56 protein-coding genes (1 of these 56 only partly in view) are annotated in these 55,908 nt (G+C 51.3%); 31 read left to right on the top strand and 25 right to left on the bottom strand.

Annotation, left to right across the window (positions count from 1 at the left end; genetic code table 11):
- Nucleotides 1-154 precede the first annotated feature (154 nt).
- Nucleotides 155-1,024 carry a 1-aminocyclopropane-1-carboxylate deaminase/D-cysteine desulfhydrase gene (locus tag C7T94_RS15515; protein ID WP_107216323.1) on the bottom strand — a complete coding sequence of 290 codons (870 nt, stop codon included), beginning with the start codon at nt 1,022-1,024 and terminating at the stop codon, nt 155-157.
- A 299-nt stretch (nt 1,025-1,323) separates the two neighbouring features.
- Here C7T94_RS15515 and C7T94_RS15510 point away from each other — a divergent pair, with 299 nt between their 5' ends.
- Nucleotides 1,324-2,355 carry an RluA family pseudouridine synthase gene (locus tag C7T94_RS15510; protein ID WP_107216322.1) on the top strand — a complete coding sequence of 344 codons (1,032 nt, stop codon included), beginning with the start codon at nt 1,324-1,326 and terminating at the stop codon, nt 2,353-2,355.
- Between the two features lie 4 nt (nt 2,356-2,359).
- Complete coding sequence (locus C7T94_RS15505) at nt 2,360-3,202, top strand: aminotransferase class IV (protein ID WP_107216321.1); 843 nt, start codon at nt 2,360-2,362, stop codon at nt 3,200-3,202.
- Here the strand turns inward: C7T94_RS15505 and fmt are convergent.
- Complete coding sequence (gene fmt, locus C7T94_RS15500; RefSeq protein ID WP_107216320.1) at nt 3,197-4,105, bottom strand: methionyl-tRNA formyltransferase; 909 nt, start codon at nt 4,103-4,105, stop codon at nt 3,197-3,199. The two genes, C7T94_RS15505 and fmt, sit on opposite strands and share 6 nt — an antisense overlap.
- A 49-nt stretch (nt 4,106-4,154) precedes the next feature.
- Here fmt and C7T94_RS15495 point away from each other — a divergent pair, with 49 nt between their 5' ends.
- Nucleotides 4,155-5,270: a DNA topoisomerase IB gene (locus tag C7T94_RS15495; protein WP_107216319.1), complete on the top strand. Its 1,116-nt coding sequence runs from the start codon at nt 4,155-4,157 to the stop codon at nt 5,268-5,270.
- On the opposite strand, the gene dinB is transcribed toward C7T94_RS15495, so the two are convergent.
- The 4 genes from dinB to C7T94_RS15475 form a co-directional block, all read right to left on the bottom strand.
- On the bottom strand, nt 5,206-6,303 hold the full coding sequence (gene dinB, locus C7T94_RS15490; RefSeq protein ID WP_107216318.1) for a DNA polymerase IV: 1,098 nt from the start codon (nt 6,301-6,303) through the stop codon (nt 5,206-5,208). The two genes, C7T94_RS15495 and dinB, sit on opposite strands and share 65 nt — an antisense overlap.
- A 38-nt stretch (nt 6,304-6,341) precedes the next feature.
- Nucleotides 6,342-7,151 carry an MBL fold metallo-hydrolase gene (locus C7T94_RS15485; protein WP_107216317.1) on the bottom strand — a complete coding sequence of 270 codons (810 nt, stop codon included), beginning with the start codon at nt 7,149-7,151 and terminating at the stop codon, nt 6,342-6,344.
- A 136-nt stretch (nt 7,152-7,287) separates the two neighbouring features.
- Nucleotides 7,288-7,476, bottom strand: coding sequence for a hypothetical protein (locus tag C7T94_RS15480; RefSeq protein WP_107216316.1), 189 nt, complete (start codon nt 7,474-7,476; stop codon nt 7,288-7,290).
- Nucleotides 7,477-7,655: 179 nt separating this feature from the next.
- Nucleotides 7,656-8,012, bottom strand: a complete 357-nt coding sequence (locus tag C7T94_RS15475) for a DUF1801 domain-containing protein (RefSeq protein WP_107216315.1) — start codon at nt 8,010-8,012, stop codon at nt 7,656-7,658.
- 362 nt (nt 8,013-8,374) lie between these two features.
- Here C7T94_RS15475 and C7T94_RS19435 point away from each other — a divergent pair, with 362 nt between their 5' ends.
- The gene (locus tag C7T94_RS19435) at nt 8,375-8,593 is read left to right on the top strand and encodes a hypothetical protein (protein ID WP_162618731.1); all 219 of its coding nucleotides are present in this window, start codon (nt 8,375-8,377) and stop codon (nt 8,591-8,593) included.
- A 201-nt stretch (nt 8,594-8,794) separates the two neighbouring features.
- Entirely contained in the window at nt 8,795-9,094 is a 300-nt protein-coding gene (locus tag C7T94_RS15465) for a hypothetical protein (RefSeq protein WP_107216313.1), read from the top strand.
- A 23-nt stretch (nt 9,095-9,117) separates the two neighbouring features.
- Here C7T94_RS15465 and C7T94_RS15460 read toward each other — a convergent pair whose 3' ends face one another.
- Complete coding sequence (locus C7T94_RS15460) at nt 9,118-10,875, bottom strand: sensor histidine kinase (RefSeq protein ID WP_107216312.1); 1,758 nt, start codon at nt 10,873-10,875, stop codon at nt 9,118-9,120.
- A gap of 124 nt (nt 10,876-10,999) precedes the next feature.
- Here C7T94_RS15460 and C7T94_RS15455 point away from each other — a divergent pair, with 124 nt between their 5' ends.
- Nucleotides 11,000-11,590 carry a porin family protein gene (locus C7T94_RS15455; RefSeq protein WP_107216311.1) on the top strand — a complete coding sequence of 197 codons (591 nt, stop codon included), beginning with the start codon at nt 11,000-11,002 and terminating at the stop codon, nt 11,588-11,590.
- Between the two features lie 44 nt (nt 11,591-11,634).
- On the opposite strand, the gene C7T94_RS15450 is transcribed toward C7T94_RS15455, so the two are convergent.
- The 3 genes from C7T94_RS15450 to C7T94_RS15440 form a co-directional block, all read right to left on the bottom strand.
- The gene (locus C7T94_RS15450) at nt 11,635-12,549 is read right to left on the bottom strand and encodes a YihY/virulence factor BrkB family protein (protein WP_107216310.1); all 915 of its coding nucleotides are present in this window, start codon (nt 12,547-12,549) and stop codon (nt 11,635-11,637) included.
- A gap of 220 nt (nt 12,550-12,769) precedes the next feature.
- Nucleotides 12,770-13,897: a 4-hydroxyphenylpyruvate dioxygenase gene (hppD, locus tag C7T94_RS15445; protein ID WP_107216309.1), complete on the bottom strand. Its 1,128-nt coding sequence runs from the start codon at nt 13,895-13,897 to the stop codon at nt 12,770-12,772.
- A gap of 26 nt (nt 13,898-13,923) precedes the next feature.
- Nucleotides 13,924-15,081, bottom strand: coding sequence for a homogentisate 1,2-dioxygenase (locus tag C7T94_RS15440; RefSeq protein ID WP_107216308.1), 1,158 nt, complete (start codon nt 15,079-15,081; stop codon nt 13,924-13,926).
- Nucleotides 15,082-15,404: 323 nt separating this feature from the next.
- On the opposite strand from C7T94_RS15440, the gene C7T94_RS15435 reads away from it, so the two are divergent.
- Together C7T94_RS15435 and C7T94_RS15430 are read left to right on the top strand one after the other, a co-directional pair.
- Complete coding sequence (locus C7T94_RS15435) at nt 15,405-16,403, top strand: fumarylacetoacetate hydrolase family protein (protein WP_107216307.1); 999 nt, start codon at nt 15,405-15,407, stop codon at nt 16,401-16,403.
- Nucleotides 16,404-16,405: 2 nt separating this feature from the next.
- Nucleotides 16,406-17,293 carry a flavin reductase family protein gene (locus tag C7T94_RS15430; protein WP_107216306.1) on the top strand — a complete coding sequence of 296 codons (888 nt, stop codon included), beginning with the start codon at nt 16,406-16,408 and terminating at the stop codon, nt 17,291-17,293.
- Between the two features lie 351 nt (nt 17,294-17,644).
- On the opposite strand, the gene C7T94_RS15425 is transcribed toward C7T94_RS15430, so the two are convergent.
- The 3 genes from C7T94_RS15425 to C7T94_RS15415 all read right to left on the bottom strand — a co-directional run bounded on the left by C7T94_RS15425 (nt 17,645) and on the right by C7T94_RS15415 (nt 20,783).
- Nucleotides 17,645-18,172 (bottom strand): C40 family peptidase, encoded by a 528-nt coding sequence (locus C7T94_RS15425; RefSeq protein WP_107216305.1) that lies wholly within the window; start codon nt 18,170-18,172, stop codon nt 17,645-17,647.
- An 87-nt stretch (nt 18,173-18,259) separates the two neighbouring features.
- Nucleotides 18,260-18,961, bottom strand: a complete 702-nt coding sequence (locus C7T94_RS15420; RefSeq protein WP_107216304.1) for an SDR family oxidoreductase — start codon at nt 18,959-18,961, stop codon at nt 18,260-18,262.
- 43 nt (nt 18,962-19,004) lie between these two features.
- Nucleotides 19,005-20,783: an aromatic amino acid hydroxylase gene (locus C7T94_RS15415; RefSeq protein ID WP_107216303.1), complete on the bottom strand. Its 1,779-nt coding sequence runs from the start codon at nt 20,781-20,783 to the stop codon at nt 19,005-19,007.
- A gap of 153 nt (nt 20,784-20,936) precedes the next feature.
- Between C7T94_RS15415 and C7T94_RS15410 the strand changes: the two genes are divergently transcribed.
- Together C7T94_RS15410 and C7T94_RS15405 are read left to right on the top strand one after the other, a co-directional pair.
- A complete protein-coding gene (locus C7T94_RS15410) occupies nt 20,937-21,509 on the top strand; it encodes a hypothetical protein (RefSeq protein WP_107216302.1) in 573 nt (190 codons plus the stop codon).
- 69 nt (nt 21,510-21,578) lie between these two features.
- Nucleotides 21,579-21,989 carry a hypothetical protein gene (locus tag C7T94_RS15405; RefSeq protein WP_162618730.1) on the top strand — a complete coding sequence of 137 codons (411 nt, stop codon included), beginning with the start codon at nt 21,579-21,581 and terminating at the stop codon, nt 21,987-21,989.
- Between the two features lie 74 nt (nt 21,990-22,063).
- On the opposite strand, the gene C7T94_RS19655 is transcribed toward C7T94_RS15405, so the two are convergent.
- Entirely contained in the window at nt 22,064-22,204 is a 141-nt protein-coding gene (locus C7T94_RS19655; protein ID WP_239495038.1) for a hypothetical protein, read from the bottom strand.
- A gap of 457 nt (nt 22,205-22,661) precedes the next feature.
- Here C7T94_RS19655 and infC point away from each other — a divergent pair, with 457 nt between their 5' ends.
- Complete coding sequence (gene infC / locus C7T94_RS15395; RefSeq protein WP_107216300.1) at nt 22,662-23,231, top strand: translation initiation factor IF-3; 570 nt, start codon at nt 22,662-22,664, stop codon at nt 23,229-23,231.
- Between the two features lie 80 nt (nt 23,232-23,311).
- Here infC and C7T94_RS15390 read toward each other — a convergent pair whose 3' ends face one another.
- Nucleotides 23,312-23,920 (bottom strand): LEA/WHy family protein, encoded by a 609-nt coding sequence (locus tag C7T94_RS15390; protein WP_107216299.1) that lies wholly within the window; start codon nt 23,918-23,920, stop codon nt 23,312-23,314.
- Between the two features lie 126 nt (nt 23,921-24,046).
- Between C7T94_RS15390 and C7T94_RS15385 the strand changes: the two genes are divergently transcribed.
- Nucleotides 24,047-25,978 carry a glycoside hydrolase family 172 protein gene (locus tag C7T94_RS15385; protein ID WP_107216298.1) on the top strand — a complete coding sequence of 644 codons (1,932 nt, stop codon included), beginning with the start codon at nt 24,047-24,049 and terminating at the stop codon, nt 25,976-25,978.
- Between the two features lie 50 nt (nt 25,979-26,028).
- On the opposite strand, the gene C7T94_RS15380 is transcribed toward C7T94_RS15385, so the two are convergent.
- On the bottom strand, nt 26,029-26,310 hold the full coding sequence (locus C7T94_RS15380) for a hypothetical protein (RefSeq protein WP_162618729.1): 282 nt from the start codon (nt 26,308-26,310) through the stop codon (nt 26,029-26,031).
- Nucleotides 26,311-26,462: 152 nt separating this feature from the next.
- Between C7T94_RS15380 and C7T94_RS15375 the strand changes: the two genes are divergently transcribed.
- Nucleotides 26,463-27,674 (top strand): MFS transporter, encoded by a 1,212-nt coding sequence (locus tag C7T94_RS15375; protein ID WP_107216296.1) that lies wholly within the window; start codon nt 26,463-26,465, stop codon nt 27,672-27,674.
- 12 nt (nt 27,675-27,686) lie between these two features.
- Here C7T94_RS15375 and C7T94_RS15370 read toward each other — a convergent pair whose 3' ends face one another.
- Nucleotides 27,687-28,406: a hypothetical protein gene (locus C7T94_RS15370; protein WP_107216295.1), complete on the bottom strand. Its 720-nt coding sequence runs from the start codon at nt 28,404-28,406 to the stop codon at nt 27,687-27,689.
- 126 nt (nt 28,407-28,532) lie between these two features.
- Here C7T94_RS15370 and C7T94_RS15365 point away from each other — a divergent pair, with 126 nt between their 5' ends.
- Together C7T94_RS15365 and C7T94_RS15360 are read left to right on the top strand one after the other, a co-directional pair.
- Entirely contained in the window at nt 28,533-28,832 is a 300-nt protein-coding gene (locus C7T94_RS15365) for a DUF427 domain-containing protein (RefSeq protein WP_107216294.1), read from the top strand.
- 4 nt (nt 28,833-28,836) lie between these two features.
- The gene (locus C7T94_RS15360; RefSeq protein WP_107216293.1) at nt 28,837-30,222 is read left to right on the top strand and encodes a mercuric reductase; all 1,386 of its coding nucleotides are present in this window, start codon (nt 28,837-28,839) and stop codon (nt 30,220-30,222) included.
- A 32-nt stretch (nt 30,223-30,254) separates the two neighbouring features.
- Here C7T94_RS15360 and C7T94_RS15355 read toward each other — a convergent pair whose 3' ends face one another.
- Genes C7T94_RS15355 through C7T94_RS15345 form a run of 3 tightly spaced genes read right to left on the bottom strand, consistent with a single transcriptional unit; the run spans nt 30,255 to nt 34,124 of the window.
- Nucleotides 30,255-30,986, bottom strand: coding sequence for an MIP/aquaporin family protein (locus C7T94_RS15355; protein WP_107216292.1), 732 nt, complete (start codon nt 30,984-30,986; stop codon nt 30,255-30,257).
- A 20-nt stretch (nt 30,987-31,006) separates the two neighbouring features.
- The gene (glpK, locus tag C7T94_RS15350) at nt 31,007-32,500 is read right to left on the bottom strand and encodes a glycerol kinase GlpK (RefSeq protein WP_107216291.1); all 1,494 of its coding nucleotides are present in this window, start codon (nt 32,498-32,500) and stop codon (nt 31,007-31,009) included.
- Nucleotides 32,501-32,528: 28 nt separating this feature from the next.
- Nucleotides 32,529-34,124 (bottom strand): glycerol-3-phosphate dehydrogenase/oxidase, encoded by a 1,596-nt coding sequence (locus C7T94_RS15345; RefSeq protein WP_107216770.1) that lies wholly within the window; start codon nt 34,122-34,124, stop codon nt 32,529-32,531.
- A 136-nt stretch (nt 34,125-34,260) separates the two neighbouring features.
- On the opposite strand from C7T94_RS15345, the gene C7T94_RS15340 reads away from it, so the two are divergent.
- Entirely contained in the window at nt 34,261-35,025 is a 765-nt protein-coding gene (locus C7T94_RS15340) for a DeoR/GlpR family DNA-binding transcription regulator (RefSeq protein WP_204353306.1), read from the top strand.
- Here the strand turns inward: C7T94_RS15340 and C7T94_RS15335 are convergent.
- Complete coding sequence (locus tag C7T94_RS15335; RefSeq protein ID WP_162618728.1) at nt 35,022-36,914, bottom strand: tetratricopeptide repeat-containing sensor histidine kinase; 1,893 nt, start codon at nt 36,912-36,914, stop codon at nt 35,022-35,024. The two genes, C7T94_RS15340 and C7T94_RS15335, sit on opposite strands and share 4 nt — an antisense overlap.
- A 214-nt stretch (nt 36,915-37,128) precedes the next feature.
- Here C7T94_RS15335 and C7T94_RS15330 point away from each other — a divergent pair, with 214 nt between their 5' ends.
- On the top strand, nt 37,129-39,603 hold the full coding sequence (locus C7T94_RS15330; RefSeq protein WP_107216289.1) for a PIG-L family deacetylase: 2,475 nt from the start codon (nt 37,129-37,131) through the stop codon (nt 39,601-39,603).
- Between the two features lie 91 nt (nt 39,604-39,694).
- Nucleotides 39,695-41,401, top strand: coding sequence for a sodium:solute symporter family protein (locus C7T94_RS15325; protein ID WP_107216288.1), 1,707 nt, complete (start codon nt 39,695-39,697; stop codon nt 41,399-41,401).
- A 270-nt stretch (nt 41,402-41,671) separates the two neighbouring features.
- Here C7T94_RS15325 and tssD (C7T94_RS15320) read toward each other — a convergent pair whose 3' ends face one another.
- Complete coding sequence (gene tssD / locus C7T94_RS15320; protein WP_107216766.1) at nt 41,672-42,067, bottom strand: type VI secretion system tube protein TssD; 396 nt, start codon at nt 42,065-42,067, stop codon at nt 41,672-41,674.
- A gap of 65 nt (nt 42,068-42,132) precedes the next feature.
- Nucleotides 42,133-42,528, bottom strand: coding sequence for a type VI secretion system tube protein TssD (gene tssD, locus C7T94_RS15315; RefSeq protein WP_107216287.1), 396 nt, complete (start codon nt 42,526-42,528; stop codon nt 42,133-42,135).
- Nucleotides 42,529-42,892: 364 nt separating this feature from the next.
- On the opposite strand from tssD (C7T94_RS15315), the gene cobA reads away from it, so the two are divergent.
- The 3 genes from cobA to C7T94_RS15300 all read left to right on the top strand — a co-directional run bounded on the left by cobA (nt 42,893) and on the right by C7T94_RS15300 (nt 46,556).
- Nucleotides 42,893-43,699: a uroporphyrinogen-III C-methyltransferase gene (cobA, locus tag C7T94_RS15310; protein ID WP_107216286.1), complete on the top strand. Its 807-nt coding sequence runs from the start codon at nt 42,893-42,895 to the stop codon at nt 43,697-43,699.
- Nucleotides 43,700-43,871: 172 nt separating this feature from the next.
- Nucleotides 43,872-45,281 carry a glycogen synthase gene (locus C7T94_RS15305; protein ID WP_107216285.1) on the top strand — a complete coding sequence of 470 codons (1,410 nt, stop codon included), beginning with the start codon at nt 43,872-43,874 and terminating at the stop codon, nt 45,279-45,281.
- Between the two features lie 6 nt (nt 45,282-45,287).
- Nucleotides 45,288-46,556 (top strand): glucose-1-phosphate adenylyltransferase, encoded by a 1,269-nt coding sequence (locus C7T94_RS15300; protein ID WP_107216284.1) that lies wholly within the window; start codon nt 45,288-45,290, stop codon nt 46,554-46,556.
- A 98-nt stretch (nt 46,557-46,654) separates the two neighbouring features.
- Here the strand turns inward: C7T94_RS15300 and C7T94_RS15295 are convergent, their stop codons facing one another.
- Nucleotides 46,655-47,524 (bottom strand): ChaN family lipoprotein, encoded by an 870-nt coding sequence (locus C7T94_RS15295; RefSeq protein ID WP_107216283.1) that lies wholly within the window; start codon nt 47,522-47,524, stop codon nt 46,655-46,657.
- A 126-nt stretch (nt 47,525-47,650) separates the two neighbouring features.
- Between C7T94_RS15295 and C7T94_RS15290 the strand changes: the two genes are divergently transcribed.
- The 8 genes from C7T94_RS15290 to tsaB all read left to right on the top strand — a co-directional run bounded on the left by C7T94_RS15290 (nt 47,651) and on the right by tsaB (nt 52,377).
- Nucleotides 47,651-48,433: a LiaF transmembrane domain-containing protein gene (locus C7T94_RS15290; protein WP_107216282.1), complete on the top strand. Its 783-nt coding sequence runs from the start codon at nt 47,651-47,653 to the stop codon at nt 48,431-48,433.
- Nucleotides 48,434-48,446: 13 nt separating this feature from the next.
- Nucleotides 48,447-48,797, top strand: a complete 351-nt coding sequence (locus C7T94_RS15285) for a DUF4288 domain-containing protein (RefSeq protein WP_162618727.1) — start codon at nt 48,447-48,449, stop codon at nt 48,795-48,797.
- 64 nt (nt 48,798-48,861) lie between these two features.
- The gene (locus tag C7T94_RS15280; protein WP_107216280.1) at nt 48,862-49,869 is read left to right on the top strand and encodes a sensor histidine kinase; all 1,008 of its coding nucleotides are present in this window, start codon (nt 48,862-48,864) and stop codon (nt 49,867-49,869) included.
- Nucleotides 49,847-50,581 carry a LytR/AlgR family response regulator transcription factor gene (locus C7T94_RS15275; protein WP_107216279.1) on the top strand — a complete coding sequence of 245 codons (735 nt, stop codon included), beginning with the start codon at nt 49,847-49,849 and terminating at the stop codon, nt 50,579-50,581. The genes C7T94_RS15280 and C7T94_RS15275 overlap by 23 nt, the downstream gene beginning before the upstream one ends.
- Nucleotides 50,582-50,841: 260 nt before the next feature.
- Complete coding sequence (gene rpmH / locus C7T94_RS15270) at nt 50,842-51,000, top strand: 50S ribosomal protein L34 (RefSeq protein ID WP_013632808.1); 159 nt, start codon at nt 50,842-50,844, stop codon at nt 50,998-51,000.
- A 59-nt stretch (nt 51,001-51,059) separates the two neighbouring features.
- The gene (locus C7T94_RS15265) at nt 51,060-51,455 is read left to right on the top strand and encodes a ribonuclease P protein component (RefSeq protein ID WP_204353305.1); all 396 of its coding nucleotides are present in this window, start codon (nt 51,060-51,062) and stop codon (nt 51,453-51,455) included.
- Nucleotides 51,439-51,669, top strand: coding sequence for a membrane protein insertion efficiency factor YidD (yidD, locus tag C7T94_RS15260; protein ID WP_107216278.1), 231 nt, complete (start codon nt 51,439-51,441; stop codon nt 51,667-51,669). The genes C7T94_RS15265 and yidD overlap by 17 nt, the downstream gene beginning before the upstream one ends.
- Before the next feature lie 18 nt (nt 51,670-51,687).
- Nucleotides 51,688-52,377, top strand: a complete 690-nt coding sequence (gene tsaB, locus C7T94_RS15255) for a tRNA (adenosine(37)-N6)-threonylcarbamoyltransferase complex dimerization subunit type 1 TsaB (RefSeq protein ID WP_107216277.1) — start codon at nt 51,688-51,690, stop codon at nt 52,375-52,377.
- Here the strand turns inward: tsaB and C7T94_RS15250 are convergent.
- Complete coding sequence (locus tag C7T94_RS15250; RefSeq protein ID WP_107216276.1) at nt 52,374-53,945, bottom strand: hypothetical protein; 1,572 nt, start codon at nt 53,943-53,945, stop codon at nt 52,374-52,376. The two genes, tsaB and C7T94_RS15250, sit on opposite strands and share 4 nt — an antisense overlap.
- Nucleotides 53,946-54,105: 160 nt before the next feature.
- Between C7T94_RS15250 and C7T94_RS15245 the strand changes: the two genes are divergently transcribed.
- Both C7T94_RS15245 and priA read left to right on the top strand, forming a co-directional pair.
- A complete protein-coding gene (locus C7T94_RS15245; RefSeq protein WP_107216275.1) occupies nt 54,106-54,492 on the top strand; it encodes a DUF423 domain-containing protein in 387 nt (128 codons plus the stop codon).
- Nucleotides 54,492-55,908: the 5' portion of a replication restart helicase PriA gene (gene priA, locus C7T94_RS15240; protein WP_107216274.1), read on the top strand. 1,061 nt of this gene lie beyond the right edge of the window; only the first 1,417 of its 2,478 coding nucleotides appear in the window; the start codon lies at nt 54,492-54,494; its stop codon lies off the right edge, out of view. The genes C7T94_RS15245 and priA overlap by 1 nt, the downstream gene beginning before the upstream one ends.

The following is a 55,908-nucleotide window of genomic DNA, read 5'->3' as shown; positions in this document are numbered from 1 at the left end:
CAGATTTTTGGGTCGTTGTTTTATGGTCAATTCCGGGTTTAAACGATTTAAAATATGTTTTCGACCCCGGAAAAATAATTGGAAATAATTTCTGGTTCAAGTGCGGCGCTCCAGCGCTGAGCCCGGACCCTGGCTGCAGAGCTGCTGATGGACACTAGCTGCTAAAGGCCTGGCGTTTGCCCAGCAGGCCGGTCAGGCCACCGGTGTGAATGGCCAGGATGCTCGAGGCCTGGTCGATTACACCGTCTACAATCAGGTCGTTCAGGGCAAAAAACATCTTTCCGGTATAAACCGGATCGGTCAGCATGCCGGTGTTGCGCGCCAGCCCAGCAATGAAACGAAGTAATTCAGGCGTGGTTTTGGCGTAACCGCCGAAATGGTAATCGGTATGCAAAGACAACTGCGACGTATCGCTGCACCAGGCGCCGATATCCGCAGCCAGGAATCCTCCCGGTTTCAAAACAGGTATCACATGCAGCCGGGTATGCAGGCCGGCACCGACAATGCCTGTTAGCAGGCCGGCAGCTGTTGTGCCTGTGCCTGCGGCCACAACAATGTGGTCATACCTGTCGTTAAGTTCAGCAATGATCTCAGTGCAGCCCTGAACAGCCGGCTCACCTGATCCGCCTTCATCAATGAAATAGGCCACTTCTTCGCTGCCATGAAAGTGTTCGAAAATCTGATGTTTGTCCCGGTAGGAGCTCCGTTCGGTTGGCACGAGCCGCATGCCGAAAAGAGAACAAAGAAAAAGCAATTCATTGCCTGCAAGTTCGCCCCGCACGTAACCGGTTGCCGAAAAACCGTATCTGGCGGCAGCGGCGGCAGTAGCCAGCAGGTGGTTGGACCAGGCACCCCCAAAGGTAACAAGGTGCGTTTTTCCCTGCGCACCGGCGATGTTGAGGTGGTATTTTAATTTACGCCACTTATTGCCCGAAACATATGGATCGATCAGGTCATCACGTTTAACCGATATCCCTGCACCCGAGGGCAATATAATCTGATGCACCGGACTTGGTAAAAGCATGCCGGAAAGTTAACAATTGCAATTGGAAAGTACACAACGGGGTACCGCTTCCCAGCCGAAACCGGAACAGGTGTTTCAAATGTAGCAGATGGTGATGTGTAGCTTTTTATCCATATGCGGAACGGCAGTTACGGGCGGAAGTAGATCTTTCTGATAAGATACGGAAAAAAGTTGAGGATGATTTTAACGTTATCAGTAAAAGTTTTCATGGTATCCAATTTAAAGCATATCCGGTTCTACAAAGAGCAAGCCAATTTCCTGCAGATTGAAATGTAAAATGGAAAGATTAATTTTGCCGAATGGAAAACGAGGTTTTTGCAGGCGATTTGGACGAACAGGATCTGTACGAACATTTCAAAGTTGTAGCAGATAAAGGGCAGTCGATGCTGCGGCTTGACAAATTTTTAGTACAGCGTATTGAGAACGCCTCTCGTAACCGCATTCAGAATGCGGTCGAGGCGGGCAGTGTGCTGGTGAACGGAAAACCTGCCAAGTCCAATTACAAGGTCAAACCGCTTGATGAGGTGTCGATCGTTTTGCCGCATCCGCCACGTGACACCGAGGTGTATCCTGAAAACATTCCGCTTGATATCGTTTACGAAGATGAATCGCTGCTGCTGGTCAACAAACCGGCAGGCATGGTGGTGCATCCAGGCTTCAATAATTACAGCGGCACCCTGGTCAATGCGCTCGTTTACCACTTTTCCCAATTGCCGCAATTGCCGGGCAATGATGGCCGCCCGGGCCTGGTACACCGCATAGACAAAGATACCTCCGGACTGTTGCTGATCAGCAAAAACGACAAGGCCATTACTTTCCTGGCCAAGCAGTTTTTTGACCATTCAATTACGCGCCGGTACCTGGCGCTGGTCTGGGGCGATATAGCCGCCGACGGCCTGGTGGAGGGATACATCGGGCGCAGCCTGAAAGACCGCAAAATTATGGACGTTTACCAGGATGCTGATAAAGGGAAGTGGTCGCGTACCCATTACAAGGTGCTGGAGCGGCTGGGTTACCTGACGCTGATCAGTTGCGAACTTGAGACCGGGCGCACACACCAGATCCGGGCGCACATGAAGCACATCGGCCATCCGCTATTTAACGATTCTACCTACGGTGGTGATAAGATATTGAAGGGTACAACGTTTACCAGGTACAAGCAATTTGTGCAGAATTGTTTTGAACTGATGCCCCGGCAGGCGCTGCACGCCCAAAGCCTAGGTTTTATTCATCCTGATACGCGAAAATACATGCATTTCGAAGTACCTTTGCCTGCAGATTTCACATCGGTGCTGGAGAAATGGACAAACTACAGCAACCAGCAGCAATAACTACATGGTCAGAGAGTACATTCTTTTTCAGGACGAATTCCACCCGGCAGGTGCAGCAGTCTTAAATGCCGAAAACCGAGCTTTCAGATACGGCGATGGCTTGTTCGAGACAATGCGCATGATGAAGGGAGTCCTTGCCTTTCCCGATGAGCATGCCGACAGGCTGCAGGCCGGCATGAAAGCGCTGAAAATGGAAGGAGGTACCCTGCTCGACGGCTATTTTCTGAAGCAGAAAGCAGCTGAACTGACAAAAAAAAACCGGCACACCAATGCCCGGCTCAGGCTTTCGGTGTTTCGCGACGGGGATGGCCTTTATACGCCGGCCACCAACCGCTGCGGTTACCTCCTGCAGAGCTGGGCTGTACCCCATGCCCAGTATGAATTTAACCGCAAGGGCCTTATTGTCGACGTGTATGATGAGTTGACCAAGCCGGCCGGCCCGCTCGCGAACTTTAAAACTGCCAACGCACTGCTGTACGTTATGGCCGGCATTTACCGGAAAACACACCAGCTCGACGATGCTTTTATCCTGAACCAGGATGGATTTTTATGCGAGAGCCTGAGTGCCAATGTCTTCGTGGTGTACAACAAACAATTGTATACGCCGGCGCTCAGCGAGGGGTGTATTGCCGGAGTCATGCGCCGGGAGGTTATGCGGCTGGCAAAGGTGCATGATATTCCGCTCGTCGAGGCACAGATCAACCCCGAAATATTAAATGAAGCAGAAGAGGTATTTGTTACCAATGCGGCATCAGGGATTTCCTGGGTAATGGGGTATGGTCGCAAGCGTTACTTCAACGAAATGTCAAGGTTCCTTTCGCAAAAATTGAACGAGCCGCTGTTATAGGCGCATGCCGCGCAGGAACTCGGCTACCGGCATTCTCTTTTTTCCTTCATATTGCAAGTCAGTGATGCTGATAAAACCATCCCGCGCCGCAAATTTGAGGTATTCTTTTCCATCTGTTAAAAATGCACCCGGCTGTACCGCAGGCTCCGTCTTCTGTACTGTTGCACCGAATATTTTAAGCGTTTTGCCGTTCAGTTCGGTAAAGGCTGCGGGGTAGGGGCTGAGACCCCTGATGTGATTGTACACCGTTTCTGCAGGCTGTGCCCAATTCACTTTGCAGAATTCCTTGAAAATTTTCGGTGCATGTTTAAGCTCAGCGGTTTGCGGCTGCGGCTGCCCGGCGGCTTCGCCTGTTGCAATGGCGCCGACAGTTCGCACCAGCAGTTCTGCCCCGGTTTCCATCAGTTTGTCATGGAGCTGGCCGGCGGTTTCATCCGGGCCGATCGGCACGCGCTCGGAAAACAAGATCGCGCCGGTATCAATTTCATGCTGCAGCAGGAACGTGCTAACGCCGGTTTCGGTTTCGCCATTTATAATGGCATGATTAATTGGTGCCGCGCCGCGGTATTGGGGTAAAAGCGATGCATGAAGGTTGATCGTCCCCTTTTCAGGCATGTTCCATACGACTTCGGGCAGCATACGGAACGCAACCACCACCTGCAGGTTGGCTTTAAAAGCAGCGAGATCGTTCAGGAACGCCTCGTCACGCAGTTTTTCAGGCTGCAGTACGGGCAAACCCTTCTGCACTGCAAAGCGTTTAACGGCACTCTCCTGCAGTTTTTGCCCGCGGCCAGCCGGCTTATCGGCAGCGGTAACAACGGCAACAACTTCAAATCCTGCCTCTAAAAGGGCATTCAATGAAGCCACTGCAAAATCGGGCGTGCCCATAAAAACTATTCTCATACACCTTGTGTTAATCTCCTGCAAAATAACTAAAAAATAAACGCATCTGATGATCGATACCCTGCAGGAAGTTAAAGAAAGCGGCCTCATTTATGTCACTGACAGTACGGCGGGCATTCGGCGCATGGGCGAACCGGGTGCTTTTTATTACCTAGATGCAAAAGGCGCCCGGGTTACCGATGAGAAACAGCTGGACCGCGTCAAAAAGCTTGTCCTGCCGCCCGCCTGGACCAATGTCTGGATTGCCGTTTCGCCCAATGCCTACCTGCAGGCAACGGGAATTGATGCGGCCGGACGCAAGCAGTACCGCTACCACCCGAAATGGACAAGCCGGCGTTCAGATGCAAAGTATTTCAGGCTGGCTGAGTTTGCACGTGTACTGCCCCGTGCCAGGAAACAGATTCTAACTGATTTGCGCCGCAAAAAACTGGACGAACGAAAGGTTCTGGCCATTTGTGTCGACGTTATGCAGAAAACACTGATCCGCATCGGCAATGAAAGTTACAAACGCAAGCATGGGTCTTTCGGACTGAGCACACTTCGCGACAAACATGCCGTTATTAACGGTTCCAAACTCGAGTTGAGTTTTGTGGGAAAAAAAGGTGTACAGCAGCAGGTGCGCTTAACCGACCGGAATCTGGCCAAACTGGTAAAAAAGTGCCGCGAAATACCCGGGCAGGAGCTGTTCCAGTATTACCTCCCGGATGGGAGCAGGCGAAGTGTCGACTCGGGACGCATCAATGCGTACATCCAGGAAATTACAGGAAGCGACTTTACCGCAAAAGACTTCAGAACCTGGGGCGGTACGCTTGAGGCCTTCAGGCAAATGGCCCAGTGTTTCCAGGCCGGAGATCAGCGCCCACGCAAAAAACTGATCGTTGATGTGCTCGACTGCGTCGCTTTCAAACTGGGCAACACCCGCGCGGTGTGTAAAAGCTCTTATGTGTACCCCATGCTGCTCGAGGCTTTTGAAAATGACCAACTCGGTCAGTTCCTGAAAAAAGTAAAACCTGCTCAGAAAACCCAACTCAGCGGGCTTGAAAGCGACGAGAAAGTGCTTCTGGCTTTTCTGAAAGCTGTAAGCGCTGAAGTGGCAGCGATTAAGGAAGCTCCTCAAAAAGGGAAAGCTGGACGCTCGGCCCCGCAGGCTGCGACTGAAAATTAGACAGACTGATGCCCAGCAGGCGAATTTTCTGTTTACCGTCTGCCGCCTTTTCCAGGAGGGCAAGCGCGGCGTCAGCTATTGCTTCGGCCGTATCAAAAACCTCTTCCTGGGTGCGGCTGCGGGTAATCTGTCTGAAGTCGGCAAATTTCACTTTGAGTGTCAGGGTCCTCCCTTTTAACTCGCTGCGGTTTACGCGGCCGGCAATGATGGCAGCCAGTCGTATAAGTTGGGTTCGGAGCGTTCCCTGGTCTGCTGTGTCTTCGCTGAATGTGTCTTCGGCGGCTACAGATTTTGTTTCCCGGTGCGCCTGTACGGGCCGGTTATCAATGCCCCTGACCACCTGGTAGTAAAATCCGCCGGTTTTTCCAAAGCGCATGCGCAACTCTGCTTCAGACAATTTAAGCAGGTCTGCCCCGGTGTGCAAGCCCATATTTTTCATTTTGGTAGCGGTAACCTTACCGACCCCGAAGAATTTTTCGACCGGCAGGCTTTCCATAAAGACCGCTGCGCGGGATGGGCCGATGAAAGTAAGGCCATCGGGTTTCTGCAGATCTGAAGCGATCTTAGCAAGAAACTTGTTGATGGAAACACCGGCAGAAGCCGTGAGGCTGAGCTCATTCCTGATTGCATCTTTGATGTGGCGGGCTATATCAAGTGCTGAACCGATGCCCATTTTATCAGTCGTTACATCGAGGTACGCCTCATCAAGCGACAGGGGCTCGATCAGATCGGTATAGCGCCGGAAAATTGCCCGGATTTCCTGGGAAACTTTCTTATAAGCGTCAAACCGGGGCGGTACGAAAAGTGCATGCGGACAAAGTTTAGCCGCTTGCGCGCAGGGCATCGCCGAGCGCACCCCAAACTGCCTGGCTTCATAACTGGCGGTTGTTACCACACCCCGGCTGTCTGGCGGTCCGCCAACTACGATCGCTTTGCCACGGTATTCCGGAAAATCACGCTGTTCGACCGATGCATAAAATGCGTCCATGTCTATGTGGATGATCTTACGAAAGGGTTTAACAGCCTGTTCCATGGCAAGGGGTAAATTCGGGATATTTCCGGGATTTTCAATCAGAAGAGTGTGGCCTGGACTGGGCTGGCTGGTACCAGGTGCGTAGTATGCACCCTGAAAACCGGCGTCTCTTCATACCGAGAAGCCACCACAACCCGGGTTTGCCCGGCGTGGGCGCCGAAAAGGTCGGCAACCAGCTGGGGGTCGTTGTTGTCGCGCGAGAGGTGAGCCAAAAGCAGCAGGTTAAGGTATTCTGAACGGTAGGAAAGGAAGACATCGAGTGCCTGCCTGTTCGACAGGTGCCCGTAACCACCTTTAATGCGGTTTTTCAGGAAATAGGGGTAACGGCCTCTTTCAAGCATGTCTTCGCAATAATTGCTTTCCAGGAAAGCAGCATGACAGCGCCCGAAATGTGCACTCAGTTCTTCGCAGCAGGCACCCAGATCGGTAAAAACGCCGACGCGGACACCAGCTCCTTCAACCACAAAACTGTGGGGGTCGATGGCGTCATGACGCTTCAAAAAACATTTCACGGTCAGGTCCCCGATCTGTATGCTATCGCCTGAACAAAAGCAATAAGTACGCTGCTCGTCCAGCAAAAGCCGAAGCTGCTGCCGTGTTTTCTCCGTTACGTAGACAGGCAACCTGTATTTGCGTGCCAGCACCGAAAGGCCGCGAATGTGATCTGAATGTTCGTGAGAAATGAATACGGCGGCAACCTTGTTCACGTCCAGGCCCAGGCGGGCCATTCGTTTTTCGATTTCCCGGCAGGAAATCCCCGCATCGACCAGGACCGCTTCGCGGTCATTGCCAACATAATAACAATTTCCATTGCTGCCGGAGTTGAGGGAAGTAACGAACAGAGACATGCTGTAAAGGTCGGAAAAATTATGTCAACAAAAAAAGCGGAGATGCCGCTTCGCAGCATCCCCGCCATCTAAATTAACGCTCTCCATATATAGACGCCCTGTGCGGACGAATATTGTGCAGGCAATATTTTTTTTCTTAAGTGTCCGGGTTTACAGCCTGGTCAAACTTGTCGCCTTTTTCGGCTATGTCGCTTTCTGGCTTCTCCTGGTCTGTGCTGATCTCGCTATCACCCTGGTTGCCGTCTTTGTCGGCTTTCTTTTGCTCTTCCGTCAGCTCGACCTCTGCATTCCTCGGATTTTTCTCGTTGTCTTCTTTAGCAGTCATGATGTTGTGATTTTGATGTGTACAGTCTGCTTTAAAGACACGCACCCGGCCGGAATGTTTAGAAATAAGTGAAAAACAAAAAAGCGGAGATGCCGCTTCGCAGCATCCCCGCCATCTAAATTAACGCTCTCAATATATAGACGCCCCGATCTGCCATATATTGTGCAGCGGAGCATTTTTTAATGTGCTGTCCTGCTGCTGCCACAGATGGTATCGAGAATGTGCCCGATTACATCAAAGTCCAGGTCTTCAGGCCTCGTAAACCAAATGCAGCCTTTGCCGATCGATAAGCCCCTGAGCTGCTGCCTGAATCTGTTCAGCAGGTCGTGCTTCATGACATATAGCTTCAGACAGTTGTCGCGGAAGTCGAAAGCCAGTTCGGGCACGCCATTGCGTTTATAAGCAGGCATGCCGTAACAGATGCCTTCGTCATAGCCTTTCAGTTTTTGCCGGCAAAGTTCGTTCAGCCTGTGAATGACAGCTTTGAACGCTGCAGGAGAGCCGTTATTTGCAGTATAAACGGTTGCAGTTTCCATAGGTTTGGTAGTTGATACATCAATTTACATCATTCTGCGCGAGGACGCAACAGCCACATACCGGCCCTGAACAAGATGATGCGGGAAACGGGTAATTTAGTGCCACTGAAGCAAGCAGCGCGCGGTTTTTCAGCGTGTTAAGTTTTTGTTAAGTTTTCGTCGTTCAATTGTTACCAATTATACCGAACCGGTATGCTGAAGCCGGACAACAGCAGAAAATGAACCGACCAATGGATCCCCGCGTGGTGCGGTCGGCACATTATTTTGAATCGGGCAGGGGTTTTGATACCTTAGCGGTTGCCGCTCTCCTACACACCAGGCCGGATACATTGCCATTCCAAGCCTGTTTAAAACCTATCCGAATGAAAAAAAGTATCGAACTGACAGAAGGACAAATCTGGAGCAACAACATTGAGCGGTTCCAGATCGTAAGCATAGTAAATGACCAGGTCACGCTGGAAAGTGATGCCGGCGTGCGTAAACTCGGAATCAATTTTTCAGGCTCTGTAAAAATGAATGTTGCAGACCTGGAACAATTTCTCCAAAACGAATTCGTGAGTTTTCAGGTTGTTGAATCCTGATCTGTATTCTGGACAATCCAGCTCATCAATTCGTCTGCAATGGCCGGAAGCCTGGTTTCCCTGTTTCAATCTGCCAGCGCTGACTTAGATGCAATGTCAGGGTGGCCCGGCCCGGGCGGGTGGGCAGTGCCGAAACGCCGTTGCAAACAATTTGCGGTGTTGATGGTTAATTGATTTTATAACCTAAGAAATCTTTTAACTATGGATACATTAAAGAAATTCGAACTGATGGAAAAAATTGTCCGCGAGCTGGAAGATTTTCAGAACAGCGGACAGGCCCTGATTCAAAAAATAGCCAAGATTGAAGTGGACAATATTGAACTTGGCGACAAGCGGCTGGAAACAGACCTTCCTGACATTCACCAGCGCGTTGCCGACAACACCGAGGCCATTCAGGGTATACTGGCTTATTTTGCAGAGAAGACTGAAAGCTTTGGCAGTAAGAACAACGTCGATGCTTTAAAAGAACAGCAGGCGATCAATAACGCCACCGGACATTAGCAAGGGCCCTTTGGGGCCTTTTTTTATGCCGCCGGCAGCGGAAGATTGATACAAAAAGTGGTTCCCTGTCCCGGAGCGCTTTTTACCGTAATGCTGCCGCCATTCCTGATCATAAAGTCTTTACATACCAGCAATCCGAGCCCGGTGCCCCGTTCGTTGTGAGTGCCGCGGGTAGAGCGGTTGCTGAAAGAAAACATAGATGGAATGCGCTCGGGAGCAATTCCGATGCCGGTATCAGCAATGCTCAGCTGCGCAATCCCGCCCGAAATCTTTGTAGCGAGGTGGATGTTTCCGCCCGGAAGGCAGAATTTGATCGCATTGTTAACAAGGTTGCGTACCACAATCTGGATCATGAGTTTATCTGCATGGATGATCAAATCTGCGCCGAGGTCTTTGGTAATCGATATTGATTTGGCCTTGGCAGCAGGCTCATAGTAACCCGCCTCGTGCTCCACGAGGGCATTCAGGCTAAAATGGTCTCTCTGCAGTTCGAAACCTTTCATCTGGCTGCGGGACCAATGCAGAATATTCTCGAGCAGGTCTGTCGTATAGAGGATATCGCGGTTCACGCCGGGTGCAATTTCCTTGAACTCCTCCAGCGTGATCTGGTCTTTCGAAAGCATTTTTATCACCTCAGACAAGTTGACCAGAGGCCCCCGAAGGTCGTGCGCAATAACTGAAAAGATGGTGTCCTTCAGCTGGTTGAGCTGTTGTAATTCGTGGGCCTGTTCCTTCAGCCGCAGCGCATCCTGCCGCAGCGTGGTCAGGTCCTGGATCTTGACCAGCGTAACCGGAACATTGAACTTGCTGTCGTCCATAAACCGCAGCTCGGCCTCAAGCTGAAGCTTGCCTGTAGTGGCCGCGGTTCGCACTTCGATCTTGCCCGGCTTTTTCTGCCTGATGGCAGCTGTTAATTCGCTTTCTTCTGAAATAAACGAGTAGATCGACCTTCCGATCAGCCGGTCGCCGAGCCCCAGGAAACGTTTTGCTGCCGAATTGATATCGATCATCCGGTCGCGTTCGTCGAGCAGGATAAAACCGTCCTGCATCAGGTCAAGTACCTTTTCTCGCGCCAGCGGTATGACGTCGAATATTTTAAACCGGTAAATAGCGATCAGCACAATGATGATGGTCAGGGTGAAAGCGAAAGGGGTCAGGTCGAGGTTGACAAGCGGGCGGATGCCAAGTACATAAAGAATGTTGGCGATCCAGGGAATGAAAGACGCAAACAGGATCAGGTGATGCTGTGCCCGGTATATGGGATCGGTTCGCCTGAAATTGATAATGAGCAAATAAACGCCATGGGCCAGTAAACCATAAAAATATACCGTAAAAAAGCGGTAGAACCAGCCAGGCTCAATATCAGCCATTGGGAACGGCCCCATGAAATTGGCTGAATGTGATCTGTAATACCAATGGTGGAGGGAATTGGTCCACACCAGCAGGATGGTCACACAGGGAACGACAAACAACAGCGCCATATTCCTTGTCCGGCCGTACCACTCGTCCTTGCTGCACATGCTCAGGCAGAACAAATACCAGAATACGGGAAGCGTTGCAATACCAAGGTATTCGATATTGGTAAAAAACTTCATCTGCCAGGCTGTCGGCGAAGCCAGCTCGAACCCATAGGCAATGGACCATACCGCATTTGAAAACAAGGTGCAGCCCAGCCACTTCATGGTGCCATTTTCCCGCCTGATGATCAGCGAGGACATGCACAAAATTGCCAGTCCGGACACCAGCAGCAAAATTGCATAGATATTAAAGGCAAATGTCATGAAGAGGAGAGCGCTTGAAAGCAATGGGCGGAAAATCCTCCTTTGCTAAATTTTAGGTGTGATATTTGATAGTCGAACAGGTGTTAAAATTAGCAATAAAATCTTAAACCTTATCTGTATACACATGAAAAAGCTTTTACTTTCTTTCGTTTTTGCTGGACTGACTGCCGCCGCTTCGGCGCAGGTTGTGCCTGCTTTCCAGCTCGGCGTCAAGGCCGGTGTTAACCTTGCCAAATTTAATACAGAAAACCGCTTCGGCAGCGACAACCGGACTGGGTTTTATGGAGGGCTGTGGGGCCGGGTTGGGGCCGCAGGCATTCATTTTCAGCCTGAACTTTACCTTTCTGGTAAAAACACCGAACTTACCAGCGATGCGACCGGCGAAGTGAACGAGGTGAATTTTACAAGTATCGATGTTCCCTTGCTGATTGGTACAAAGATCGGCGCGGCGGGTATTGGCGCCAGGCTGAATACGGGCCCCATGGTTTCTTTCATTCTCAGTAAAGACCAGAAATTTGGCCAGGCAGCTTCAAATATTTACAATGGAAATTTTAAAAACCAGGCATTTGGCTGGCAGTTTGGAGCAGGCGCAGACATACGCCGTATCAGCCTTGACCTGCGTTACGAACTTGGCCTGTCTAAAATTGCGAAAGACGGGTACCCGGATACGAAGCTGAATTTGTTTACCCTGGGCCTTGCCCTGCGGGTATTGTAATCGGCAGGTCCTGAATGATCATAGCCCGCCCTTCGCGGGCTTTTTTATTTGTCGATTTCTTTCAGTTCGTATTCAAACGCGCCTTTGATCGGAGAGATATTTTTTTCGCGGTCTATGCTCAGGACTTTGATGTAACAGCCGCCAAAATAAAAAATGAACGAAGAATAAAATACGAAGAGCATGATCAGCACAATAGAGCCCGAGGCACCGTAAATATTGCCAATGTTGCTCATAGGCAGCAGGATACGAAGTATGAACTTGCCCAGCGTAAACAGCACACCGGTGAGAATGCCTCCGGACAGCGCAATGGCCCAACGGGGGCGGCCGTTGGTAAGGAACCTGAAAAGCACCGTAAACCAGGTCGTTACAATTGCAACAAAAATCAACTGGTTCAGGATCGAGGTAATGACCAGGCCGAAACTGGGAGAGGCATCGCGCAGGTAAGAGGCGATCAGGACCTGTACGCTGTCGAGCAGGAGCCCAACGAAGAACAACAGGCCAGCCAGCAGGATGACCACAAACGAAATAGCCCGCAGCTTCAGGTTGAACATGATGCCGGGCTTGTCTTTCACACCGAGCGACCAGATTTGATTCAGAGAATTTTTAATGACATTGAACAGGGTGGTCGCAACAAAAATAAAGAATACAAAACTGATCAGCGTAATGTACCAGGCCTGATTTACATCGCGGATGTTGCGCAAGGTCTGGCGGATCTGTAAAATGCTGCTTTCGTCCAGGATATGCCCGAGCTGTTCGAAAAGCCTGGATACCAGCACCCGGCGGTCCGTAAAGACGCCGAAAAGCCGGATCAGGATGATCAGAATAGGCGGCAGGGCAAAATTTGCAAAAAAAGCGGTTGCCCCTGCAAGCCGAAGCGGGTCGTTCCTTCTGAAAAGCCGGAAAGCGTGTTTCAGTAAAATACAAAAGTGTCCGATCCGGTGAATGATCCTGGCTGGCATGTTAGGTAGCGCTGGGTTTATCAGGCCGAAAGTAGTAAAAAATACCTACCCAGACCCGCTCTCTTCAAACTGAACCGCTTTTCTATTGAAAATGTTTCACCGTTATAAAGCGGCGGTGGCGTTTCGGCTGCCGCCGGATGCAAAGGCGGGCGGCGCCAAAAAAAAGCCGGACTTCAGGAATTGAAATCCGGCTTCTATGCCACGCGATAGGGATGCCCGGTTACAGGTTGCCGCGCAATTCCTGTTCGCGTTCCAGCGCCTCGAAAAGTGCTTTAAAGTTCCCGGCGCCGAATGACTGCGCCCCCTTTCGCTGTATGATCTCGAAGAACAGTGTAGGCCGGTCTTCTACCGGTTTGGTGAAAATCTGGAGCAGGTAACCTTCTTCATCGCGGTCAACCAGGATGCCCAGTTCCCTGAGCGGCGCCAGCTCCTCTTCAATCTCGCCCACCCGTTCAGGCAGCATGCCATAATAGCTTTCAGGTGGCGCCCCCAGAAACTCGACTCCCCGCGCTTTGAGCGCGCGCACGGTCTGAACGATGTCTTTGGTGGCAACGGCAATATGCTGTACGCCTTCACCCTCGTAAAACTCGAGATACTCTTCGATCTGCGATTTTTTTTTGCCCTCTGCCGGTTCGTTGATCGGGAATTTTGAAAAGCCATTGCCATTGCTCATGACCTTGCTCATGAGGGCTGAATACTCGGTATTGATCTGCTTGTCATCGAACGACAGGATGTTGACAAAACCCATCACTTCTTCGTACCATTTTACGGTTTCATTCATCCTGTTCCAGCCTACATTGCCTACGCAATGATCTATGTACAGCAAACCGGTTTCTTCTGGCTGGTAATCGCTCTCCCATTTACGGAAGCCCGGCAGGAAGCTGCCGGTGTAATTTTTTCGCTCTACGAACAGGTGCACCGTTTCTCCGTAGGTGTAGATTCCCGACATACGCACCTCTCCGTCGCTGTCAGTCAGAACGGTTGGCTCCAGGTAGGGCCGGCCGCCGCGTTTGGTCGTTTCTTCGAAAGCTTTGAATGCGTCTTCAACCCATAAGGCAAGGACTTTCACGCCGTCGCCATGTCTGCGCACGTGTTCGCTTACGGGGTGCTCTGATTTCAGCGCAGTAGTCAGCACAATCCTGATCTTGCCCTGCTGCAAGACGTAAGATGCTTTGTCGCGCTGCCCGGTTTCAGGGCCGGCGTAGGCCAGCGACTGGAAGCCAAAGGCTGTTTTATAGTAATGCGCCGCCTGTTTGGCGTTGCCTACGTAAAATTCCACGTAATCGGTGCCGTTAATGGGCAGGAAATCTTGGGCGGCAGCAATCTTCTCTGCAAATGTCTGTGTCATATGATGTTTTTGAGGATGTACATGTGTTACTGAACCCAGCTTTTATGATAGTTCTCGTCTTCGATGCTCATGGCATCGGCTGTAATCATCAGCGGCCTGAAAGAGTCGATCATTACCGCCAGTTCTTTTGTCGATTCCTGGCCGATCGATTTTTCAACGGTTCCAGGATGCGGGCCATGTGGTATGCCTCCCGGATGCAGCGTAATCTGGCCTTTTACCACGCTTTTCCGGCTCATGAAATCGCCGTCTACGTAATACAGCACCTCATCGCTGTCTACATTGCTGTGGTTGTATGGAGCCGGAATAGACTCGGGGTGGTAATCGTACTTGCGCGGTACGAAAGAACAGACCACAAAGTTATGGGCCTCGAAAGTCTGGTGCACGGGCGGCGGCTGGTGCAGCCTGCCGGTAATGGGCTCGAAATCATGAATGGAGAAGGCCCAGGGATAGTGAAAACCATCCCAGCCTATATAATCAAACGGGTGTGTGCCGTATACATACGGATAGATCAGCCCTTGTTTTTTGATCAGTACGCGGAAATCGCCTGTCTCATCAAAGGTCTGCAGGTTTTCGGGCCTGCGGATGTCGCGTTCACAATAAGGCGAGTGCTCTTCCAGCTGCCCAAAAGCATTCCGATAACGTTTCGGACTCCTGATCGGGCTGAAGCTTTCTACAATGAGCAGCCTGTTTTCCGGCGTATCAAAATGCATCTGGTAAATCGTGCCACGCGGAATGACCAGGTAATCACCATAAGAAAATTTAAGCTCGCCAAAGCCACTTTTCAGTGTGCCCGATCCTTCATGGATAAAGATCATCTCGTCTGCCTCGCTGTTCTTGTAGAAGTACGCGGTCATCGAGGCCTGGGGAGCAGCCAGGATGATATGCAGGTCGGCATTGACGAGCACGGGTTTTCGGCTTTCAAGATAGTCCTGAGCAGGTTGGATCCGGAAACCGATCAGGCTGGTGTGCTTCAGGTGTTTATCTTGTGCAATCTGCGGCGCCACGCTGTAAGGTTCGCCCAGCGATTTGACAAGTGTGGGAGGGTGACAATGATAAACGAGCGAATATAAACTGGAAAACCCTTCGGTAGAGACCAGTTCTTCGGCATACAAACCGCCATCAGGTTTGCGAAATATGGTGTGCCGCTTGTGGGGCACCTGGCCCAGTTGGTGATAAATTGGCATAGAAACACTATTTGGTTATATAATCGGGTATATGAAAAACAGGCAACGCACCTGAACGTTTCCGGTTATCAAAAAAATATGGCAGGCAGTTAAGAATACTGCGCAAAGACGAGTTTTGAAAGCATGCGGCTGCGGTAAACCGCGCGGCCTTCTTCGGCCGGCAGGTTCAGGTAACAGCAGTTCTGCATTGCTTTCATGTAACTAAAGTAGGCTTTTTTTTTATTGCAAACAAATGTACCCGTATAGCCCGGGCGTGTGAAAAGTTCCCTGCTGCGTAATTTTTCTTAGCTTTACAGACATCATTTAACCAAAGACCTGAACAAATGAAACTCGTATCGTACAAAACCGAAGAAACGGAACACCTTGGCGTTTTTATAGAGGGACATATCTACAACCTGCACAGCTGTGATAAGCAATTGCCAGACAACATGGCTGAATTTCTGCGTGGCGGCCCTGACCTGATGGATCGCGCCAAGGCGGTTGACCAGCAAATAAAAATGGCCGCCATCCAGGCAAAAGAGGAGGTTTTTTACGAATTGATTGCTCCTGTACCGCACCCGACATCCTGCCGCGATGGTTATGCATTCAGGCAACATGTAGAGGCGGCCCGACGCAACAGGCGGGTAGAAATGATCCCCGAGTTTGATCAGTATCCCATCTTTTATTTCACAAACCATAACGCCATTCAGGGGCCCGGAGAAATTGCCTGTATGCCCGATCACTTTGATAAGCTTGATTTTGAGCTGGAAGTGGCTGTCGTAATTGGCCGCCAGGGACGGAACATCAGGGCTGAAGAGGCCGATGCCTTTATTGCGGGTTACATGATCATGAACGACATGAGCGCCCGCACGTTACAAATGGAAGAAATGAAACTGAACCTGGGGCCGGCGAAAGGAAAAGATTTTTCTACTGTGATCGGCCCGTGGCTGGTCACTCCCGATGAGCTGGAGCCTTTTCGCGTTTCGCCTAAAGCCGGGCATACAGGTGCAAGTTATGACCTGAAAATGGTATGCAGGATCAATGGCAGGGAGGTCTCGGCAGGAAGCATGGCCGATATGGACTGGACATTTGCAGAGATCATTGAGCGTTGCGCATACGGCGTCGATATACTGCCCGGCGACGTGATTGGATCGGGCACCGTGGGCACCGGCTGTTTCCTGGAACTCAACGGTACCGGCCTGCTGAATGACCCGGCTTACCCGGTACAATGGCTGCAGGACGGCGATACGGTAGAAATGGAGATCACCGGCCTCGGCGTGCTGCACAACACGATCAGGAAAGAAGCAAGCGATTTCTCAATTCTGCACCGTAAAAAACCATAACCATGCTGACGCTTGATGCAACGACGCTTGGCCCGGCGGCCCTGCAGAATTACCTGCAGTACGCCATTGCACCGCGTCCGATCTGTTTTGCTTCCACCATAGATGCGGCAGGGCAGGTTAACCTGAGTCCTTTCAGCTTTTTCAACCTTGTTGGTACCAATCCGCCGATTTGCGTTTTTTCGCCGGCAAGGCGTGTGCGTGACAACACAATTAAACACACGCTTGAAAATGTGCGGGAGATCGCTGAATGTGTAATCAATATCGTCAGTTACGACATGGTGCAGCAGACCAGCCTGGCCAGTACAGAATACGGTAAAGGTGTGAATGAGTTTTTAAAAGCCGGCTTCACCATGCTGGAGGCTGAGACCGTGCGTCCGCCGCGCGTGGCCGAAGCGCCCGTGCAGCTCGAATGCGTAGTAAACCAGGTCATTCCGCTGGGCGACGGTCATGGCGCCGGAAACCTGGTCGTTGCTGAAATCAGGCGCATTCATATCCGCGAGGAGGTACTTGACGGGGAAGGGAAAATCGATCAGCTCAAGCTGGATCTTGTGGCGCGGCTGGGTGGCGACTGGTATTGTCGCGTAACCCCCGAAAGCCTGTTTAAAGTTCCCAAGCCGCTTACATCGCTGGGTATTGGGGTTGATGCCCTGCCACCTGCCGTGCGCAGGTCGAAGGTCCTGACAGGCAATGACCTGGGCGTACTGGGTAACCTGGCGTCCGTGCCAGGCGAAGATGCGCTCGAAGCGTTTCGCCAGCGTGAAGATGTAAAAGACATCCTGGATGCGACGATCGGCGATCCCTCGAACCGCGAACGGGAACTGCACGAACTGGCCCGGACATACCTGCAGCAAAACCGGCCTGAAGAGGCGTTGATGGTGGTGATGGTTTAAAGGGGAAGACGGAAACAGGAGTCTCAAACCAGGCTGAGGCGGCCTGAGCTGACAAAGAGCAAGGAATAAAGACCAAGGATTGCATGCCTGATCCCCGGCGCCCGCCAGGATGATCATCAACCACGATCTTCCGCTTGCCGCAATTTTAAACTGAGATATGCCGCTTGTGCCACAGCATAGCAGGCCCTGGCGCGCTGTGCAGGGGTATGCTGCCGCACGCACCGGATCGAAATGACGGTGAGAAATTGTACAAGGAATTTCCGGGTTGCGCAGGACTTTGGATGAAATCAGGCATCCGGAATCAAGAAATCAGGATTGCCTCCCCGGCACCAGGAGCATGCCTGAGCCGGCTTACAGCAAGCTCACGACTTTCATTAGCCGCCGCTTGTAGTACCCTTCGTTCAGGCTCGTAATGGTTACACCTTTCTCCCGGCCCGAACTCGAATGGATAAACTCCACCTCGCCATTATTTACAGAAGTGATGATCCCAACATGACCGATACGCCTGACGCGGGAATTGGTACCCGTGAACAGAATCACATCGCCGGGTTTGGCGTCGGCCAGTTTTACAGGTTTGCCGGCCTGCGCATACTCGTGAGAAGAACGGGGTACCCTGAAACCGAAATTACGAAACACATAGGTTACAAAGCCCGAGCAATCAAATCCTTTTGACGGACTGCCTGAAGCGTACCGGTAAGGAACCCCAATCAGGTCCTTGGCGAAATCAAGGACCACATCGGCTGTTGCCCGCTTTCCCGTGATCTTATTGATCACATTTGTAACCACATTCTGGTAGTATACCTCCTGCAGTGACTGCGATTTTGCCTGGATAGAAAACAAGCCTGAGAGCAGTAAGATTACAAATAGTTTGTTCAGCATTAAAACAAAAATAAGCCTTTGAGCCATTGGTTCAAAGGCTTATTTTTCCACATTCAGCTGGTTTGTTGAAATGCTTCTGCTTGACAACTAAGGAGTTGTTACAGCTACAGGCAGGACTTTTCCGTTAAAGAACTTATGGCCGGTGCGAGCGAAGTCGGCAACATATTTTCCCATTTCAAAGGCCATAACCGGCGATTGATAACCCGGAAAAGCCTGTTCCAGCATCTCGGTCTGCGCCGAACCAAGTGCCAGGCAGTTAAACCTGATACCGGCCTCAGCATGCTCGTAGGCCAGGCATTCGGTCAGCGCATGCAGAGCAGCCTTGCTGGCTGAATAAGCAGAAAGCCCTGGAAATTTTACGCTGCCCTGGTACCCGCCCATGCTGCCAATGTTCAGCACATGGCTGCCGCTCCTCAGCAGCGGAAAGGTGTTTTTGATCATCCTGAAGTGGCTGATCAGGTTACTTTCCAGCATCAGCCCCAGGTCTTCCTCGCCTGTTTCAGCAAAAGGCTTGTTGACAAGTGAGCCGGCATTATTGATCAGCACATCGATATGGCCCAGGTGTTCTTCCAGGAAGGGAAGCAGGGCGGCATAATCATCGTGAACGATGTCGAATTCGACAGGCAGCACCGTACACTCGGGACTCAGGCCCCTGGCAATTTCCAGCAGTCTGCGCAGTTTGTCGGCCGAGCGCGCAATCGCCACGATTTTATTGGCGGGGGTCAGTGCCAATTCCAGGACTGTCTCGAAACCGATCCCGCTGCTGGCACCCGTGATAACTATATTCATGTGTAGAAAGTAAAGGCAGGTTCGCTGACCGAACCTGCCTGTTTTATTCGTTCATTAATTGGGTAACGGGGTTTTCAATTACATGGAAACCGTCGTTGATGAGTTTGGCGTATTCTGGTTCGCTGGCCGCTCTGAGCTCAAGGTAAATGCGAATCTCTTTCTCCAGCTCGGGATTGATCTTCATGAAGTGTAAAATCTCAAGAATCTCCATTGGCAGCAGCCAGTCTGTCCGGTAGTCGGCTTTGAGTTTTTCCCAGACCAGAGGAAGTTCAGCATAACCTTCCTGGTTTTCCCGGCAGTTGCGTACCTGTTGGTACAGCTCATGCAATCTGCGTGTTTTGTCGGTGTACGTTACTTTTTGGGTCAATTTGTCGCTGACATGGGTAATGGTTTCAAACTTGTCCTTATCGGCCGCTCCGTTAAATACCGAGACAATCTTTTCACCAACGGCCATATCGTACATGCCCCATTCAGGCCTGAACAGGATATTGCCCAAATGATCGGTTACCTGGCATGCCTCGAAACCGATCAATAGAACCTTGCCCGCTCTGCGCAGCACATATTTCACAGTGCCTTTTACCTCGATGCCGCTTTCAAAGCGCAGGTTTGCCTCACGAAAAGGTACAATGCCCGCGGCCGCCAGATCCTCGTCAGAAAAATCTTCGAGCGGGGCCTGGTTATCTTTCAGCCGGCCTACCGGCGATGAAAAACCTTCCTGATGGTAGGCTTTTCCATGACCTTCGAGCTCTGCGTAGTCGAATGCAAGCGCCGTTGCACCGGTCGTTCTGATAAATGTCAGTTGATCAGCCGGGTCGATGCCCATATCTGTAAACACACCGCTGACCTGCAGTCCGGAGCTGTAAACCGCCGTCGCAGGGTTTTTGCATTCAATGGCCTTTACAATGCTTTCTGCACCACCTTTTCTGAAAGCCATCGTGTTTGCGAATGCCTCCAGAACGTCAATGAGATTCTGAAAGGTAGGGGTCACAAAAAGCTGCGGCTGGTTCTGTGTTATATCGTAAGCATAATTTATGGTGTCGAGGTTGTACCATAGTTTTTTAACGTCTGGCTGCATGCAGGTGTAACTTTCGCCGATCGAGGAAAGCAGGCCTGCGCCGTAAATTTTCGGGTTCTCCAGCGTTCCGATCAGACCATACTCGACCGTCCACCAGTGCAGCCGGCTCAGTAAAGCCATTTCAGAAGGCTCACCCATATCTTCAGAGATGTTTTTCAGTTGTTTTTCCGCTTTTGCAATTTCTTCCTGGCTTGCATCGGAGGCCTCTTTCAGGATAGACAGGTGGCGGATGGCCTCGTACAACTCAAAGTCTTTCGACGAAAACATGGCTTTTGCGCCAATCGATCCGAAATAACTCAGGTAATTGTTGTAATCGGTATCTGCAATGATGGGTGCATGCCCGGCCGATTCATGGATGATATCGGGAGCCGGTGTGTACTCGATGTGGTTAAGCTGGCGAATGTCTGCAGCAATGACCAGCACCCTGTACGCTTGGTATTCCATAAACGCGGCAGGGGGGATGAACCCATCGACAGTAACGGCGCCCCAGCCAATCTGCCCAAGGCTATCATTCATGATCTGCAGGTCAGGGATGCGTTCTATACTGAGGCCGGCACGCTGGAGTCCTTTAATGTATGGATAAAACGCAACATCTTTCAGGTAACTGTAGTTTTGCCGCATTACGTAACGCCACACTGCCTGGTCTATAGGTGTGTATTTTTCATAATGCTGCTCTACAATGAACTGTTTGAGATGCCTCGGTAGCCTCGCTACCTGCGGATTATTGAAATCATTAAAGTCACTCATTGTTGCGGTTTGAAAATTCTCAATCTGATTCTTGCGAAAATAGGCCCTTGTGCCTAGTAATCCAAAAAAACGGGTGGCGCGTCTGTCAAAAAACAATGTTAACGCGTATTTTTACGAAAATGATAAAAAATCTGACCTGCACAACTTTTTTGCATGAACCATGACAAGCCCGCTCTGCTTGCCGCGCTGCGTGTCAAGCTCTCGAAAAAGAAAATTGATCACCTGGCTGAAATGGCTGCCGCCGGCTATGCGGCCGGCGATGTGTTCGAATTGTGCTTTCACGACGAACAACAGGTTGCTTTTAGGGCTGCATGGATCCTGGAAAATATTTTTATCCGCTACCCGGACAGGTTTTCTGCTGTGACTGACGCCTTTCTTTCCCGCTTTCACGAACAGCAAAACGCCTCAGCCCGCAGGCATTTTGCCAAGATCCTGTCTCTCCTGAGCCGGCCGGCTTCGGTTTCAGCGCATGCGCTGCATTTTGATGGAGAAGCTGGCCAGCGCCTTGTCAGTACGGTATTTGACTGGCTGATTGACGAGACGGTTGCCGTAGCAGTTAAAGCCCATTGTTTGCAAATCCTGGCGAACCTGGCAAGCCGGCAGCTCTGGATTGCTGAAGAGCTGCGGCAAACGATCGCCTATCTGCAGGACCGCGAGAGCATCGCCTTTTTTGGCAAAGCCAGGCAGGTGCTTCGGCAACTCGGAAAAAATGCAGCAACAGCCTGAATCTGACCGTTCTTTTTTCGTGGATCTGCCGCCAGATTCGTAAATTCGTGTACATCTCAGCGCTGAGCCATGTTACACACTGTTTACCTTTTTTCCGTATCCGTATTGCCCATAGTTTTTGTGGTTTCGCTGGTGGCAGGCCTTTGGTGGCGCCACCGCGACTGGTTCTGCCTGCAGCCAGAACGCTGGCTGGATGAACCGACGATGCTGGTGGCTGAAAAACAGATCGGGCAACATTTTACCAGGAATTGGGAAAACGCCTACATCGAAGTTCCCTTCAATGGAGAAAGGGTAGGTGGGTATCTTAGCATCTGCCGGGATGGCCTGTACACGTTTTACCTGAAAGGCAAACGCATCCGGGTGGCCTTGCGAAAGCAACAGGGTGGCTGGCTGCCCGCCTGCAGGTATGCCCCCGGCAGTTTCCAGAGCCGGTTTGCCAGGCACCTTGGTTTGTTCCTGGAAACCCGGCTGTTCAACTGAAGCCCCATGAACGCTGCAAAATAAAAAAAATCAGCCTTTTCTGGCGGGGTTCGTATTTAAAGCGAAATTTATTGTTAGTTGGTCATATTTCTCAACATGCTGCCCAGGTCCAGGCTAATGCCATCGCCGAGGCTGAAAGATGAACTGTCTTGCTCCTCACCATCTGTGGTGTGGCTCGAGAACGACAGTAAGCTGCCGACGCCGAGATTGGCCATGAGGTTTGATGCGTTTGAAGAATCGCTGTGTCCAGACAGACCACCACCGTTATTGACTTCATTTCCTGTTCATTCAACTCTTGAATTTTCATAACTGTAGATTTAGTTTCGCTACTCTTTCAGGTTTTCGGCTTTCGCTCAGGTTTTTGTTTCCTGATCGCTCAGGTACCGTAATAACATCCATGTCTTTTAAAATGATTTATAAAGCTTTCATTGTCAAATATATATAATGAATGGTTTGTCCCGGTAAGTTGTGGTTTGAGCAAAACCCATGAGTTTAATGCGCAACCTGAAAAATCAGTGTAGTGCCAGCATACCTGCGCGGGTTTTTGTGTTCATGTTTTTTCCTTATATTTGAAACCTTATCTGTTTCCTGCTGTTGGGTAAAGCAAATACCTGATGAGCTGCCCATCTCTCCCGGCGGGGAACCAGGTCATTCATTTAAAATCAGAAAATATTGGCATTAAAAAGAAGAAGCACCAACAGGGGGCCGCGTTTGCCCTTCAAGAAAAAGGAAGCTGAACACCGCATTAACGAATTTATTACCGCGACCGAAGTAAGGGTTACCGGCGAAAATGTTGAGCAGGGAATTTACCCCCTTGCCGAAGCCAGGAAAATGGCCGAAGCACAGGAGTTGGACCTGGTCGAGATTTCACCCAACGCGCAACCCCCGGTTTGCCGGATTGTCGATTACAGCAAATTCCTTTACGAGCAAAAGAAAAAGCAGAAAGCGATCAAGGCTAACGCGAAACAAACGGTGATTAAAGAGATCCGTTTCGGCCCGAATACCGATGACCACGACTTTCAGTTTAAACTGAAAAACGCAAAAGGTTTTCTTGAAAACGGTGAGAAGGTTCGCGCCTATGTCCATTTCAGAGGCCGTGCCATCGTTTACAAGGAGCGTGGCGAAATTCTCCTGCTCAAATTTGCACAAGCGCTCGAAGACTTTGCAAAAGTAGAACTGATGCCCAAGCTAGAGGGAAAACGCATGTTTCTGACCCTGGCACCAAAAGCGTCAGCCAAATAACAAAGGCCTGTTCAGGCGGCACATCCGCGCAGCGTTTCTGGCGCTTCAGGGCTTGGTGCAACCGGAACAGGCCTCTTTAATTAAAGCAGGATCTGGCTGCTGATCTCTTTATCTATACTGATGTATCCCGGATAGGTAACCGGCGTATTGCCCAGCATAATGGTGGGCTTGATCTTAATGGTCAGCAGGCCCAGGACCTCATTGTCTTTTGATTTCTTCTGCAGTGCGCTGAGCACCTTATTTGCCACATCTGCATTCGAAACCAGGTTATATACATTACTGGTCAGGTTTACCGGAATAACGGTAGTCTGCCCGGGGGCGATACTGAATCCGTTTGTAACCATGCCTTCTGCCAGGTCTTCCCGGTTTACCTGTATCTTGTATTCGAACCGGTTAATGGCAGCTGTGCTGCCGGTTGGATTGCTGATCTCAAGGTTTAGCCTGGCATCGAGCGGCACGTTCTTTCGCAGCAGGCCAAGTGCCAACCCCGGAAGTCCGGCAAGGTTCAGGCGCTCACCCCTGATCAAAGACGTAATATCGGTGCCGGCCACCCTTACGTTTTCTGCGCTCACTACCCTGAATTTGCATTTTTCGAGCACTTTTACCTGTTGTGCCTGTCTGTTTACGCCACAGGCGGCAAAGACCAGCACTGTGGCAAATAGCATCATTAATTTTCCTGTGTATTTCATTGTGTGCTTTTTAATGTTTGTTCACAGGAGCAATGCCAGTGCCGAAATGCTTTTTGAAAAAAAAATAGCGGGTATGCATCAAAATTTCTATATTGCTTAAACGTGTAAACACATAAAATTTGAACCATGAGAAGTTTTATAGCAGGTTTGCTGAGCCTCACCTTGTTTAGTCCCGCGGTCTTATCTGCCCAACAGGTGGTCACCACCGTCAGTGAGCTGCAGGAGCTGACTGATTTTTCGCGATTGCCGAGGTACAGGCCGGGCACCAGCCTCCGGCAATTTTCATCTTACGACCGTACAGGCAACAATGATGACGGTTTCAGCGGCAAATATTCTTTTATCCGCAAGGAAAAAGACAGCAGCCTGGTTATTTTCGAGGCAAAGGGGAAAGGAGTCATTAACCGGATCTGGACACCGACGCCTACAGATGACCTGGTCGATTTTTATTTCGACGGGGCGATCAAGCCTGGCCTTACCATTCGTTTTTCGGACCTGTTCTCGGGCAGGGTGATGCCCTTCCTGGCTCCGCTTACCGGAAACCAGGTGGGCGGTTATTTCTGCTACCTGCCCATTCCTTTTGAAAAGGGTTGTAAAATTGTTTTCCGTGGCAAGAAACTTGAGTTTTACCAGATCCAGTACCGGAGCCTCGGCAAGTCCGAGCGGGTGCGAACATTCAATAGCCGCGACGCAGCACTCCCGGCGGCGGTTGAAAAGCTCGCACAGCGCTGGACCGCGGCCGACCGGTTTATGGCCGGCACGAAAGATGTCCAAATCATTTCATTTGACCAGGTTGTCGAACCCGGTGGGTCCCTGGTGCTCGCGCGGCTAAGCAGTCCCGGGCGCATCGTTGGCATTGAGCTTGACCAGGCTGCGGCTTATGCCGGGTTAAACCGGCAAGCCGATCTGAAATTTACATGGGACGACGAAGCGCAGCCGGCTGTTTATGCGCCGGTAGCTGATTTTTTTGGTTATGCTTTCGGTAAACCCTCTATGCAGAGCCTGATGCTGGGCAGCGCGGCACAGGTCAACTATTGTTATTACCCTATGCCGTTCGCAAAAAAGGCGAGAATAGAATTATTGTACCGCAAGGCTGATGTTGGCAAGCAGGAGTCGCTTCGTGTAAAGGGCAGAATCTACCTCAGGCCGGAAGGACTGAACGCGGCGAGGGAAGGGCGTTTTTATGCGTTCAGAAACCGCCAGCAGCCTACACAACCCGGACAACCGCATGTGCTGCTGGCTGGTCAGGGCCGTGGGCACTATGCCGGAACCATTCTGCAGGCACAGGGCCTGGAACCTGGAATGACGCTTTTTTTTGAAGGCGATGACCAGACTACCGCAGATGGCGAACTGACCATGCATGGCACCGGATCAGAAGACTACTTTAACGGCGGCTGGTACGCCATGCTTGACCGCTGGGACCGCGCAATGAGTTTGCCCCTGCATGGGTCGCTCGACTATTCGCTGCCTTATTCACGTACCGGCGGCTACCGGCTTTTTCTGACCGACAAGATTCCATTTATGCGCAGCTTCAGGCATACGATCGAGCACGGTCCGGAAAACAACAATAAGCCGGGCGATTATACGTCTATGGCATTTTACTATGCAGACCAGCCTCTGGCTACTGGGCAGGCACCCACCAACGCGACCACAGGCACGTATCTGCCCGACACCATGACGCTTTATCCGCAACTGATCAACTACAGTTTTGCAGGGGCCATGACCGTAGAGGGGGAAACCATTACCGCGAAAGACGGGGGAGCGGTAAGAATTGATCTGCAGGAGCTACCGGCAGGAGGTTACCGCCTGCTGGCTGATGCGGATGAACTGCCCGACGGCGCTGAAGTCACCATATGGCAGCGGCAGACCCGGGTCAGTGAACCCATTTCTTTCCGGGCTGCAAGCCGGAACGAGCAGCGTATGCGTTACCTGTGTGATGTAGTGGTAGATGATTTCCGCAACAGCGTGACCTTTCATTTTAAACGCGACAAAACGAATAACAAATTGCACATTCGCCGGCTCATCCTGGTCAAAAAAACCGCTGAAAAGGCGATGCAGTAATAGCAGGCAAGCAACGTAGCGGGGCTGGCACAGCGCCAACGGTTTCGGGGTTAAATTCCTGAGTCCAGGGCCTTGTCTTCCCGGTCACTGAACTTTTCCTCATCAAAATCTTCGGAAGAGCTGCCGGTGTGCGATTGGGTATCGCCGGCAGGCTTTTTATACAGGTCGCCTGTAAAGGCGTCATCGCTCAGGGAATCATAACCCTGCGTTCCGGTGTTGTCATGGCCGTCGCGCGGACCCCCGTTGGCTGCTGTCTGCTCATCCAACTGGTTGCGCAGTGAATTGTTTTTAATGGCCTTCTCTTTATCAGGGTTGTTCAGGGGCTTTTCCATGGTCATGTTTTTACAGTTCAACAACCTGACAGCCGTTTGGTTTGTCTTTGATTGGATGCTGTTGAAAAAGAATGACACAGGATTTACCGGTTCTTAACCTGAAAGGCCGTACTTTTGCTTAGTGTATTTTTTACACTAACTAAGCTTCGGTCATGAAAAAGACGTTACTGCCACTTACCCTTGGCGGGCTCGGTATAGGAATTACAGAGTTCGTGATGATGGGTTTGCTTCCCGACATTGCAAAAGACCTGCAGATCACCATACCGCAGGCAGGTCACCTGATCTCTGCCTATGCGCTGGGTGTGGTTATCGGTGCGCCGCTGCTCGTGGCAATTGCAGGGAAATATCCGCCAAAAAACATATTAATTGTGCTGATGCTGATGTTCACAGTGTTTAACGGTTTGTCTGCCTTCGCCCCAGACTATACGATGCTGTTTCTCTCAAGGCTGTTTTCCGGGCTTCCGCACGGTGCCTTTTTTGGTGTCGGATCGGTAGTCGCCAGCCGCATTGCAGACGAAGGTAAATCTGCCCAGGCAGTGTCTATGATGTTTGCCGGGTTAACGATCGCCAACATTGTCGGGGTGCCCTTGGGTACATATATCGGGCATCATTATTCGTGGCGCTTTTCGTTCGCCATCGTTGCTGTGGTTGGGCTGCTTACGGTATGGAGCCTGAAAGCCTGGCTTCCGGCGCTGCAGGCGGCCAAAGACCGGAATCTGCGGCAGGAACTGAGCTTTTTCGGTAAAGCCGAAGCGTGGCTGATCATCCTGATGATCTCTATCGGGACAGGCGGCCTCTTCTGCTGGTACAGTTACATCGCGCCGTTAATGACCAGCGTAGCCGGATTTTCGAGCAGCGCCGTGACGTATGTACTGGTTCTGGCCGGCACCGGCATGATGGCAGGAAATTTTATAGGCGGCAAACTGGCCGATCGGTTTTCGCCCGGCAGGGCATCCATGCTGCTCCTGTTAACCATGACTGTTACGCTCGTCATTGTTCATTTTGTGTCACACCTGCAGATACCGGCGCTGATTATGACTTTTGTTACAGGGGCCGTAGCCTTTGCGCTGGCAGCACCGATTCAAATGCTCATGATCAATACGGCTAAAGGCTCTGAAATGCTGGCCGCGGCTGCCAGTCAGGCAAGCTTTAACATCGGCAATGCCCTCGGTGCGTTTCTGGGCGGTTTGCCTTTGGTGTACGGCTTTGGGTACACGGCACCCGCTACCGTAGGGGCAGGCATGGCACTCGCTGGCGCCTTCTTTGCGTTTATGCTGCTGAGAATGGTTCGTTCAGGAAAATCCCAGGTAAAACGATCGGAAAAGGCGGGTACATCGGTCGGAGAGCCCTGCATGAGCGTCTGACGGGCTGCAGACCTACAGGTAAGTGCCCGGCAATATTTCCCAGGCCCAGGGCTTTTTAAACGTGAGAAATGTGCGCATCGGCTCGTCTCGCAGGCTTTCGCGGAACGTGGCGTTACCTGAAGCCCGGCTATGGATGCTTCCGCTAACGACCTCAACCTCCTGTAATATGAAATCAAAACTTCTCGATGTCATTTCGCCTGTCTCCTGGTGAAAGTATTCGCTATTGGCCGCGGTAAGGACCCATGCCGTTCCCTTATAGCGAAACTGGTAATCCAGGTTCCAGCGCCAGCTGTTTCCGCCTGAGAAACGCATGCGAAGTGCACCTTTGTCGATGCTGACATCCCGGTAGGGATCTCCGAGTTTGCCCCCCTCGCTCGCGCGCAGCACAAAATCGTTGTTTTGCAGCGCCAGGCGCAGCAGCGCTTTGTTCTTTGTTGCAAAATAGGCGGCCAGCATACGCGGACGCTGGTGCTCTGCAATGATCTCGGTGGTGTTATCGCCATAAGCCCGGTGCTCGCGTACCGCGTTCCGGTGCTCGAGTACCAGCACCACATCGCTCACCTGGTCGCCGTTCAGATCGCCATAGGCCGTGTCGATCGCGTACCAGTTTTTTGGAATCAGGTCCTGCAAATTCATGCCAGCCTTTTTTAACGCAGGGAAAACAAAAGGCTGCTGGGCAGGCAGGCTGACAACCAGACAAGAAACGAGCAACAGGATCAGCAGGTATTTCATGTGTACATCATAATCAAAACTCCCCTGCAGACATTTTAGTATGCCGGCGGCCGAGGAGGTGGCTGATTATCTAAATTTAAGAACATTTCTGGCAGGGTAAGGGTTTATAGCTCAAAAAATGAATCCATGCGGGCAATGTTTAACGGAGTGGTGCTTGCAGATACGGCATATGCAGACAATGCCGGGGCAGAGACGGTGATCGTGGAAAACCACCATTATTTTCCGCCGCAGTGCCTCGACCGGCAATACCTCCTGGCTTCGGGCAGGCGAACGGAATGTCCCTGGAAAGGGGAGATGCATTGGTGCCACGTTGTTGCAGGCGGCGAGCAACTTGAGAATGCGGCGTGGTATCATCCCGAGCCGCACGAAGCTGCCCTTGCAATCCGGAATTATGTAGCCTTTGACAGCCGCGTGGTGGTTTCCTGATTCTATGAAAAAATTTGATGCAATTGTAATCGGCGCAGGCCAGGCTGGTCTGCCCATGGCAGGGAAACTGGCAAGGGCAGGTAAAAAAACGCTTCTGGTCGAGAAAAGACGGCTTGGTGGTACCTGTATCAATGATGGCTGCACGCCCACAAAGACCCTGATTGCATCGGCTCGAATGGCACACCTGGCCAGGAACAGTGCAGCGCTGGGTATCGAAATTCCCGGTTTGAAAGTCGACTATGAGACGGTGCGTGCGCGTGCAATTGCGATCTCAGACCGCTTCCGGGCAAGCGCCACTGAAAATGCCGAAGGCACCAAAGGCCTGCGTATCTGTTATGGCGCGGCCGTGTTCCTGGAAAATAAAGTGATCGAAGTACAGCATGCAGCGGGCAGGGCAGAGCGGTTTACCGCACCGATTATTGTGATCAATACCGGGGCGAGCCCGCTGATCCCTGACATTCCTGGCATTCGCGGAGTGAATTACCTTACTTCTGAAACCGTCCTGGATCTGCAGGAGATTCCCCGGCACCTGATCATTGCCGGAGGAGGTTACATCGGCCTGGAGTATGCACAGTTATTCAGGCGTTTCGGCGCAGGGGTAACGCTGATTGAGCAGGCCGACCGCCTGCTGCCGCACGAAGATGCCGATGCCTGTGCGGTGATCAGCGAGGTCTTTCAAAAGGAGGGTATTGCCGTCATGACCGGTGCAAAGGTAACCGGTTTTCACCCTTACGGAAAGTCGCGGGTTCAGCTTACCCTGGAGGGGGAGCGCAGCGAAAGCCGGGTAACCGGCAGCCATGTTTTGCTTGCTTTTGGCCGGACGCCACAAACAGAAGGCCTTGGACTTGAAAATACAGGGATCAGGCGAGATGAGGAGGGGCATGTTCTGGTTGATGAATTTCTTGAAACAAATGTGCCCGGTGTATTTGCGCTGGGTGATGTGAAAGGAGGGCCGGCTTTTACGCACATCGCCTACAATGACCACTACCTGCTCTCCCGGCGCCTGTTGAACGGAAAAAAGCAGTCGGTGAAAGAAAGACTGCTATCATATTGCATGTTCACAGACCCGCAAATGGGTCGGGTAGGCGTGACAGAGAACGAAGCCATCCAGGCAGGACTGGACTATGCCTGCGCCAAGCTGCCCATGCGAAACGTTGCCCGTGCCATCGAAACCGGGGAAACCCAGGGGTTCATGAAGGCGATTGTTGACCGGAAAAGCAAAAAGATCTTAGGCGCAAGCATTATTGGCGAAGCCGGCGGCGAGATCATGTCGATCCTGCAAATGGCCATGATGGGCGGTCTGACCTGGGAGCAGGTGCGTTACGCGACCTTTGCGCACCCCCTGTATGCCGAATCGCTCAACAACCTGTTTATGTCGCTGAAAGAGTAGGCATGGCCGGAATACGCCGGCCATGCGCAGTGTTATAAGTTAAGCGCCAGGTACAGCAGCCCGGCCAGTACCGCGCCGATAAGCGGGCCCACAATCGGTACCCATGCATAATCCCATTCGCTGTCGCCCTTTCCTTTAATGGGCAGCAAGGCATGCGCCAGCCGCGGCCCGAAATCGCGCACGGGATTGATGGCATAACCCGTGGTGCCGCCAAGGGAAAGGCCCAGCACCCAAACCAGCAGCGCTACGGGCAAGGCGCCGATAGAGCCAAGCCCGATTGGCGTTTTTTCGGTGCCCAGTTCTGCATTTGTAAAATAAAAGATCACGAAGATGAGTACAAATGTGCCCACGATTTCGCTGAACAGGTTTGTCATTTTGTTCTTTATGGCAGGAGAGGTACAAAAACAGGCCCGTTTCAGGCCCTGGTCTGCGGTTGCATCAAAATGGTCCCGGTAAAAGAGCCATACAGTGGTGGCACCAAGGATCCCCCCTGTAAGCTGCGATAAAATATAATAAGGTACATTTTCCCACTGAAATTTCTGGGTAATGGCCAGTGCCAGCGTTACCGCCGGGTTCAGGTGCGCACCGCTGAAAGGCGCAGCCACGACCACGCCTACAAAAACGGCCATGGCCCAGGCTGTGGTGATCACGATCCAGCCGCCGCCATGGCCTTTGGTTCCGGTAAGGACCACGTTGGCGACCACGCCATTGCCGAGTAAGATGACCAGGAAAGTCCCGATCAGCTCTGCATAAAATTCATTCATTGTTGAGTTTGCTTAGGTTGCTATTCATCTGCTGCATTTGCACGGGCCGCCCTGACCGCACGGTCCCAGCCCTTGATCCGTTCCGCGTTCGGTGTATCGTCGCCGGGGTCAAAGTTGCGGTCAATTTTCCATTGCGAACCGATTTCTTCTACGCTTGACCAGAAACCGGTTGCCAGCCCGGCAAGATAAGCAGCACCAATGGCGGTCACTTCGGTAACTTCGGGCCTGATAACCTGGCATTGGAGCAGGTCGGCCTGGAATTGCATGAGCAGGTCGTTGGCGGTGGCACCCCCGTCTACACGAAGTTCCCTGATCGGTGTGCCCGCATCGGCCTCCATGGCTTTCAGTACATCGCGGGTCTGGTAGGCAATGCTCTCGAGGGCTGCCCGGGCAAAATGGGCAGCATTGGTGCCGCGGGTAATCCCTGTTATGGTGCCGCGCGCATGCTGGTCCCAGTAGGGGGCTCCGAGGCCGGCAAAAGCGGGTACAACGTAAACGCCCTGCGTATCAGGAACGGTGCTGGCCAGGCGCTCCACATCGGCCGAAGAACTGATCAGTTTAAGCTCGTCGCGCAGCCACTGCACAACGGCACCTGCTATAAAAATGCTGCCTTCCAGTGCATATGAAACGTCATTGCCGATCTTCCAGGCAATGGTGGTGAGCAGGTTGTGGGTTGACAGCCGGGGTTCATGGCCAATGTTCATCAGCATAAAGCAGCCCGTTCCGTACGTGTTTTTAACCATGCCTTTTTGGGTGCACATTTGCCCGAACAGGGCCGATTGCTGGTCGCCGGCAATCCCCGCAATGGGTATCTGGCTTGCAAAGATCTCGCCCGAGGTCTTGCAGTACACCTCGCTGGACGACTTAACAGCAGGCAGCATGCTCATGGGAATCCCAAACTTTTCAGCCATTTCGGCATCCCATTCAAGGGTGTTGATGTTGAACAGAAGCGTGCGTGAGGCGTTCGTTACGTCGGTAATGTGTTCCTGGCCGCCGGTCAGTTTCCAGATCAGCCAGCTGTCTATGGTTCCGAAAGCCAGTTTTCCGGCCTCGGCACGTTCCCGCGCACCCGGAACTTCGTCCAGCACCCATTTAATTTTAACGGCAGAAAAATAAGAATCGATAATCAGACCGGTCTTTTTCTGGATGCTTTCATTCCAGGTCTCTTTTTTAACGCTGTCGCAGTAGGCCGCCATGCGACGGTCTTGCCAGACAATGGCATTGTAGACAGGTTCACCGGTTTCGCGGTCCCATACAACTGTGGTTTCACGCTGGTTGGTAATGCCAATTGCGTTGATCTGCCTGGCCATCAGCCCTGCTTTCGAAACGGCCTCTGCCGCTACGGCAATCTGCGAGGACCAGATTTCCTGCGGATCGTGTTCGACCCAGCCGGCCTTCGGGTAATGCTGTGTAAATTCCTTTTGCGCAATGGAAACGATGTTTCCGTTTTTGTCAAATACGATCGCTCTCGAGCTGGTGGTTCCCTGGTCGAGCGACAAAATGTATTGGTCCATGGTTATTGGTTTCGGTTTAATATTTGGCTTAGTTGTAAAGGTGCTGTTCGTGCCGGAGGGCCGATTTTTTATAAAGATAGCCTTCTGCGAGTTTCGAGAAAGCCTCGGCCTGACTTTTTTGCCAGTGCTCGTCCCTGTCAAACAGTTTTCCCATGAGGGCGGCAACCGGAGCGGCCATTTCGATTGCTGCAGCGGCATCAAAAAAGAGCACGCGCAGGCGGCGCGATAAAACGTCTTCTACAGTCTCTGCCTGTTCGTTTCTGCAAATCCATTCCACCTCTGCAAGGGTGTAGGGATAGGCCGGGTGGATTGTTTGGGCCAGTTCGGGTCGCTCCCGCAGCAGCTGTTCAATGTGAGCCTTGTCTGAGCCATACACCGAAAGATGGTCTTCTTCCCGGGGTTCGGCGGCGCCGTGAACAGGCAGGCTGCGGGTTACACAGGGACCCGCTGCAAGCTGATGATTTTTAATGGCCAGGTCTACGGTTTCTTCAGCCATTTTGCGGTAGGTGGTCCACTTTCCACCCGTAATCGTAATCAGCCCGGAATCTGAAACGATCAGTTTGTGGTCCCGGCTGATCTCTTTGGTGCTCGATCCGTCTTTGTCTGAAGGGGCGGCGAGCGGCCTGAGTCCGGAAAAAACAGAAAGGATATCGCCTTCTTTTGGCTGAATATTGAAATAAGCAGCTGCAGTATTCAGAATAAAGTTCACTTCTTCGGGTAAGGCCCGGGGTTCCAGGTCGCTGTCGTTCAACGGCGTGTCTGTTGTTCCCACCAGCAGGTGCCCGTGCCATGGCACAGCAAAAAGGACACGACCGTCAGATGTTTCGGGAATCATCAGCGCCACTTCAGATTCCAGGAACCGTTTGTCCAGCACCACGTGCACGCCCTGGCTGGGCCTGACCAGCTTGGGCGCATTCGGACTGTTCATGTTGAGAATATCGTTTACAAAGACGCCGGTAGCGTTGATCACCGATTTTGCACGAATGGGATAGGTTTCGCCCGTAATAAGATCGGCCACCTCTGCACCGGCAACTTTCCCCGCAGTGTCTTTCAACAAACCGGTTGCCTTTACATACGTAGCCAATCTGGCCCCTTTTTCTGAAGCGGTTTGCGCCAGGTTAAGCGCCAGCCGTGCATCATCAAATTTACCGTCAAAATAACGTATACCGCCTTTAAGTCCTTTCGTTTTTATGCCCGGAAGCAGGCTGCTTACTTCTTTTGCCGAAAGGAACTCAGACTTGCCGAAGGTATACTTGCCTGCCAGCATGTCGTAGAATTTAAGACCAACAAGATATTTAGCTATTGCGAACCAGGAATAACAGGGAATGATAAAAGCCTCTTTTTTGACCAGGTGAGGAGCGTTTTTCTGCAACATGCCCCGCTCGTGCAAGGCGCTGTAAACCAATTTAATGTCGCCCTGGGCCAGATAACGCACCCCGCCATGAACAAGTTTTGTACTGCGGCTGGATGTTCCCTTTGCGAAATCAGATTGCTCAATCAGGATGGTTTTTAGTCCCCTCGAGGCGGCATCAACCGCTATCCCAAGCCCGGTTGCGCCGCCGCCGATAATCAATATGTCGCAACTGGCAGATCCGGAAAGGTCGAGGGGGTGATTTCTTTTCATGGTTATAAAAAAAATAAAATGAAATAATACGCAATTATAAGAAATCATTTTCGAAACATTGAACAAGCGTCCATTTATTTGAAAAATTCTTTGGAACCAACATTTATTAATTACTTTGCAAACAAATTTCAAATAAATGATCACGCTGGCAGAAAGACATCAAATAATATTAAGTAAGCTGCAAAAAGATCAATATATCAATGTCGTCGATCTTTGCAAGGAGCTCAACGTTTCGTCGGTTACAATCAGGAAGGACTTAAAATTATTAGAGGAAAAAAATCTGCTGTACCGTACGCATGGCGGCGCAACCGTGAACAATCCCTATACGGTAGACCGGCCTGTGAACGAGAAAGAGCAGATCATGTCTGCCGAGAAGAACAACATCGGCCTGCAGGCTGCCGCGTTACTTCAGGAAAACGATTCGATTGTAATCGCGTCAGGAACAACTGTTCAGGCTTTCGCACGGAACATTCCGCAAAACCTGAACATCACGGTCATTACCGCCGCACTCAACGTTGCACTCGAACTGGTCAGGAATCCGGGCATTGAAGTCATGCAACTTGGTGGACTGCTGCGTAAAAGCTCGTCTTCTGTTACCGGTATTTATGCCGAGAACGTGCTGCGCGATTTCTTTTGTACAAAACTTTTCCTGGGGGTCGATGGTATTGACCTGGAATACGGGCTTACAACAACCAATTCCATGGAGGCGCACCTGAACAGGCAGATGATCAGCTGTTCGCAGAAAACCATTGTGCTGGCAGATTCAACCAAATTCGGCAAACGTGGTTTCGGCAAGATTTGCGGGCTGGAAGAGATTGACCAGATCATCACCGATAAGGGAATTCCCGATACGGTTCTGCAGCACCTTGAGCGTTCAGGTGTGAAAGTAACACTCGTTTAAGCAAGTTCCTCTCCTGGAGCGGCCGGAAGTGTGAGCGTGAATACACTCCCCTTACCTGTTTCGCTTCTTACCACAAGCGTACCTCCGTTTAATCCTGCAAATTCGCGGCTCAACAACAAACCCAGGCCGGTACCGATTTCGGCAGCCGTGCCTTTCTGGCTAATGCTGGCCGGTGTGAAGAGCTTTTCAAGCCGGTCGGCCGGAATGCCAACACCCGTATCGGCCACCTCGAAGAAGACATGACCGGATGCATCGCGCCCGCAGTTCAGGCTGACCAGGCCGCCCGGCTGTGTAAATTTCAAGGCGTTGCTGAGCAGGTTCCTGATCACAAACTCAAAATGGTCAGGATCCGCAAAAATAACAGGCGCCCAGGAGAGGCCGGCCACATGGTTCTCGACTGAAATGTTCTTGTCTTCTGCCTGGTCGGCTACGATTGCAACGTTCCGTTCGATGATGGCCTGCGGGTCGAAGCGCTTCGGATTCAACCTCAGTCCCTTGATCTGCATTTCGCCCCAGCGCAGCAAATTGTTCAACGTTTCCAGCGAGGCGTTACATTTGATGGATAATTTATGCACCAGTTCCTTCCGTTCTTCTGTGGTAAGGCTATCATCATTGATCAGGAAAAGCAGGTTTACAATTGATGCGAACGGCGCACGCAGGTCATGCCCCAGTACCGAAAACAATTTATCCTTGACTGCATTCAGTGCAGTAAGTTCACGGTTCAGGCCCCGCACGCGGTAAAAATAAAAGGCGAGGATAACAAAAAGGGTAAGAATCGCGCCTGCCGCCGCAAGTGTTACTGTCTGCTGCAGGTTCTTGCGGCTGTTGAGCAAACGCAATTCCCGTACCTGTGCGTCAGATTTCTCTTTTTCATAGACCGCGGTCAGGTTAGCAATGCGTTGTCCGGCAGAGCGGTAATACAGGCTGTCGGCCAGGGCATATCCTTTTTCTGTCAGGCTGAGGGCCTTGTTGTAGTCTCCACGGGTTTTGTAAAAATTACCCATTGCTGCGTAAATGTCGATCTGCTGCCTGATTGCCCCCTTGCTTGCGGCCAGTTTAAGCGCCTTGTCCAGGTACTGCAGCTGCATGGCCGGCTCGGCTTTGTAATTTTCGGCAAGACCGCGAAGCGTCTGTAATTCACGCAGGTAGTTCTTCATATCGCGCGATGTTTTCAATGCTTCCAGCTGGAAAGTTATTGCGCGCTGGCGGTTGCCGGTTTTTTCATAAACGGCAGCCAGCGTGTTGAGCAGGGTGATGTGAAGGCCGGCAAACTTTTTTTCTTTGCTTAACGCCAGGCCTTTGCGCAGGTAATGCTCCGCCCGGGCGGTCGAGTCCAGCCCGGCGTATGCAGAACCGAAATTGGTGTACATGTTCAGGGTAATGCTTGACATGGGCGCCTTTCGTGCAGCCTGTTCAGCGAGCTTGAGGTAGGAAAGTGCGTCGCCAAACGATTTACGGGCTATGTAAACCTCGCTGATGGTATTATAGGCTTCGACAATTCCCTGGTAATCGGCCAGTTTCTCGCTGATGGCCAAAGCCGCCAGGAACCGGCCCATCGCCTTGTCATAATTGCCTTTGCGCAATTCGACCACCCCGATCCGGACCAGGATGCTGGCTTCGCCTTTTTTATCGCCCGCACGGCGGAAGAGCGACAGGGCCCGGTTGTACTTCTCGCGCGCCTCATCAGGCATACCGAGGTTGTCGTCGACCATGCCGAGTTGTTTCAGCATGCCGGCCATGCCGGCCAGGTTGCCCTGATTTTCAAACACGAGCAAAGCCTCCTGCGCGAGCAGGATTGCTGAGTCAGGCTTGTAATACCTGTAAAATCCGATCCTTTCCTCATATGCAGCCCTGCTTTTTTCCTGTACCTGCGCCAAGGCAGTGGCCATGCCGGACATAAAGAACAGCGCAAAAAAGGCAGGCAGGAAAAGCAGTCCGGACTTCATTTTGAGGCGCAAAGATACGGATCAATTGTTCACGCTTGTATGTTTTATGATATGTGAGGCAGGTTTTCGCAATCGCTTTACGTAACAATTTCCTTAACACAAGGCCGCCCGGGCTAAATTGTCTATTTTTAACAACAAGGCAAGCTTTAAGGCATCTATGACAAAATACTACGGTATCCTTCTTTTATTATTGATTGCTGGCACACTCCATGCACAGCAGGTACGGCCAGCTCCGGCAGCGGGTATATTTAAAGAAATCAGGCAGCTGAAAAAAATGACACGGGTACTTTACCTTGCGGCGCATCCTGACGATGAGAACACCGGACTGCTTTCCTGGCTGGTCAACGAAGCTAATGCAAACACGGCTTACCTGTCGCTGACCAGGGGCGATGGCGGACAGAATTTGCTGGGAAGCGAGCAGGGCCCCGCGCTGGGTTTAATCAGAACATACGAACTGCTTGAGGCACGCAAACTTGATGGGGCAGGCCAGTTCTTTACAAGGGTGATTGATTTTGGCTTTTCCAAGAACCCGGAAGACACCTTCAGGCAGTGGGACCGAGATGCGGTTACCGCTGATGTTGTGCGCGTGATCAGGCAATTTCGCCCTGACGTTATCATATGCCGGTTCCCGCCTACAGCCGCAGCAGGCCATGGGCAACACACCGCATCGGCCATTCTTGCCGAGGATGCTTTCCGTGCGGCGGCAGATTCCCGGAGATACCCTGAGCAGCTAAAAACCCTTGGCATATGGCAGGCGAAAAGACTGCTATGGAATACTTTCCGGTTTGGAACTACAAATACAACAGACGAAAGCCAGCTGAAAATAACGGCGGGCCAGTACGATCCGCTGTTGGGGCTGGGTTATGGCGAACTTGCCGGCCTGAGCAGGAGCCTGCACAAGAGCCAGGGCGCGGGAACGCAGTCTGTAGCCGGCAAACGTACCGAATACTTTGTGCATGTAGCGGGTGAACGGGCGGCATCTGGCCTTTTCGATGGAATTAAACAAGGCTGGGAACGTATCGGGCAGCCGGCCATTGATACGGAGATCGGGACCATCCTCAAACAATACGATTTTAACCGACCCGAGGCCAGCTTGCCCGCACTGTTTACGTTACGGAAACGCCTGGCGGCGCTGAAGCAAGGGCCTGACTTGGCTGAAAAGCGTGCATCGCTTGACCGGATCATTTTACACTGCGCCGGCCTGATGGCCGAGGCTGTGACAGACCGGCCTGAAGCGGTGCCCGGCCAGAAATTGCCTTTCAGGCTTAACCTGGTACAGCGCGCAGCCGTGCCTGTAAGCCTGGAGCAGCTTACCTGGCCCGGGCAGGACACCGGCAAACCAGCACGGAATCTGCCCGCCGACTCGCTCTTTACCTTACATGCAGACTTCACACTTCCGGCAGCGCTGCCGCCAACAACGCCGTTCTGGCTAAAGGAGCCACCCGAGACGCCATCGCGTTTTAAGGTGGCAAATGAACAGCTCATCGGCAAAGCCATCAATGAAGATGTGCCCGCAGTAAGGATCGAGCTGCGTATAGGCGGAGAACATGTTGACCTGGACGTTCCGCTGTCCTATAAAAAACTGGATCCTGTTCGCGGCGATGTGGTAGAGCCTTTGCGTATCGTACCGGGGTTTGACCTTGCCTTTGCCCAGCCGCTCTACATACAGCGCGGCGAGGCCGTTTTACAAACCCGAATACGGATCACGGCCAGACAGGCGCTTGAAAACGGTCTGTTAGAGGTGAACTGCGGGGGCAAAACGCTGGCCAGCCTGACGGGGATCAACATCGACGCGGGGCGCGATACGCTCCTGGATATTCCTGTAAAAGCTGCAGGCCTGCCTGCGGCTGCTGAAAAAGGACTGGTTATGTATGCAGCCATTACTGATCGCAGTGGCAGACAATATGACCGTACGCAGCAGCTGATCAATTACAGTCACCTGCCAGTGCTGCAATATTTTGTTCCTGCCTCGGCACGTCTGGTGCGCGCCGACCTGAAGGTTGCAGTCACCAAAATCGGCTACATAGAGGGCGCCGGAGATCTAACTGCCGATTTTATGCGTGTGGCGGGACTCGAGGTCACGGTGCTGAAAGAAAGTGACATCAGCAACCTGGCCCGGCTGGCCGCCTTCGATGCAATTGTTACAGGGGTCCGTGCGGTCAATGCTGAACGGCGCATGGCAGCCTGGATGCCGCAGCTGCTTCGTTATGTTGAAGCGGGTGGCACGCTGGTTATGCAGTACAACACATTGCAGGATATGTCTACCCGGCAACTGGGACCCTATCCCATTACACTCAGCTCAACCCGGGTAACCGAAGAGAACAGTCCCGTTAGCCTGACCAGCCCCGGCCATCCGCTGCTTAATTTCCCGAATAAGATCGGCCCGGAAGATTTCGCGGGCTGGGTACAGGAACGCGGCGCTTATTTTCCGGGGTCCTGGGACGAGCGGTACCAGCCCATTCTGGCCATGAACGACTCCGGTGAACAACCTTCAGGCGGTTCCGTGCTTTATACCAGATTCGGCAAGGGCCATTATATTTACAGCCCGCTGGCATTTTTCAGGCAGCTTCCTGCCGGAAATCCGGGAGCGGCACGTTTATTTTTTAATTTTTTATCTGCAGGCCGGAAATGAGCAAGACAAACTGGAACCGCTGGTACTTTCTGCTGATCGCCTTTCTGGTGATTCAGATCATTGCATACGCTGTTTTTACCCGATACTGGTCATGAGCGCAATAGATTGGTTAGTCCTGGTGCTTACGCTGATCGTGGTGGTGGTCTATGGCGTTTACAAAGGAAGGGGGCAAAAGGATGTCAATTCATACCTGATGGCAGACAGACAAATGCCCTGGTACATCGTACTGCTGGGCATCATGGCCACGCAGGCAAGCGCCATCACTTTTCTTTCCGCACCAGGCCAGGCTTATACTGACGGTATGCGGTTTGTGCAGTACTACTTCGGCCTGCCAATAGCCATGGTCGTCATCGCTGCGACTTTTATACCCATATTTCAGCGGCTGAACGTATATACAGCCTATGAATACCTGGAGCAGCGGTTCGACCGCAAAACCCGTGTGCTTACGAGTGTTCTTTTCCTGCTCTCGCGGGGTCTTTCGACCGGGATAAGCATTTATGCGCCCAGTATTATCCTTTCTTCGGTATTGGGATGGAACATCTATCTGACGAATGTGCTGACCGGCGGCCTGCTGCTGATCTATACCTATACCGGCGGCGCCAAGGCTGTGGCCCACACCCAAAAGGTCCAGTTCCTGATCATCCTCGCAGCTATGGTCTTCACTGGCTTTCTATTGGTGCAAGGCATGCCGGAAGGCGCGTCGTTCGGTGATTCGTTATACCTTGCCGGAAAGTCCGGCAAATTGAATGTGATTACCACCACCTTTGACTGGAAAGACAAATACAATATCTGGAGCGGGCTGATCGGCGGATTTTTCCTCGCGCTTTCCTACTTCGGGACGGACCAGAGCCAGGTAGGGAGGTACATTACCGCCAAAAATACCGATGCGGGAAAAACCGGATTGCTGTTAAACGGCCTCGTAAAAATACCGATGCAGTTTGGCATTTTGTTGCTCGGGGCGCTGTTGTTTTCCTTCTTTGCCTTACGGCCGGCACCAGTGTATTTTAACGAACAGGCCTACGGAAGTTTCAAAGAAAAGTACCCGGCCGAAGCGCAGGCATTCGAAAAGCGGCATAATGCTTTAGAAGAAGAGTTTCAGAAAAGATCGCGGATGCTGCTGGCAAAACGCCATGCCGGCAACCCCGAGCAGCAGCTGGTAGTGGTAGGCTACCGGGAGGCGCAGCAGCAACTTCAGAACCTCCGCAAAGAGGTGGAAACGGCCATCAACGATAAAAAGGTCAGCGCAGATACCACAGACACAAACTACATCTTCCTTTATTTTGTAAAAAACAACTTGCCTGTGGGCATGATCGGGTTGCTGTTCGCCATCATCTTCCTGGCCTCATGGGGCTCGATCTCCGCTGCGCTCAATTCTCTGGCCTCCTGTTCGCTGAAAGACATTCACTATCCCGGTAACAAAGGTGCTGCGCTCAGCCAGGAGCAGGAATTGCTGCACGGGCGGCTCCATACACTTTTCTGGGGCCTGTTCTCGATCGGGGTGGCCATGTTTGCAACGCAAATGGGTTCCCTGATTGAAGCAGTAAACATCCTCGGGTCGCTTTTTTACGGGCCGATACTCGGAATTTTCCTGGTCGCATTTTACATGAAGCGCATCAATGGCACCTCAGTCTTCGGCGCTGCCGTGCTGGCTGAATTGCTCGTTGTGGGCGTTTGGCTCTTTGATGTGGTATCTTTTCTTTGGCTGAATGTGATCGGAGCGCTTGCGGTGATACTTTTCGCGCTGGCGATCAGGCTGTTTTTACATGGCGATAAAGCAGAAGGATCTGCTGTTAGCTAGCGGTCCCAATCGGCGGTATGCAGGGTTTCTCTGGTGAGAAACCCGCTTGCTAACGCCTTGGGCGGTAGGGCTTGCTGATCATGCCGGAGCACGGCTTGTGTTAATCGGCCTGAGCCGGGATACCGCACATGGTAGCGGCCGGCCAGGTTGAGCCGCCTGTACCGGCCACGCCCAATATTCTTTTAAGGACCGCCTTAGGCGCGCAAAAAAACAGGCGGAACAACGTTCCGCCTGTTTATGTTTTCAATAGGTTTTAGTAGGGTGCGGTGCTTAAGCTTTGGGCCAGTCGTTTTCGTGCTCGGCGTTACCGAGTTTCAATTTCCTGGCAGAAACCACGAAGCTAAGCGTCATGGGTGTATTGTCGTTTACGGCAATACCTTCATTGTATTGAATAATGTATCCGTCTTCGAATGTAAGCTCTTTCATTTTAGCGTCTTCGTCTCCTTTTTTGAAAACGATTGTGCCAGAAAGCGGTTTATATTGGTTATTAACCATTGACTCGATGACCGATGTGTCTTCGGTAGACTCCACTTCAATGTGGATGGTACCGCCATACACGCCTGATGAAGGGCGGCCTTTGGCATCTACGTCGCGGTTAAGGGAAAAATTACATTGTAATACGTCGAATTCTTTAGACCCGAGGGTCAATCTGGTTTTAAAAGCCATGATGATAAATATTAAATAGGTAAGGCAGCGGTGCTGCAATCAGTTAATTCTTGTAAACGCTTGTGTTAAGCTTTTGGCCAGTCGTTTACATGTTCGGCATTGCCCAGTTTCAGTGAGCGCGCTGAGATCTGGAACTTCAGGGTCATGGGATGATCGCCCACGATGTTAATTCCTTCGGCATACTTCACGATGTAGCCGTCCTGAAAATTGAGTTCCTTCATCTTGGCGTCTTCCTCTGTCTTTTTGATGAGCAGGGTACCTTGAATGGGTTTGTACTGATTGTTGACCATCGCCTCGATAATAGAGGTGTCTTCAGTAGATTCGATTTCGACATCGATTGTTCCGCCGTATACGCCCGAAGAGGGTCTGCCCTTGGCGTCAACGTCGCGGTTGAGGGAGTAGGCACAATGGAGCACATCGTACTCCTTGCCCGAAAAGTTTAATCTTGCTTTGAAAGCCATAACTTTTGGTTTAATATAAGTAAATAAATAAGGACTCGCGCACCCGGGGTGCAGCGATTATTCAACGTCAAACAGTTTGCCGTTATTGTTGAAGCCGATCTCTTTCTAGCGACCGTTTTTCTGGACACAATTAGTTCCTGCGAGCGTAAACGCAGATTTTTGCCAGGCGCTGTGGAAAACTTTCATGAGATTTTGTGAATTGTAACCATCACAATGAACTGATTCCTATACAGATGTGCATATTTAAGCAGACAAACTGACCGGCCCGTAGCCAAAAGAATACAGATTGAAAATAAATTTCTATTTATTCTATAGACTTTATATATTTGTGTTGTTGACGTTAAACGAGCGAAAGGAAAAAACTATGAAACTGGTAACAGACCGCATACAAAAAGGAGAGATAACGCCCCGCATTACATTGATCGGCGCCGGCCCGGGCGATCCCGACCTGCTGACCATTAAAGGAATGAGGGCATTGAACACCGCCGACGTTGTCTTGTACGACGCGCTGGTTAACGAAGCGCTGCTGAATTATGCGCCGGAATCGGCCGTGAAAGTATTCATCGGCAAGCCGACCGATGACGAGGCGTTTTCACAAAAATCGGTCAATAAACTGATTATCGACTATGCCCTGAATTTCGGGCATGTGGTCAGGTTAAAAAGCGGAGACCCGTTCTTTTTTGCAAGGGGTTACGAAGAAATCGACTTCGCCGAATCATACAGCATCCCTTCAGAGATCATCCCCGGCATATCCAGCGCCACCGGTGCTCCAAGCCTGCAAAAGATCCCGATGATCCATAAGGGACTGAGCGAAAGCTTCTGGGCGGTGAGCGGCAGTGATGCCCGGGGCAACCTTTCGGCCGATCTCAGGAAAGCGGCCGCAAGCGATGCGACCGTTGTCGTACTGAATGGTCTGGACAGGGTAGCGGAAATTGCTGCGGTATTTCAGTCACATGGCAAAAACCGGCTGCCTGTTGCTGTGATCGAAAATGGTTCCACACCAGCCGAGCGGGTGGTGGTAGGTGTAGCAGACACCATTGCCGAACTGGTCGAAGAGAAGAAAATCGCGGCGCCTGCCTTGCTCGTGTTTGGCGCAGTCGTTTCCCTGCATCCTCAGTTTCAGCCCATTCGCGATTTTTATGAGCTGATCGCCAACGAAGGGGCCTACTAACCGGGCGGCATCACTGTTTGTCATTTGATTCAATATTTGTTTTTATAAAATGAACCAGGCGCAAATTGCCTGGTTTTTTTATGCCCGGTTCTGAAACTGAACCGCCCCGGGCGTTGTTTGGAAAGCATAAAACTATTAGTAACTTGACGCCATTATCTACACCTGAAATTGAATGGAAATTATACATGTAAGTGCCGAATGCTACCCGGTAGCAAAGGTTGGCGGTCTCGCCGATGTGGTTGGCGCCTTACCCAAATACCAGTGCCGGCTGGGGCATTTTGCCAAAGTTGTCATGCCTGCTTACCAGACCCGCTTTGTACAGGAGAATGAATTTGATGTTGTCTATGAGTCTTGGGTACGCCTGGGTCGCAACGATTACCCGTTTCGGGTACTCCACGAAAGATCAAATAAACTGGGTTTCGATTTATTCCTGGTTCATATCAGCGGCCTGCTTGACCGTGAGGGTATTTACGGGTATGCAGATGATACCGAACGCTTTTTCGCATTTCAGATAGCGGTTCTTGACTGGATCGTTCAGTGGGAGCACCGGCCCGATGTGCTGCACTGCCACGACCACCATGCAGGCCTGGTTCCATTCATGACGGCCCATTGTTTTAAATACAGGCAATTGTCACAGGTCCCAACAGTGCTGACCATTCACAACGCACAATACCAGGGGCAGTTTGGCTACAATAAATTGCATTATATGCCGCCCTTCGACTCCTGGAAAGCGGGAGAACTGGACTGGGATGGCGATATTAATCCGCTGGCTTCGGCCATCAAGTGTGCCTGGCGTGTCACTACAGTTTCGCCCAGCTACCTGGATGAACTGGGACACGGAGCCCGTGGTCTTGAAAGTTTGCTGCGCGCCGAGCGTGGGAAATCGCATGGCATCCTCAACGGGATCGACAACGAGGTCTGGGACCCGCAGACAGACCCCATGCTGGTTAAAAAATACGCGCACCGCACAGTAGAATCAGGCAAGCGCTTAAACAAAGAGGCCCTTTGCCGTGTTTTTGAACTAAACCCTGATCATCCGTTGTTCGTTTTTGTCGGCAGGCTGGTTGAAGAAAAAGGCGCAGACCTGCTGCCTGAGATTTTCTACAACGCCATTCAGCAAAGTGAACGAAAGATCAGCGTGCTGGTGCTTGGATCGGGCAACGGGGATACGGAACACCGCCTTTCAGAACTGAAGAACTTGTTTCCGGGCATATACAACACTTATATCGGGTACAATGAGCAGTTGTCGCACCAGATGTATGCAGGTGCAGATTTCCTGCTCATGCCCTCGCGGGTAGAGCCCTGCGGCCTGAACCAGATGTACGCGCTTCGGTACGGAACTGTTCCGGTGGTACGCCGAATAGGCGGCCTGAAAGATACTGTGATCGATATAGGCGATAACGGCTTCGGCATTTGTCATGACCAAACGAGTGCCTGGGATGTAGAGCGGGCCATTCAGCGGGCGCGCGAGCTGTATGATAACAAAAAGCTGTTTAAGCAGGTGCGCAAATACATGATGCAGCTTGACCATTCCTGGGACCGTGCTGCTCAGGATTATATAGATTTATACGATATAAAATAAAATACGATGACAGATAAAGTTCTGGGTGTAATTCTTGGCGGTGGCCAGGGATCCCGACTATCCCCGCTTACCCAAACGCGCTCCAAGCCGGCCGTTCCCATTGCAGGTAAATACCGCCTGGTAGATATCCCGATCTCCAACTGCCTGAACTCGGGTATACACCGCATGTTCGTGCTGACCCAGTTTAATTCTGCATCGCTGAACAAACACATTAAAAACACCTATCACTTCAGCCACTTCAGTACAGCATTTGTCGATATTCTCGCAGCTGAGCAAACCGTGGAAAACGCAGCCTGGTTCCAGGGGACGGCAGATGCGGTCAGGCAGTGTATGCACCACATCGTGAACCACGAGTTTGACTACATCCTGATCCTCTCGGGCGACCAACTGTACCAGATGGACTTTCAGACGATGATCGATGCGCACATCGCCGCTTCGGCCGAAATCACCATTGCCACAATCCCTGTTACTGCAAAAGATGCCACAGATTTTGGTATCCTGAAAGCCGATGAGTCGCAGATGATCACCTCGTTCATCGAAAAACCTAAAACCGGGCTCGAAGATTGGGTTTCTGATACCGGCGAGACCATGCATGAAGAGGGACGTGATTTCCTCGCCTCGATGGGTATTTACGTCTTTAACCGCGACTTCCTGATCAAAATACTGGACGAAAATCCCGAAGAAAAAGATTTTGGCAAAGAGATCCTGCCAAGGGCCATCCGGTCAAACCGGGTGCTGAGCTTCCAGTACGAAGGTTACTGGACCGATATCGGTAACATCTCGTCGTTCTTTGAGGCCAACCTCGGGCTCACCGACGCCATTCCTAAGTTTAACCTGTTTGACAGTACCCACACTATTTTTACGCGCGGCAGAATGCTGCCACCCTCGAAAATTTCGGGAACGACCCTGGTCAAAACTGTGATTGCCGAAGGCTGTATCATTCATGCTTCGAAAGTTGAGCATGCGGTCCTGGGTATCCGGTCGCGTATCGGAAGCGAAACAACCATCATGAACGCGTACATCATGGGCAGTGACCGTTACCAGACCCTTGAAGAAATTCAACAGGACATCGACGCCGAAAAACCATTGATCGGCATTGGCGACCGCTGTTACATTCAGAATGCCATTGTAGATAAAAACTGCCGAATCGGCAATGATGTAAGCATCAGCGGCGGTGCGCACCTGGAAGATGGCGACTTTGGCCTCTACGCCGTTAAGGATGGCATCGTTGTGGTTAAAAAAGGAGCGCTGATTCCAAGCGGAACGGTTATTTAAGCTTTTAAAAAACAAGATACCGAGGGATGCCGGACCAACCGGGCATCCCTTTTTTGTGCGCGATAACAGGCAGCAGGCGCCCGGAATTGCGCTGCGCTTTAGAAAGATTTTTTGGCAGCAGGGTCTGTTAAGATCACGAAGTCTGCAAGTGCTGCATATTTCTTCCAGTCTGGCTGTTCAAAATCGGCAGCGGCAAAACAGGAAATATTCAGCAATTTGAGCCTCGGGGCATAGGCAAGCAGCCTGGCAAACACGCCCAGTTGCTGATCGCTGTGAAACCGCCCGTTCAGGTGCAGCACCTTATAGCCTGGATTTTTTTTCAGGAAACCAGCGACAGACCAGGCCATTGAGCTGTCCCAGAGGTTTTGTGTCTGGTAAACTTTCATGCTCCCCATGCCGTGGCCGCCCAATTCTGCCTGAAACTTCTCGTAATATGGGCCCCTGGCCGTGTCGATTGGCAGCGGAGGGAGGAGTTCCCGCGATTTCCCCGGAAAACCTTCAAGTGCCCCCAGGCCGCGCATGGTCACTGCGTTCGAGTAACGTGTGGGCGTGTTCGCGGCCAGTACAGGCAGCTTGCTGATCTTCGCAAACTCGATCATGGGGCGGTAGTCTGTATAGTTGCTCCAGACGCGCGCATCTCGCTGGAAGTTTTTCTCGCTGATCAGACCCAGCAGGTATTCGTCCATGACAACCTGCGCATCAGTATGAAACATTTCCATTGACAAAGCCGTGCGCGGCCATTTGGCCGCCAGGCCGGCAAACAACTGCTGCTCCAGCAGGTGCCCAATGGAATCGTGATGTTCTTCGCCAAAAAAAACAACATCGGCAGTCTGTACGTTTTTCAGCAGCTGGGCCATATCAACCACCCTGGCCCGGCGGGTATCATAAATCTTGTATTGCCCGGGAGCCACCTGCGCCCGGAGCGTCAGGCCGCATGCAAAAAAGAAGGCCAGTATAATGAATCTCATTACTCAAAGTTAAGGAATAAAAATTCACCGGCCGAAAGCCGTTGTTTACCGGTTTTTTTCGTTCGAACATGGCCTGGCCATATGCGGGCGGGGCGGGCAATAATACCTTTGGTCAAAATTGAAACGATGAAAAATCAACATACATGTAAAAACAACCGGTCAAGCCGCGCCTTCGGGGGAATCGTGCTGCTTGGCCTGGGTATTTTTTTCCTGGGACGGAATCTGGGGCTATACATTCCCGGCTGGATCTTCAGCTGGTCGACGTTCTTGCTGCTGATCGGTCTTGTAATCGGTTACAAACACAGGTTCAGGTTCGGCGGCTGGTTGGTGCCCACCCTGATCGGCGCTTTTTTTACTGTAGACCACATCATTGACGGTGCGTTCAACCTGTCCAGGTATTCGGTTGCTGTGATCTTTATTATTCTGGGGCTCTATGTGATCTTTAAACCCAGGAAAACGGTGCCGGCAGCCCCGTTCAGCCCTCAGCCTGAGCCCTTAAGCCAGGTGCCTTCTGCGCAGGCATACGAAACGCCGTTAGATCAGCCCGCAGCCGCGACTGAAAAGAGCGCACTGGACGTGCTCGAGTCTGTAAATATTTTTGGCGGCAGCCACCAGAAAGTATTCAGTAAATCGTTTAGCGGCGGCGAAGTGGTGGCTGTTTTCGGCGGCTGCGACATCAATATGAGCCAGGCCGATATCCAGGGAGTTGTGGTTCTCGAGATCGTTGCGGTCTGTGGTGGTGTTAAACTGGTCGTTCCATCAGGCTGGCAGGTCAAATCTGAAATAACGGCTATTATGGGCGGGGTAGACGACAAGCGTGGCATGGCTCCGTTTACTGAAGCATCTTCTAAAATTCTTGTCATCAAAGGACTCGCCTTGTTCGGAGGTGTTGAAATCAAAAACTTTTAAACTCTATTATATCATGAAGTGGTTTGCTGTAAAATACATTTTCAGAATCATTAGCGGAGAAGGCAAACATTCGCCGCAATTTGATGAACAAACACGGCTCCTGCTTTCAGCGGATAAGCTGAACGCCTTTGAAAAGGCGAGGAGCCTGGCGGGGCAACTGAACAAATCATTCCGGAACCGGTTTGGTGACCTGGTTTCCTGGAAATTTGTTGAGATCGTTGAAATTAATGAGGTCGCCAACCCGGAAGATGGGGTCGAGATCAATTCAACGATTATTGAGCCGGAAAATGTAACCGGTTTTCTTGAAGAAATCAGGCTGAAAAAGAACTATCTTTCAGAAAATACGCTTTCACTAAACTTTTAACGATACGGTTTTGACAGTCAGGCCCCTATCAATCAGGCGAGTGCAGTATGCATCGGCAATTTTTATGCTGGTGTGGACAGCTGCCTGTATTGCGTTCCTGTATTACGAACTCGATTTCCAGCTGGAAGTTGCCGTTGCCGACAGCCTGATCAGCAATGTGCTGCTTTCAGTTGCCTGCATCAGTGTGAGTAACTTGCTGGGCTATTATCAGCCCAAAAACGAGCGCATCCTATTCACACTTGCAGCTACGGCCCTGCTCACAGCCATTGTGGTGTATGTAAGCAAGCTGAGTCTTTGTGCTCTGTTTTCAAACGACCGGGCATACGGGGCCTTTTTTGGGCTGACCCTGTACGTCCGTGCGGCACTGATGTTTCTCTGGATTGCCTGGTGTGCTCTGGCCAATGTGCTCTGGTACCGGCTCGATGAGCAGTCTGCCATGCAGGAACGCCTGCTGCAGGCACAAAGCCTGGCCAAAGAAGCCGAACTGAACAAGCTGAGGCACCAGCTGCAGCCGCATTTTCTCTTCAACAGCCTGAATTCTGTGTTTGCACTGACCATGGTCAATCCCAAAGAGGCGGGCGTTATGATCACGAAGCTGGCTTCTTTTCTGCGCGGCACCCTCAAGCGCGACGATGAGATCTGGGTAGAACTGGCAGAGGAGATCGAATACATCCAGCTGTACCTGGATATCGAAAAGGTCCGTTTCAGCCACCGGCTGCAGGTCGAGGTTGCTGTCGAAGAGGCGGCACTGGTCAGGGCGCTGCCAGGAACGCTGTTGCAGCCAATTGTTGAGAATGCCATTAAGTTCGGATTGTACAATACCTCTACGGCCATAACCATCCGCATAGAAGCAAAAGCCATGGCCGGTATGCTGGAAATATCGGTCAGTAATCCTTTCGACCCGCAGATGAAAGCAGCGGGAGGTACCGGTTTTGGCCTGGGTTCAATACGCCGGCGGCTCTACCTGCTTTTTGCAGACAGCAGCCTCCTGCAAACCCGTGTTGTCGACGATAATTTATATATTACAACGCTTAAAATTCCCCAGAAAAATGATTCGCACCATACTCATTGACGATGAGCCCCTGGCCAGAGACATTGTCAGGCATTACCTGACCAGCCATCCCGAAGTGGAGATCGTTGCCGAATGCGCAGACGGCTTTGAAGGATTGAAAGCCATTGCCCAGCACCAGCCTGATCTTATTTTTCTGGATGTGCAGATGCCAAAAATAAGCGGTTTTGAGATGCTCGAATTGGTAGACAACAGGCCCGCTGTCATTTTCACCACCGCTTATGACGAGTATGCCATCAAGGCCTTCGAGGTAAATGCCGTCGATTACCTGTTAAAGCCCATTGAACAGGAGCGGTTCGAAACGGCGATGAAGAAAATACCGGGCAAACTGAATCAGGGACAGGAAAACGAGGAACTGCTGGAGGCTGCCGCCCAAAGCCCGATGCAGAACAGCCGGGTCGTGGTTAAAAAAGACGGCGCCATCAAGATCATCCCGGTGTCAGAGATCAACTACCTGGAAGCTGATGACGATTATGTAAAACTCAGCACCACCGAAGGGGTGTTTCACAAAAACAAAACAATGAGTTTCTTCGAACGTACACTCGATGCATCGCAATTTATCCGCATTCACCGTTCATACATCATCAACCTTAGCCAGGTCACGAAAATCGAACTGAAAGAAAAAGACAGCTATATCGTACTGCTCAAGTCAGACATTTGGCTCCCTGTCAGCAAAACCGGCTACGTGAAGCTTAAATCGGCGCTCGGCATGTAGACCATCTATGTGCACCAGCTGAGAAATAGAGCCTGATTATCCTTTTTGAAGGTCTGGATGAGGCGGTTAGCCGACGACATATACATCATCAGATGCAGCTGCTGTACAACACGTTCTGCCTTGCCTGTGGTAAGCTGCATGCGCTGACGACAGCAAACCTTTGGCAACGATAAAATAATCGGCAGGCCTTTGATATTTAGAAATTAAAAGCATATATTTGCACCTCTTATTTAAAAAAAGAAACAAGATATTATACGGTCATGAAAAGAACATTCCAACCTTCGCAAAGAAAGAGAAGAAATAAACACGGCTTCCGCGAAAGAATGGCAACGGCAAACGGCAGAAGGGTTTTGGCTTCACGTCGTGCAAAAGGAAGAAAAAGATTAACAGTTTCTGACGAGCGTCGTCACAAAGCATAATTTTTTGATTGCCCCGTAAAGCGGGAGCAGATCAGAACATCTGCAAACAAGCAATCAAAATGTATACATTCAGGAAGGAAGAACGGTTGTGCAGCAGGAAGAATTTAGACCTGTTGTTCAAGAACGGTTCTTCTTTTTTATTGTATCCATTCCGTGTAACCTACCTGGAAATTCCGGTAAAGCACGTCTATCCGGCACAGGTTGTCATTAACGTGCCGAAGCGGCGGTATAAACATGCTGTAGACCGGAACCTTGTTAAACGGCGCATTCGCGAGGCTTACCGCCACATTAAACAAGCTGAACTTTACGAGGGGCTTCGAGGAGAAAAACTCCTGCTGCTTTCCCTGCAATTTGTAGGAAAGGAGAAATACCCACTGGATTTTATCTGGAAAAAGCTGTCGCTGGCCCTGCAAAAACTGCCTGCAAAACTGAAGGAGCATGAAGCTGGTTCATAAACTTTTTGGCTTGCTTTTTCTCATGCTGATCCGGCTGTACCAGTACCTGATCTCGCCATTGCTTGGCGCAAACTGCCGGTACACGCCAACCTGCTCACAGTATGGAATAGAAGCCATACGCAAGCATGGTCCTTTCCGCGGCGGCTGGCTTACCTTAAAACGCATTGGCCGGTGCCACCCCTGGGGTGGGCATGGTCATGACCCGGTTCCCTGATTTTTTTATATTTGTGCCATGTCTGTAAAGCTGCTTCAGATCGAAACCGCCACAAAAGTGTGTTCGGTGGCGATTTCCATTGACGGAGAGACCCGTTTTCTCAGGGAAGAGGAGGGACAAAACCTCCATGCTTCAAGGCTCACCCCGTTAATTTCCGGCCTGATGGAAGAAGCAGGCCTAAAGTTCGGCGACCTGCACGCCGTAGCCGTGAGTAAGGGGCCGGGCTCTTATACAGGGCTTCGCATCGGGGTTTCAACGGCAAAAGGACTTTGTTTTGCGGCCGATATTCCACTGATCGCCATCGAGACGCTGCAGATGATGGCTTCAGGTTATGCCAGCGAGGCGCCGGGGGCGGCCTGGGTTTGCCCGATGATTGATGCGCGCCGCATGGAGGTCTATACCGCTTTGTTTGATGGTACCGGCGCCCGCCTGAAAGAAACAGCTGCGAAAATTATTGATGAAGAAAGTTTCAGAACAGCACTAGCCGCGCAAAACCTGGTTTTTCTGGGAGATGGTGCAGAAAAATGCCGGGCCGTTTTGAACCATCCGAATGCGCAGTTTGTTTCCGGAAACTTCAATTCGGCGGCACACATGAGTGCGCTGGCGTTTACGGCCTGGCGAGAACAGACTTTTGAAGACGTGGCCTATTTCGAGCCTTTTTACCTGAAAGATTTCGTCGTTACCCCTTCAAAAAAGAAACTGCTTTAGTGCTGGTTCAAGGTCGAATCTGCAGCCAGGGCCGGCCTTTTATCGAGCACCACATTGGTCTGGAATCCGTCTCCCTCTCCGCTTAACAGGTAAGCAAAGGATGTGAAATCTTTTAATCCATTCGCGCTGCGCAGCTGCCTGTAAAAAGGCAGGTAAAGATTTTGCCTGAAAATGTCAGCTGAATTGTTCTGGTTGATGTAAAAGACGATGCTTGCTGTGTTTGGCAACTGGTCAAACAGCCGGGTATAATTGTCCTTAAGACGCAGCAGGCGGTTATTGCGGTAGCTGTTCAGGAAAGACTGGATGGTGCTTGCCGCGTTTGCACAGATAAAATAGTTATCAATAATGGCATAGTAAGGGCGCTCGAACCGTTTGAAAGGCTCACCGAAAAAGCCATACAGCAAGCCAGGGTCTTTCAGTATCTTCACTTCATCTGCATAGTCTCCAGACATCTCGATCAGTAGCTGCGCAAGCTTTTCACCGTTTTTCAGATCGACGGCTGCGAGCTTTTCGCCTGTTGAAAGCTGAAAGCTAACCATCTGCTCTTTGAAATAAGCCGGAAAGGTACGTTCAGGGTCGATCCGGTATTGATCACTGACCAGTCTGCGGGCGGCATGTACGACGTCAAGCTGCCTTCTGTGCTTCAGCAGGGCTTCAAGCCTCTTGCGCCACGGCCGGTAATCGGGAATGGCGTACAGCGTGTAATTGGCTGTGTTTTCAGGTAAAATGCCGCTGATCGTCATTTTTTTTGGTTGGGCGCCTGAAAAAAGCTGCAGGAAAGATTGTTCTGCCTGGATCCGGGTATTGCCGAAGAACGCGAGGCGTTCCTTGCTGAAATTATAGCTCAATGCCGCAAATGCCGGCTGCTTATCTAAAACGGCAAGCTCTCCGTTCAGGCTGCCTGCCACCATCTGTTTAAGCAGCGGGGGGACCTGCCCGTAGTTGATAAAAAGGTTGGCCAGCGTGTTCCTGTTAAAACGGGCCGCACCGGCAATGTAGGTTGCAAAATCATTGCCCTTCATTTTTGAAAGGCTAACCTGATGAACGGCGCTGCGGTTTGAAGAGAAGACGACAAGCTGGTTGCGAAGCGCCAGGTAGAAACGCAGCGAATCGCCCAGGGTGAGTTCATATACACCTTTTGAAAGGCTGTGGCGTACGCTTTTGCGTGTCCATGCCTTTTCAAGGTCGGCAGGAATGGCCCCTGCAGCCATGCGGGTCGTAAAGAGCAGGTCAAGGCTTTTCTCTCTTCCGGGGATGAGTCCTGCATAGACCAGTTGCCCGCCAAAGAGGCGGCCTATTTCGGGGTCATCAAGGAAATGCCGGCCAATGGCCTGAAGTTCGGCTGTTTTGCGTTCGCCGAGCACTTCGCTGAAGAGCGTCTGGCCCTTCATGATGTCGTAAAAACTGCGGTCATGCTGAAAGCGAAAAATAAATCCCGATGCTTCGGTCATCGCGATCAGCGGCAGGTTGTTCTCATCACTTTCGCGGTTGAGCCTGGAAAAATACAGGTACGCCATAAGTGCTGTGATCCCGGCAAACAGCGTGAGGAGGATTATAAATTTTTTCATGTGTATGTGTTTTTCCGGAACCGTTCATGCATGTCCCGGGAAATGGACAAGCGGCTTCCGGTAAGACCCGGTTCCGGCAACAAATTTAATTTAATACAGGCAATAAGCGGGTATTTGGGGGCAAGTTTCTTATTTTAGCAGGCCTAAAAAGGCGAATTCTATGAATAAACGCATAATTCTGACTGCCGCTTTTCTGGGTGCCGTAGCAGTTATACTCGGCGCATTTGGTGCCCACGGACTAAAAAAGCTGGTCGATGCGCCGGCTATCGATACCTGGACAAAAGGTGTCGAATATCAGTTTTATCATGTGTTTGCGTTGCTTTACCTGTCTACCTTTGCGCGGTACCGGAATAAACTGGTCAACATTGCGTACTTCTGCTTTACCTTCGGCATTGTCTTTTTCTCGGGCTCACTGTACCTGCTGGCTACACGCAGCCTGACAAACATCGGTTTTGCTGGCGTTCTGGGCCCGATAACACCCATAGGCGGGCTCCTGTTCATCTTTGGCTGGATCATGCTGTTCTTTGCGGCATTAAAAGATAAATAATGCCCGGCGACATCACAGGCGGATTTGCCGCAGATGATACCCTTTTTATCGAGGTGGTTTTGCCGCTGTCGCTGGCCCGAAACTATACTTACCGGGTACCGGCATTTCTGAACGAGGAAATTGTGGCTGGTAAGCGGGTGGTGGTGCAGTTTGGCAAATATAAAATGTACACGGCACTGATCCGTTCCGTTTCCACGCGACCACCCGAACACTATGAAGCAAAGTATATCATTGATGTCGTGGATGCTGTTCCAGTGGTCAATGCCAAACAATTTGCGTTCTGGGAATGGATGGTTCGTTATTACCTGTGCAATGAAGGCGATGTCATGGCCGCGGCCCTGCCTGCCGGTTTGAAACTGGCCAGCGAAACGGTACTGAGCCTGCGCCGTACCGGCGATGTGCAGCCGCCCCTGAGCAGCAAAGAGCAGCTGGTTATGGAAGTGCTTGCCAGGCAGCAGCGCATGACGATCAGCGACGTTATCAAATTGCTGGGGCAAAAGACGGTTTACCCCACGGTGAATGCCCTGCTGCAAAAGCAGATGATCGACATCGCCGAAGAGGTGAGCGAAAAGTACAAGCCGCTGACCAGGTCGTTCGTAAGCCTGGATGATTTTTATAAAGAACAGGAAAACCTGCGCCAATTGTTCGATCTGCTGGAGAAAGCGCCGAAACAGCTGGATGCCCTGCTGTCTTTCATGAAATTATCCCGGACCGGCAGCCCGGTCGCTAAACAGCAATTGCTCGATGATAGCAACTGCGGCCCGGGTGCCATCAAAGCGCTGGCAGATAAACAGGTATTCAGAATCTATAAAATGCCTGTAGACCGGTTAAACGACGATGCTTATGACCTGCTGCTCCATTTCGAGCTGAGCGATGCCCAGCAGGCAGCGCTGGATGAAGTGAATGCCCAATTCATGGAAAAAGATGTCGTGCTCCTGCACGGGGTTACGGCTTCGGGCAAGACACAGCTTTATGTGAGGCTGATGGAAAAGGCGCTCGAGAACGGCGGTCAGATCCTATTTCTGCTGCCCGAAATTGCGCTGACCACACAGCTGGTTGAACGGTTGAAAAACTATTTTGGCGAAAAGATCGGTGTGTATCATTCCAAGTTCAATGACAATGAACGCGTGGAAATCTGGAACAAAGTTGCCAACGGCACTTACCGGATCGTGCTTGGCGCCCGCTCTTCAGTATTTTTGCCTTTCCGGGAACTGCAGCTAATTGTAGTCGATGAGGAACATGAATCTTCGTACAAACAGTATGATCCGGCGCCGCGTTACCAGGCTCGTGATGCGGCTATTTATCTCGGTTACCTGCACGGTGCCAAAGTGGTGCTTGGCTCAGCTACACCCTCGCTTGAAAGTTATTACAATGCCAGCGAAGGAAAGTATGGCTTTGTAAAGCTGACCGAACGTT

It is taken from the genome of Pedobacter yulinensis, assembly GCF_003029735.1.
Lineage (GTDB): Bacteria > Bacteroidota > Bacteroidia > Sphingobacteriales > Sphingobacteriaceae > Pedobacter > Pedobacter yulinensis.
The sequence above is the reverse complement of the archived record's forward strand: the minus strand, read 5'-3'. Positions and strand labels throughout refer to the sequence as shown.

Coding starts and splice junctions, on each gene's coding strand:
- yidD (WP_107216278.1), top strand. CDS start 51,439: ATGAAGCTGGTTCATAAACTTTTTGGCTTGCTTTTTCTCATGCTGATC.
- C7T94_RS15485 (WP_107216317.1), bottom strand. CDS start 7,151: ATGTCTCTGTTCGTTACTTCCCTCAACTCCGGCAGCAATGGAAATTGT.
- C7T94_RS15340 (WP_204353306.1), top strand. CDS start 34,261: ATGATCACGCTGGCAGAAAGACATCAAATAATATTAAGTAAGCTGCAA.
- C7T94_RS15275 (WP_107216279.1), top strand. CDS start 49,847: ATGATTCGCACCATACTCATTGACGATGAGCCCCTGGCCAGAGACATT.
- C7T94_RS15385 (WP_107216298.1), top strand. CDS start 24,047: ATGAGAAGTTTTATAGCAGGTTTGCTGAGCCTCACCTTGTTTAGTCCC.
- tssD (WP_107216766.1), bottom strand. CDS start 42,067: ATGGCTTTTAAAACCAGATTGACCCTCGGGTCTAAAGAATTCGACGTA.
- cobA (WP_107216286.1), top strand. CDS start 42,893: ATGAAACTGGTAACAGACCGCATACAAAAAGGAGAGATAACGCCCCGC.
- C7T94_RS15250 (WP_107216276.1), bottom strand. CDS start 53,945: ATGAAAAAATTTATAATCCTCCTCACGCTGTTTGCCGGGATCACAGCA.
- C7T94_RS15410 (WP_107216302.1), top strand. CDS start 20,937: ATGAACCATGACAAGCCCGCTCTGCTTGCCGCGCTGCGTGTCAAGCTC.
- C7T94_RS15355 (WP_107216292.1), bottom strand. CDS start 30,986: ATGAATGAATTTTATGCAGAGCTGATCGGGACTTTCCTGGTCATCTTA.
- C7T94_RS15480 (WP_107216316.1), bottom strand. CDS start 7,476: ATGACTGCTAAAGAAGACAACGAGAAAAATCCGAGGAATGCAGAGGTC.
- fmt (WP_107216320.1), bottom strand. CDS start 4,105: ATGAGAATAGTTTTTATGGGCACGCCCGATTTTGCAGTGGCTTCATTG.
- C7T94_RS15430 (WP_107216306.1), top strand. CDS start 16,406: ATGCTGACGCTTGATGCAACGACGCTTGGCCCGGCGGCCCTGCAGAAT.
- C7T94_RS15505 (WP_107216321.1), top strand. CDS start 2,360: ATGGTCAGAGAGTACATTCTTTTTCAGGACGAATTCCACCCGGCAGGT.
- C7T94_RS15365 (WP_107216294.1), top strand. CDS start 28,533: ATGCGGGCAATGTTTAACGGAGTGGTGCTTGCAGATACGGCATATGCA.
- C7T94_RS15345 (WP_107216770.1), bottom strand. CDS start 34,124: ATGAAAAGAAATCACCCCCTCGACCTTTCCGGATCTGCCAGTTGCGAC.
- C7T94_RS15405 (WP_162618730.1), top strand. CDS start 21,579: ATGTTACACACTGTTTACCTTTTTTCCGTATCCGTATTGCCCATAGTT.
- C7T94_RS15360 (WP_107216293.1), top strand. CDS start 28,837: ATGAAAAAATTTGATGCAATTGTAATCGGCGCAGGCCAGGCTGGTCTG.
- C7T94_RS15280 (WP_107216280.1), top strand. CDS start 48,862: ATGCTGGTGTGGACAGCTGCCTGTATTGCGTTCCTGTATTACGAACTC.
- C7T94_RS15455 (WP_107216311.1), top strand. CDS start 11,000: ATGAAAAAGCTTTTACTTTCTTTCGTTTTTGCTGGACTGACTGCCGCC.
- hppD (WP_107216309.1), bottom strand. CDS start 13,897: ATGACACAGACATTTGCAGAGAAGATTGCTGCCGCCCAAGATTTCCTG.
- C7T94_RS15510 (WP_107216322.1), top strand. CDS start 1,324: ATGGAAAACGAGGTTTTTGCAGGCGATTTGGACGAACAGGATCTGTAC.
- rpmH (WP_013632808.1), top strand. CDS start 50,842: ATGAAAAGAACATTCCAACCTTCGCAAAGAAAGAGAAGAAATAAACAC.
- tsaB (WP_107216277.1), top strand. CDS start 51,688: ATGTCTGTAAAGCTGCTTCAGATCGAAACCGCCACAAAAGTGTGTTCG.
- C7T94_RS15285 (WP_162618727.1), top strand. CDS start 48,447: ATGAAGTGGTTTGCTGTAAAATACATTTTCAGAATCATTAGCGGAGAA.
- C7T94_RS15465 (WP_107216313.1), top strand. CDS start 8,795: ATGGATACATTAAAGAAATTCGAACTGATGGAAAAAATTGTCCGCGAG.
- C7T94_RS15450 (WP_107216310.1), bottom strand. CDS start 12,549: ATGCCAGCCAGGATCATTCACCGGATCGGACACTTTTGTATTTTACTG.
- C7T94_RS15295 (WP_107216283.1), bottom strand. CDS start 47,524: ATGAGATTCATTATACTGGCCTTCTTTTTTGCATGCGGCCTGACGCTC.
- C7T94_RS19435 (WP_162618731.1), top strand. CDS start 8,375: ATGAAAAAAAGTATCGAACTGACAGAAGGACAAATCTGGAGCAACAAC.
- dinB (WP_107216318.1), bottom strand. CDS start 6,303: ATGGAACAGGCTGTTAAACCCTTTCGTAAGATCATCCACATAGACATG.
- C7T94_RS15305 (WP_107216285.1), top strand. CDS start 43,872: ATGGAAATTATACATGTAAGTGCCGAATGCTACCCGGTAGCAAAGGTT.
- C7T94_RS15440 (WP_107216308.1), bottom strand. CDS start 15,081: ATGCCAATTTATCACCAACTGGGCCAGGTGCCCCACAAGCGGCACACC.
- C7T94_RS15370 (WP_107216295.1), bottom strand. CDS start 28,406: ATGAAATACCTGCTGATCCTGTTGCTCGTTTCTTGTCTGGTTGTCAGC.
- C7T94_RS15290 (WP_107216282.1), top strand. CDS start 47,651: ATGAAAAATCAACATACATGTAAAAACAACCGGTCAAGCCGCGCCTTC.
- C7T94_RS15375 (WP_107216296.1), top strand. CDS start 26,463: ATGAAAAAGACGTTACTGCCACTTACCCTTGGCGGGCTCGGTATAGGA.
- C7T94_RS15330 (WP_107216289.1), top strand. CDS start 37,129: ATGACAAAATACTACGGTATCCTTCTTTTATTATTGATTGCTGGCACA.
- C7T94_RS15460 (WP_107216312.1), bottom strand. CDS start 10,875: ATGACATTTGCCTTTAATATCTATGCAATTTTGCTGCTGGTGTCCGGA.
- C7T94_RS15435 (WP_107216307.1), top strand. CDS start 15,405: ATGAAACTCGTATCGTACAAAACCGAAGAAACGGAACACCTTGGCGTT.
- C7T94_RS15380 (WP_162618729.1), bottom strand. CDS start 26,310: ATGGAAAAGCCCCTGAACAACCCTGATAAAGAGAAGGCCATTAAAAAC.
- C7T94_RS15325 (WP_107216288.1), top strand. CDS start 39,695: ATGAGCGCAATAGATTGGTTAGTCCTGGTGCTTACGCTGATCGTGGTG.
- C7T94_RS15390 (WP_107216299.1), bottom strand. CDS start 23,920: ATGAAATACACAGGAAAATTAATGATGCTATTTGCCACAGTGCTGGTC.
- C7T94_RS15265 (WP_204353305.1), top strand. CDS start 51,060: ATGTATACATTCAGGAAGGAAGAACGGTTGTGCAGCAGGAAGAATTTA.
- C7T94_RS15495 (WP_107216319.1), top strand. CDS start 4,155: ATGATCGATACCCTGCAGGAAGTTAAAGAAAGCGGCCTCATTTATGTC.
- C7T94_RS15425 (WP_107216305.1), bottom strand. CDS start 18,172: ATGCTGAACAAACTATTTGTAATCTTACTGCTCTCAGGCTTGTTTTCT.
- tssD (WP_107216287.1), bottom strand. CDS start 42,528: ATGGCTTTCAAAGCAAGATTAAACTTTTCGGGCAAGGAGTACGATGTG.
- C7T94_RS15335 (WP_162618728.1), bottom strand. CDS start 36,914: ATGGCCACTGCCTTGGCGCAGGTACAGGAAAAAAGCAGGGCTGCATAT.
- C7T94_RS15475 (WP_107216315.1), bottom strand. CDS start 8,012: ATGGAAACTGCAACCGTTTATACTGCAAATAACGGCTCTCCTGCAGCG.
- C7T94_RS15515 (WP_107216323.1), bottom strand. CDS start 1,024: ATGCTTTTACCAAGTCCGGTGCATCAGATTATATTGCCCTCGGGTGCA.
- C7T94_RS15300 (WP_107216284.1), top strand. CDS start 45,288: ATGACAGATAAAGTTCTGGGTGTAATTCTTGGCGGTGGCCAGGGATCC.
- C7T94_RS15245 (WP_107216275.1), top strand. CDS start 54,106: ATGAATAAACGCATAATTCTGACTGCCGCTTTTCTGGGTGCCGTAGCA.
- C7T94_RS15420 (WP_107216304.1), bottom strand. CDS start 18,961: ATGAATATAGTTATCACGGGTGCCAGCAGCGGGATCGGTTTCGAGACA.
- C7T94_RS19655 (WP_239495038.1), bottom strand. CDS start 22,204: ATGGCCAATCTCGGCGTCGGCAGCTTACTGTCGTTCTCGAGCCACACC.
- glpK (WP_107216291.1), bottom strand. CDS start 32,500: ATGGACCAATACATTTTGTCGCTCGACCAGGGAACCACCAGCTCGAGA.
- C7T94_RS15415 (WP_107216303.1), bottom strand. CDS start 20,783: ATGAGTGACTTTAATGATTTCAATAATCCGCAGGTAGCGAGGCTACCG.